Raw genomic sequence first — 57,671 nt, 5'->3', positions numbered from 1 at the left:
GACATGGCGACGGGCGGGAACGGCGAGGTTACGGCTGTAAAACAGCACCAGACGCAGGATGTTGTCGCTGACTTCTGGCTTGCCATCGGGGCCGGTGCCATTCGGTGCCTGTTTGCAGGCCGTTTGCGCGTCGGTGCAGTCATCCACGGTTTTCAGGCTGGTCGTGAGCCCCATGTCGCCGGAAAACGCATGCGCATTTTGTTGATTGAGGTTGGGTTGCCCGGCTTTCCAGCCAAAACGGCCGAGAACGGTTTTTTGCTGCGCGTCATCCCAGACCCGGTTCGGGCGTCCGGCGATGCCGTGTTTGTCGGCGGCTTGTGCGGCGGCATTGGCCAGGATCGCTTCCTCGGGAATCGCTTCGAGCAAGCCCAGGCCAATCATCGGCGGCGCAACCCTGGCCGAGAAACGGGTGTCGGGGTGCATCGGGCCATAGCCGAGCTGGGTGATGTTCAGGCTCGGCTTGCGCAACTCGACTTCGGTGCCGTCCTTGAAATGCACCGCAACCGGCGTGTAATCGACGCGCACCTTGCCTTCCGGGACGACACCAGGCACGGCCATGTCCTGGAATTGCCCGCCGTAGACCGGCTCCGGAACGACACCGAGCTGTTCGATCACTTTGGCATAGGCCGGCGCGTCGGGAATCGACAGGCGCACCAGCATGGACACGGCATTCGGCGAATTCGGCGTTGGCGGATGGCCACGGCCGTCCTTGATGTGGCAGCCCTGACAGGCGTTGGTGTTGAACAACGGGCCGAGGCCGTCCCGGGCGGTGGTGGTCGACGGCGCGATCACCCAAGGGCTGCGGAAGAAACTGTTGCCGACGCTGAAGTCCACACGTCGTGACGGCGGCAGGTTAGCGGAAGGCAGGGAAAATGAGTTGTGATCGGTCTTGCGCACGGTGGCGCTGCCACCGGACCGGGCTTCACCGGGTTCGGCTTTGGTAAAGCGTGGGGCGTCATCGCAGGCACTCAGGCCCAGGGCCAGCAACAGTGCGGACAAGCGAAGCAGCAGCGGGGGCATCAGACATCCTGCAAGACGAGCAAAACAAGGGCGCAAAGTCTAACAGGGCAGGGGAGTTTGAATAAGAGGAATTATCGTTTGGTTGATGTGGGGCAGGGGACTAACGGCAAAACCACGATCCCTTTGTAGGAGCGAGCTTGCTCGCGATGGTGTGCCAGTCGACATCGTTGTAGCTGACACACCTTCGCGAGCAAGCTCGCTCCTACAAGGGATCTGTGTTCGTGGGCATGAAAAAGGCGACCCGAAGGTCGCCTCTCTATTCAGCCAGCGTTGATCAAAACTCGTGATCAGCGTTGTCCGGGTTCAGGTCGCTGATGCCCAGTTTGCCAGCGGCCGCTTCGATCGAAGCGGTCTGCTTGACCAGGGAAGCAATCGCGTCGCGGACGATCTGATTGCCAGCGGTGTTGCCGGCAGCAATCAGCTGGTCGTAGTGCTCACCCTTGTTGGCGTGATCAACCATGACCTGGATCTTGGCTTCGGTAGTGGCCAGATCAGCCTTCAGCGCGGTGTCGGTAGCCGGATCAACGGCGGCCACCAGGGACGACAGGCTGGCGCCAGTCATTTTGGTGCCGTCGACGCGAGTGTATTCGCCCAAATACACGTTACGAACGCCTTTGGCATCGTAGAAGTGTGAGTTGTGGGTGTTGTCGCTGAAGCAATCCTGTTCGTCTTCAGGGGAGTTGGCTTCCAGGGAAACCTTCATGCGCTCGCCTGCCAGTTCGCCCAGGGACAGACTGCCCATGCCGAACAACATTTTGCGCAGGCCGCTTTCAGCCGGTTCCGCTTCCAGCGTGGCGCGGTAGTTGTCGGCCACGTTCGGCTTCCAGTTACCGACCATTTCTTCCAGGTCGCTGACCAGCAGTTGGGTCACGGACTTGAGGTAAGCGCGGCGGCGATCGTTGTGACCGCCAGTAGCGCCGGCGCCTTCCAGGTAGTCGGAAGCCGGACGGTTACCGGCGCCAGGGCCGGTGCCGTTCAGGTCCTGGCCCCAGAGCAGGAATTCGATGGCGTGGTAGCCCGTAGCGACGTTGGCTTCGGAACCGCCCAGCTCGTTCAGGCTGGCGAGTTTTGCCGGGGTGATGTCTTTCACATCGACCTTGTCTTCGCCGATCTGAACTTCGGTATTGGCGATGATGTTGGCCGTAGCGCCCGGGTTACCGAGTGCATGTTCGTAGGATTTGTCGACATAGTCGATCAGGCCTTCATCCAGGGGCCAGGAGTTAACCTGACCTTCCCAGTCATCGATGATGGTGTTGCCGAAGCGGAACACTTCGCTCTGCAGGTAAGGAACGCGAGCAGCAACCCAGGCAGCCCTGGCGGCTTTCAGGGTGTCGGCGTTCGGCTTGGCAAGGAAGGCGTCGACGGCAGTTTGCAGGGTTTTTGCGGTGGATTCGGCATCACTGTAAACGGCGAAGACCATGTCGGCGTAATGCGCAACAACGGCTTTGGCGGCGGCTTCATCGACTTTGCTGGCAGCGGCGGGAGCCTTGGCTGGAGCCTTGGCTGGAGCGGTCGTGGCGGCGGCTGGTGTAGGCGCTTGCGCAGCGGCGGCCTTGTCTTTGCCTTCGCCACAACCGGCGAGGGAAATAGCGATGGCCAACAGACTGGCGGTAGCCAGAGGCATACGAATCATGGCGAACATCCTGCTTCGAGAGGGGTGGAATGGCGCTGCACGCGCGCAAAACTGCGACATAATGCAAATCTTTCGCATTATGTGTAAAGAGTTGTAGCTGGAAATATTTCTTATTCAGCTTAAAAGATCGCAGCCTCGTTTCACTTTGTAGGAGCGAGCTTGCTCGCGATGGACGTGAACGATGACGCGTGTTGTCTGAAAAAATGCGCCGCCTTCAAATCCATCGCGAGCAAGCTCGCTCCTACAGAGATCTTTACAAAATAGCCGCGTTACTGCGCTGGGCCTGTTTCAGGTAGGCACTCAGCTCCCGTGCCGGCAGCGGTTTGCTGTAGAAATAGCCCTGACCTTCGTGACAGCCTTCGGAGATGATGTAGGCCTCTTGCTCGGCGGTTTCCACGCCTTCGGCAATTACCTGCATGCCCAGGCTTTTGCCCAACTGGATAATGGCTCGAACGATGGTCGCATCGTCGTCGTCATCGAGCAGGTCCTGAACGAAGCTCTTGTCGATCTTGATCTTGTCCAGGGGCAGGCTTTTCAGATAGCTCAATGACGAATAGCCGGTGCCGAAGTCGTCAATGGCAATCAGCGCGCCGGAACGACGCAGGCTCAGTAGGTGCTGGGCGGCGGTGCTGATGTCTTCCATCAGGCCGGTTTCGGTCACTTCCAGTTCCAGACTGCGCGGTGGCAGGCGGTAGATCTGCAGCAGGTTATTGACCACTCGCGGCAGTTCGGCGTGGTGCAGTTGCACCGTGGACAGGTTCACCGCCATGCGCAGGTCGCCGAAACCCTGGTCATGCCAGTCGCGCAATTGCTTGCACGCCTGATCCAGCACCCATTCACCAATGGCGATGATGGTGCCGTTCTGTTCGGCGAGGGGAATAAACAGGTCCGGCGGAACCAGCCCGTGTTCGGGATGTTGCCAGCGAATCAACGCCTCGACGCCCACCACGCGGTGATCGCGATAGCTGATCTGCGGTTGATAGACGAGGTAGAACTGGTCGCGGGCCAAGGCGTCGCGCAGGTCTTTTTCCAGCTCGCGACGGCGGCGCATTTCTGTGTCGACGCTGGCGATATAGAACTGGTATCGGTTGCGCGAACGCGTCTTGGCCAGCGTCATGGTCTGTTCGGCTTTTTGCAGCAGCTTTTCAGTGCTGTCACCGTCCTCGGGGAACAGCGTGATGCCGATGGTGGCGCGCAGGCGAATCTTTTGAGGACCGAGGACAAACGCCGCTTCCAGGTCATCGAGGATGCTTTGGGCCAGCTCGGCCGCTTCGTAGGGTTGTTCGATATCAGCCTGAACCAGGGCGAACTGGTCGCCGCCGAGGCGAGCGAGGGCGCCAAGGCGACCGCTGTGGGCTCGCAAGCGATCGGCCAGGGCCAGCAACAATTGGTCGCCGGTCTGGTAGCTGAACTGTTCGTTGATGCCCTTGAAGTCATCGAGGCCGACACACAGCACCGCGACCCGACGCTGCAATTTGCCGGCGTCGACGAGGATCTTGTCCAGCTGCTGCTGCAATTGCTGGCGGTTCGGCAGGCCGGTGAGGAAGTCGTACTGGGCCATGCGCAACAGGCTGTTTTCCGCTTCATGGCGTAAATGGGTGTTGCGCTCGATGGACTCGAGCAACTGGTTGGCGGTGTTTATCCAGATCCCCAGCTCGTTTTTCTCATGCCCTTTGAGTTGCGGGATTTTATGTTCGCTGGGTCGGTCCGGGTTGATTTCGGTCAGGTGTTCGATGATCCGCGACAGCGGTTTGGTCAGTAGCCAGTGATAAACCAGGTACAGCACCAGGCCCATGGCCAGTGCGCGCAAAACGCCGGAAATGAAGATGATCACCGAACTGACGATAAAACTCTGGCCGTAGGTGGCGGTGTCGAGGGTAATGCTCAGGTCGCCGTAATACTCGCTGTAAGGGCCGCGACCCACCAGTTGTGTGGTGAAGGTGCGTTCCTTGCCGAGGATCAGGTCGGTCAGCCAGCGACTGTGGGAATGCTGCAACTCTCGAGTCTTTTGCGCGAGCATGGCTTCGTTGGGATGGCCGATGGAGGCCTGGCGCACCGCATCGTCCTGAAACAGACCTTCGATGACCTGCATGCCCATCTCCCGGTCCAGGCTGTACACGGCCTGGGTCGACGGGTCACGGAACATGTCGAGGATGCGCTGAGCATCGTTGGCTACGGCCTGGTGTGTTTTATAGGCATCGAACACAATCTGCGCGCAGCTCAATACCACGCCGACGATCAATGCCGACAGGAGCACGACCCGAAGCAACTTCACCGACAAGCTGTTCTTGAGTTCCAGCTTCAAAGAGTCATTCCTTGTTCCGTGCGGGTAGCATCAAGTTGCCATGAGTATTGGCAATCCCGTGTTGGCAGTCAAAGGGACATTCAATCACAGGGGATTTTGCCTGTGCCTTGGCCGATATGCTGCTGTTTGGAGACAGTGACCTATTAGCACTGTGTCGGTTGTCGAGTCCTTCAACTTGAGGGGGATGTGGACATATTTTCAATTTGCTTGATGTTAGACGGCTGTGGCGTTGGAGCAAGGTGCTGAACGCTGGTTTCGTTGTGGGAAAACGCCCCCGGTTTTTGCAGATGTGCGCCATTTCACGGTGGGAAGCGTACTGCCCAGGCACCCATAAAAAAGGCGACCCCCTCACAAGGATCGCCTTTGGTCTAACGACGACTATCGCTTATTCCGACAGTTTGTACGCAATCACATAGTCACCTTGTTTGGTGCCCAGCGAACCGTGACCGCCGGCAACGACGAGCACGTATTGCTTGCCGTCCTTGCCGGTGTAGGTCATCGGCGTGGTTTGCGCGCCCGCTGGCAGGCGGCTTTCCCACAACTGCTTGCCGTTTTTCACGTCATAGGCGCGCAGGTACTGGTCAAGGGTGCCGCTCAGGAAGCCCACGCCACCGGCGGTGGTGAAGGTGCCGCCCAGGCTAGGCACGCCCATGCTCAGCGGGATCGGAACCGGCGAGCTGTCGCGCACAGTGCCGTTTTTGTGTTTCCAGAGGATTTTGGCGGTGGTCAGGTCGACCGCGGCCACATAACCCCATGCTGGCGCCTGACATGGCAGGCCCATTGGCGACAGCAGTGCTTCGAGGACCACGCCGTACGGCGCGCCTTTATTGGGCTGCACGCCTTCGGTTTCGCTTTTGCGCGGGCCTTGGGCGGCGATTTCAGCGGCCGGGATCAGTTTCGATTTGAACGCCATGTAGTCCGGGTTCATGAAAGCGATTTGACGCACCGGGTCAACCGAGATACCACCCCAGTCAAACACCCCGAAGTTGCCTGGATAAACAATCGAACCTTGCAGCGACGGCGGCGTGAACGGGCCGTCGTAGCGCAAGGATTTGAAATCGATCCGGCAGATCAGTTGGTCGAACGGGGTCACGCCCCACATGTCGCGCTCTTGCAGGGGCGGCGGCATCAGGTTCAGGTCGGATTTCGGCTGGGTAGGCGAGGTGTGATCACCGGCGACAGCGCCTTGCGGTACCGGTATTTCGTTGATCGGCACGATGGCCTTGCCGGTGCTGCGGTCCAGAACGTAAATGCTGCCCTGCTTGGTGGACGCCAATACCGCCGGTTTCACTCCGTCCGCCGTTTTCAGGTCCATCAGGGTTGGCTGGCCGCCGACGTCCATGTCCCACAGGTCATGGTGGGTGAACTGGAAGTACCAGCGCACTTTACCGGTGGCGATGTCCAGCGCGGTCAGGCCGGCGGAGTACCGTTCCGACTCAGGGGTACGCGCGCCACCGAACTGGTCCGGGGTCTGGTTGCCCATCGGCAGGTAGAGCATGCCGAGTTTTTCGTCGACCGCGAACATGGACCACATGTTCGGCGAGTTGCGGGTGTAGACCTTGCCCTCGGCAATAGGCGTCGTATCGTCCGGTTTGCCGCTGTCCCAGTTCCACACCAGTTTGCCGGTGTGCACGTCGAACGCGCGGATAACGCCGCTAGGCTCGTCGGTGGAGACGTTGTCGGTGACGTGGCCGCCAATCACGACCAGGTCTTTAGTCACGGCCGGTGGCGAAGTGGAATAGTAACCGCCGGCATTGAAGCCGCCGATGTTGGCGCTCAGGTCGATCTGACCTTTGTTGCCAAAGTCTTCGCACATTTTGCCGGTGTCGGCGTTCAGCGCAATCAGACGGGTGTCGGCGGTCGGCAGGAAGATCCGGCGCGGGCAGGCACTGGTGACGGGAGCGCTGGCGCTGCCGGTTGGGCTCTGCTCGGACGCGTAAGCAGCGTCATCGTGATACGACACGCCGCGGCAGGTCATGTGTGCCCAACCCTTGAAGTTCGCCGCGTTTTGCGTGGAGAGCTTCGGATCGAAACGCCAGAGTTCCTTGCCGGTGTCCGGGTCCAGTGCGATCACCTGGCTGTGCGGCGTGCACACGTAGAGCATGCCGTTGACTTTCAGCGGGGTGTTTTCGGCCGTGGTTTCGCCTGGGTCGTTCGGACCGGGCAGGTCGCCGGTGCGATAAGTCCACGCCGGAACGAGCTTGTTCGCGTTCTGCGGGGTGATCTGCGCCAGTGGCGAGTAACGATCGCCGTGGGCACTGCGGCCATAGGAGTTCCAGTCACCGTCGGGCATGGCCGGTGCGGTGTTGGTCATGCCCGGCACGCTGTCGCGGTCCAGTTGGCCTTTGATTTCACCGGGGTGGGTGAACTGGCTGGCGAGTGCCGCAGCGCCCGCCAATACCACGGCGACGCTCAATGCGCCGGTGCCCATCGGTGCAGCACCTTCACGCAGCAGCGGACGGCGGAACCACGGCAGCAACATGACGATGCCCAGCGCAAACAACAGCGCCAGACGCGGCACCAGTTGCCACCAATCGAGGCCGACTTCCCATAAGGCCCACACGGTACTGGCAAACAGCACTAGCGCGTAGAGGCCCAGGGCGGCGCGACGGGCGACCATCAGCAGCACGCCGGTCAGTGCCAGACCGATACCGGCCAGCAGGTAATACAGCGAGCCGCCAAGCATGCTCAGCTTGATCCCCCCGGCCAGCATGGCCAGGCCCATCAGCAGAAGCAGAATGCCGAGCAGGGTCGGCAATAGACGGCTTCGGCTCAAAGCACCATCAGTGCTCATAGTGTGGTTCTCCGTGACGTTTCAAGTAGTCCCGCGCAAGTTCACTGTAGATGACGATCCGGCGCAGGTAGGGTTCAGGTTAAAAAATGAGCGGTTGATGCAATCCCGTTCACCTATGGGTGTGGGCACCGCAATCTCTGTAGGAGCGAGCTCGCTCGCGAAAAACCTGAGAACGCCTTGGGGTGTCAGACTTACTGCGTTTTCGTTGACGATTCTCGCGAGCAAGCTCGCTCCTACAAGGGAGGTGTGTCGTTAGTTAGAAGGACGACTGGATCTTGATCCCGCCAATCAGTGCGTCATCGACCTCGTTCACGCCACCGGGGTGGCGGATGTATTGCAGGTTCGGGCGCACGGTCAGCCAGTTCGTGACGTGCACGCCGTAATAGAGTTCGCCGCTGTATTCGGTGTCCTGGGGTGGCAGGAACAACGGGTCGTCGTAGTCGAAAACGGCATGGGCCTGATTGGTGGCCTCGGCATTTTTACGGTAGGCCGGGTTGACGTGGACGCGGGCGAGGGCAAAACCGATGTCGTCTTTGGCGCGGGCATCGAACAGGCCTTTGTAGACGACGCCTGCCTGGACATAGTTGTCGATGGCGTTGGTCTTCTTGTCGTGCATCGTGCCGTTGGCGAACACGTTCAAGCCGCGAGCGTTGTCGCTGGAACGGCTAGTGATCTGTTGTTGAATACCAAGCCACATGCCGTGCTTGCTCGACGCGCTGCGGTAAGCCTCGCCGGTCAGCGCTGCGGGCTGGCCATTGCTGTCTTTGTAGACATCAGTGGCATTGGCGCTGCTGTAGTAATAACCGGCGCGGTATTCGCCCGGTAGACCATTGAGCTTGGGCGACCACACCAGCTCTACCGGCAGGATCGTGCCCTGGGTGCCGCTGCCGCTGAGCTTGAAGCCGTTGCCGCGATCCAGGTTGGACGGGTTTTGCTCATAGGCGCCGACCTGTGCATACAGCTGCGGTGTCAGGTGATATTTGACCCGCATCGCCCACTGGCTGACCGGCCAGTTGTACCAGATACCCCCCACCCAGTTTCCGACCTGAGAGCCGCAGAACGCCAGGTTCTGGAAGTCGCAGGGGAAACTGTTGAAGTCTTCGCCTTCGCCGAATCGGCCGACTTTGATGTCGAGTTTCTGATCGATGAATTTTTGCTGATACCACATCTGCGTCAGGCGCCAGGTCTGGCCACGGCCCCAGACTTCCTGAGCCGAGGTGAAACCGCCAACGCGCGGGTCGTTGATCCGGTCGTTGCTGATGTTGTTGCCGTTGCGCTCGGTGATGGTCAGCTGAAATTCGGCGTCGTCCCAGCCGAGGATTTTCTGCAAGTCCAGGTGCGTGCCGAGGCCGAACTGATCGCTGTAACGCGCGGTGCGGTCATGGTCGTAACCGCCGTGCAGATTGCTGCCCATTTCACCGGTGTAATCGACTTTGAAGTCGTAGCCTTTTTCCGAAAGTTCGGTACGAGTACCGTTCCAGTCACCGAGCATCCACGGTGATTCACTGTCGAAAGCCGGGGCAGCCTGGACGCAGGTGGCGAGGCCCAAAGCGGTCCATCCGCCGATCAGGTTCAGGGCTTTTCGGCTGGCAACCGGGGTGCAGATAGCGCTGTCTCGCGAAGATTGAAAGTAAGGCATAGAGAGGAAATTCTGGGTCTTTTTCTGGGGGATAAACTGAATACAGCAGGCGTGAAGCAGATAGAAGAATCGTTTCGGCTTGAGCGGACGCAAGGATAATGTTCTGTTACAAATAGAGAAAGCGCTTTTACAGACATGATTCGTTTCGGATTTTGTAACAGTCCCTGTAGGAGCGAGCTTGCTCGCGATGAACCGAAGAGCGCCACGTTTATCCAGTAAATAAGCGTTATCGTTATCGACCATCGCGAGCAAGCTCGCTCCTACAGTTTTTAGGATTCACCTACATTTACGAGATAGCGCACAGAGCCCTTCCACCCGATCACCCCCTCGGCTAAGGTGCGCGCCTTCCCATCCTTTCAACGCTCGAAGGCCCGGCATGACCGAACAGAACAACAACCCGCTACACGGTGTGACGCTGGAGCAAATCCTCAACGCCCTGGTTGAACACTATGAATGGTCGGGGCTGGCCGAGCGCATTGATATCCGCTGCTTCAAGAGTGACCCGAGCATCAAGTCGAGCCTGACGTTTCTGCGCAAAACCCCATGGGCGCGGGAAAAGGTCGAACGCTTGTACGTGAAGCTGATGCGCACCAAGCGACCGCTCTGAACATGGTCACCCAAGCGGCACCCCGGTCTGCCACGCGGCGTCGTTTTGCTGTCATGGGCGCGGTGTTGGGTTGGGCGGGGTTGGCTATTCAGATGTACTTGATTTTCTATTCACGCTGGAGTCTTGAAGCCAGTCTGCTGGGTGGGCTGGTGAGCTTTTTCAGTTATTTCACGGTGCTGACGAACACGCTCGTGGCCACCGTATTGACCTGTGAGTGGACGTCCCGGGAGTCGTCGGCGCGGCGCTGGTTTTTACTGCCGTCGGTGAGCAGTGCAATTGCGGTGAGCATCGCCGTGGTCGGCCTGGCTTACAACGTGTTGCTGCGCCATCTCTGGCATCCCGAGGGCTGGCAGTGGATAGCCGATGAGTTGATGCATGACGTCATGCCGCTGCTGTTTCTGGCTTATTGGTGGTTGTGTGTGCCGAAGGGCACATTGCGCCTGCGACTCATCATGCTGTGGGTGATTTTTCCGATTGTGTACTTCGCTTACTCGCTGCTGCGTGGGCATCTACTGGCGGTTTATCCCTACCCGTTCATTGATGTCGAGAAGCTGGGTTATCCACAGGTGTTTGTGAATGCGGGGGGACTGTTGGCGGGATTTGTTCTGATTGCTTTGATTGTGATCGGACTGGATCGGTGGCTCGGGCATCGTGGAAAAGGCATCGATTTGTAGAGTTTGTGACATCGCTATCGCGAGCAGGCTCGCTCCCACATTGGATCGTCATACACCAGCCCCTGTGGGAGCGAGCCTGCTCGCGATGGGGGCTTGACGGTGATTATTCCTCGTCGCTTTGATCCAGCCGCCAGTAACCAACGGTTTTGACCAACTGCTCGTTCAGCCCGTGTTCATCGAGCAACACTCGACGGATTTGACGCGACACTTTGGTTTCGGTCGCCACCCATGCATACAGATTGCCGCTTGGCACTTGCAGTTGCTTGACGGTGGTCAGCAGGTTGTTCTTGCCACCTTCGCGCAGTACCCAAATCACATTGATCTGCGCGGCGCTTTCCAGACGCTGCTGCTCGGCGCCGTTCTCCACTTCCACAATCACCAGCGCACGCCGGTCGGCCCCCAGGCCTTCCAGGCGTCGGGCGATGGCGGGCAGGGCGGTTTCATCGCCGATCAGCAAGTAGCTGTCGAATATGTCCGGCACGATCATCGAACCGCGTGGCCCAGCGATGTGCAGGAACTGGCCTGGTTTGGCCTGTTCGGCCCACGTCGCGGCAGGGCCGTCGCCGTGCAGCACGAAGTCGATGTCCAGCTCCAGCATGTCCAGGTCGTAGCGACGCGGGGTGTAATCGCGCATCGCCGGCATCGGGCCGTTGTCCTTCCCGGAGCCAAGTACCAGGGTTTCCAGCGCGGCTTGTTCCGCCGCGTTCTGCGGGAACAACAGTTTGACGTGGTCGTCGGAGCCGAGGCTGACAAAGCCAGCCAGATCTGGCCCACCCAAGGTAATCCGGCGCATGCGCGGGGTCAGGTCAACCACGCGCAAAACTTGCAGCCGACGGCGTTTGATCTCGTGCATCACACGGTGAATGGTTTGGATCACTTCAGTCATTCGGCTGTCTCCGATGCGGTTGGAACGGCAGGGCCATCAACGATGGCTTTGGCGGTGTCGTTGAGCAGGGTGGAGACACGCTGGATTTCTTCAACGCTCCAGCGACCGTGATGCAGTTGCAGTGCATGACGCAAGTTATGCACAGCCTCATGGATTTCAGCCGGGCGATCATGACCACGCAACGAACGCTTGCTGACATCGATGCGCATCCGCACGCCGTCGAGGGCAATCGCTTGCTCGCTCAAGGACAGACGTCCGGCGTCGGTCACGCTGTAGCGCTTTTTTCCACCTTCGGCGTCGCCCTGGATCATTTCGCTTTCTTCCAGAAAGGTCAGGGTCGGATAGATCACACCGGGGCTTGGACTGTAAGCGCCGTCGAACATGCCTTCAATCTGGCGGATCAAGTCGTAGCCGTGGCAGGGCTGCTCGGCGATCAGTGCCAGCAGTAGCAATTTCAGGTCGCCGGGGGCAAATACCCTTGGCCCGCGACCTCCGCGTTCGCGGCCAGGGCGCTTTTCGAAGCCGTCACGGCCATCGCCGTGCTCGCGGTGGGGGGAATGATGGTCTCTCATTTTTCCTTCTCTCCGTCGTGTTTAGATACAACTTAAGATATATCTTATGTGGAGCGCAAATTTCTTTGACCAATGGTCAGCCAAGCGTCACCCCCCGATGGGGCAGGGCGGAAAGGACGCTGAGTCTATTGTTTAGAGTAATTGGACTAATATCCATCTAATGTTAGTTGTAATCATTATCTAGATATAAGTAGTATCAATCTTACAGAAGATATAGTTGTATCTATCTGTGTGGTTTTTTTACTAATACTGTATGTAGTACTTCTCTGACAGCTAAACTATAAACTTGATATTTTATTGGTTTTTTTCTTAACGCTCGTGGGCTGTTTTAGCTACATGCTCTTCGGAATCTTCGTACTTACTTTCTTAAAGAATTGGTCGATTATGCCCCGGCGTCGAAAGTTGAGCCAAAACGCTATCACTCTGGTGGTTGTCGCGGTCTACAAGACTTTCTACGAACCAATCCATCGTAAAAGACAGGTACTCAACAATGTTCAAGAAGTTTGCAATCGCTGTTCCGATGACCCTCCTGGCACTGAGCTCTTCGGTGGCGTTCGCTGCGGAAGAAGCGCGCTCCTCGATCAACATCAGCGCTACCATTCCAAGCAAGGTCTTCCACGCTCAGCCGCGCAATCCGGACTTCGGTAAAGATGAAAAAATGACCTATGAGCTGGGTGCGGGCACATTGACGCCGTTGCGTGCCACCTATGATGTACAGCACACCAACGGTTCGGTCGGTGCCTACGTCGAGGGCGGGCCGCAACCTTTGTCCAACGGTTCCAACACCATCGCATTGACGTACACCTTCAATGGCACAACCCTGTCCGGCGTTTCGCAGGAAGTGGTCGGCGACACCGAGTCCAACGGTGGCATGCAGGCCGATCTGGTGATTGCTGCGGCCAAACCGGCTGATGGCCAGAATGGCCTTTACACCGCTACGCCGGTGGTGATCTTCGACGCCATCCCTCGCGTCACCCCGTAATACAGTTATGAACTAAGGCTAGCCCTTATCTGATAACGATTACCGGTCGGCGGACAACCTCTGTCTGTCGATCGGGTTTCAACGCATTCCTCTTCAGAGTATTTCGTTCATGTTCCCGATGACTCCCATCGCGACGGCGCTTGCCCTTTTTTTCTGTGCAACCGCCCTGGCCGCGCCTATGGAAAACGGTAATACACCTCGAGGTCTGTTAGCCCAGGCCAAGGGTTTGCCGAGCGAGTTCGAAGAGCACTTCTTTGATGTGCCGCTGGCGGTGCGCGTGGAACTTGACCAACAGTTTCTCGGTGAGGCGATGGTCGTTTTAACGCGTGACGATCGCATCACCCTCGTTGACTTCACCGATGTCAGCGACAGCCAGATCAAACCCAGCGAGCGCGATACCTGGTCGAATTATCTCAAGCAAGGTGTGGCGCTCGGCAGCTGCCAGGCCAAATGCCCGGAGCAACTGCTGGCCGTGCATTACAGCCTCGAAAACTCGCTGGTGTCGATCCTCACTGAAAACGCCGAACGCGACGATCAGGTACAGCGCTATTACAACCTGCCCGAAGGTGGCAGCACCGGGTTGATCGTGCGCAATCAACTGAACCTCAACGGCGGCCAGGACCAGGACCTCGGCGGGCGTTATGGCCTGGAGGCCAGCAGCAGCCTGGGCAACTGGACCCAAGCGGTCAACCTGCAGCTGTCCCGACTCGGCGGCATGGATGACAAGCTCTATCACGCCGTCAACGAGCTTTATACCCAACGCGAACTGGAAGGCAATTTTCTGCGCCTGGGCTATTTCACACCGTCGTCGGAAGGACTGACCCGGCAACCGCGCACCTTTGGTGCAAGCCCCGACACCGCGGTGGGTGTGATGTACGGCAGCTCCGACAGCCTGGCCATCAATAATCCGAAACCGGCGGTCTATCCGATCTACGTCACGGCCAATCGCCAGGGTTCGGTGGAAATTTACCGCGACGGCTTGATGATCAACACCCAGGCCGTCCCCGCGGGGCTGCAGACCCTTGATACGCGTCCGTTGCCGGGCGGTATCTATGAAGTGGAAGTGCGCCTGATCGAAGACGGTCAGATTACTTCCAGCACTCAGGAGCTGGTCTACAAACCGAACAACTGGCGCAACCACGACGAACGCTGGCGCTACAACCTGTTCGCCGGTCGTGAGTCCAAACTGTGGAGTAACTGGGATAATCAGGCCGATGGCGACATGACTGCCGGCGCCGCGTTCAACTTCCTCCTGCACCCGCGAGTGATCCTTGGCCTGACGGGGCGACAGGTTCGCGATTCCCTGCAATACGGCACTTCGGTCGACTGGGCCATCGTCAACAATGCCAGCCTCTATGCCAACGTCTACCAGACTGAGGACTACGGCACCGGCCTGGATGTGCAGGGCCTTTATTCCTATGGCAGTGGCAGCATCGTCGCCAGCCACAATCGCAGCTGGCTCGACACGACCCGGCTCTACGACACCTTGCCCGATGGCACGCGGGTGCGGCAGCGCAACGTGTTTGTCGGCCAGACCAGCAACTCGTCGTTGTCGGTGAATCAACGACTCACCAGCAAAAGTTCGGTCAATGCCCGGGTGTCCCACAGTGAGGGCAATACCAATGGCACGGGAGTAGATCTGGGCTGGACCCAGCGTACCCAACTGTTCGGCAGCGACGCCAACTGGCGTCTGTCACTGTTCGACAGGCCGGGCAGTATCAGTTCCGGCGATGATCGCAATCGTGGCATCGACTTGAGCGTCAACATCGCGTTGGGCGGCCCGGGTGAACAGATCTCCGGCAGCATTGGAACGCGCACCGCGCGTGATGGCGGGCGCGATAACAACGCTTCGGTCACCTACCGCAAAGACCTTCAGGATCACCTATTGCAAAGCGTCTCGGCCACGGCAATCACCGACACCTACGGCGTCGGGCTCAATGCGATGGCGACCATGAGTTCCGACCTGGTCAACGGCGACGGTTTTATCCAGCGTTCATCCTTTAACAACGACCTTACCGGCGGCCTGAACCTGGACAGCACCGTCGCGGTGGGCGGGCAGAAAATGGTCATGACCAGCCAATATCACCGCAATGGGGCCGGGATGATCATCGATGTGGAATCGGACATCGACGACATCGCCCTGCGTGCCGACGACTTGAGTGGTGGCAGCGCGGTCCTCAAGCCCGGGCGCAACTTCGTGCCGATCACGGCCTACAAAAGCAGCTCCGTCAGTTTCGATTTCGAGGGCAATCACGTTCCCGCCGCGACGATCCAGCCGGCGCGCTCCAGCTATCACCTGAACAAGGGCGGCGTGGAGTATCGCCAGGTGAAAGTGATGAGAACCCTCACCGTGCTCGGCCGCTTGGTCGACCCCCAAGGCAATCCACTCAAGGGCCACCACATCATCAATCACGCCAGTCGCGGTGTGAGTGAGGTGGACGGCTTCTTCTCCATGGAAATGAACGCCGGCTCGCCGACCCTGGAAGTGCGTCGCGGCAATCAGTTGCTGTGTCAGTTCCGGCTGGACCCGAGCCGTGGTCGCACCGAGAACAACGTGTTGATGATCGGGGATCTGCGCTGCACGCCGGACACCTTGGCGGATGCGACTTTCAAGGCACCGACCGCGGGTTGATGGCTCGGTCAAACGTAATTAATCGACGAGGTTCAAGACGATGAAACGTCTGTTGGCAGTATTTGGTTTCTGTTTGTTCACCCAGAGCGCACACGCTGGCCCGAGCATCAACATCGGCACTGTGTATGACTACATGGACGGTGACAAAAGTACCTACTTGAAACGGGTCTTCAACGGAGGCGACAGCACTGCGTTCGTCAAGGTCAACATCCTCGAGATTCTCTATGAGGCGGACGGTACTTCGCGAGAGGTTCCGATCCAGTCCCAGGCCGACGGCAGTGCCCGCGATGGTTTGATGGCCAGCCCGGCCCGGCTGATCGTGCCGGCCAATGGCATGCAGGGCACGCGCCTGCTGTACATGGGCGAACGTGACCGGGAGCGTTACTTCCGCGTGCGTTTCGTGCCGGTGGTGCCGGAGAAGGAAGATGAATTCGCCGTCTCCAGCGAGGAACGCGAAGAGTACAAAAAAGAGTTGTCCGCCGGGGTGACCGTGTTGGCCGGTTACGGCGCGGTGTTTTTCGTTCGGCCCAAGGACACCCGCTTCGACAGTGCGATCGAAAACGGCGCCGGCAATTATCGGATTCGCAACAACGGCAACACCGTGGTGGTGATCGATGAGTTCAAGGATTGCTCGATCAAAAACGAGCAGGACTGCCAGCCGACCACCAAGCATCACATTCTCGCGGGCCGCACGTTCCAGTTCGAAAAGCAGGCCGGTCGCCAATACAACTTCACGTTGGTTGAAGGCGAACGCAGCAAAAAACTCGACGTGAAGGGATAAGACCGGGTGATGAGCATGTTCAAGAAACTGACTGTCGTGCTGTTGTCGGCTGTTGTCCCGCTGGCAAGTTCTTCGGTTTTCGCCGCCCGCGAAGAACATCGATTCGAGGTGTTCGTGACGATTCCGACCCAGGCGTTTTATGTCATTCCGTCAGACCCTGGCTGGATTCATCGTGAGCAGCAACTGCCCTGGAACCTGACCTCGTCGACGCTGGGGGGCTTGCGCAAATATTTCGATGTCAAGAATGAAGCCGGTTCGATCGAAGCCCGGCTTGAAGGCCGGCCCTATCTGTCCAACGGCACCGACGCCCATGACATTGACTTGCGGGTGCTGTTCAACGGCCTGCTGTTGAACGAACGGGAAAGTATTGAAGTGGTGTCGTTGACCGATGCCGCGCCGGGCAAGCGCGTGTTGCTGGAAATCTTGCCGCAGCCGCCTGCCGATGGTGTTTACAAACCCGGCAATTATTTTGGCAGCGTCAACATGATCTTCAACGCTGTCATGCCGTAGACGTGAGTCAAGCAACAAGTATTGAGTTCAACAAGGATGTTGGATTGCGCCGACTGTTAATGGTTAAACGCGGAGGGTAGGGATGTCTTGTTTGTGAGTGAATCTGGATTAAGTACATGAGCTGGATCAATTGCGCTAAAACTGGCGCCAAGTGGATGTTGGTCATTGGGTTGTTGAGTAACTCTGTTGCACAAGTGGCGAACGCGGCGGTGCAGGAGATTACCGCTGTGTTCAGACCCGACTCTGCGAATCCACAGAACAATAAATTCGAAAATACAACGCCGCAAAGTGGATTCTGCCCTGGGCATATTCCGCAGCGATGCAAGGATATGAATATTTTCAGCATCCGCAATTCGGATATTGTTTTCAGGTCCAACCGTCCTATCCTGGCCAATCATGAAAGTATCCGTGAGGGTGCAATGTTCAAGGTGCCTTCATATTGGCGTCAGGTTGACGTTATAAACAACACTACGAGGGAAGTTGAAACGGTTGAAGTACGGATAGCCGGCGTCGGTAGTCGGACAGATATTGCTGGCGTGAGCTTTGGTGAAGCATGGGTTCGGGGCTCGGCCGGTTGGCTATATGCACCAGCACCCTGTCAAACCACAGGTTATGCGACGGGTAATACGCGTTCCTTACTTTGGCACTGGATCGTGCCAGAAGGGGCGGGCGCTTGTGCGATGCAAGCTGTAAAAGATATTCCTCAGACAGCGCATGTATATCTTGAATACTCATACGAACTCCGGACGCCAAACCCGTTAGGCATGTCGGCGGGGCAGTACACAGGATCGACTCTTTACTCGGTTGGCCCAGAACTGGATTTCGATTTTGGTGACGTCATGATTCCCTCTCAGAGCGAGCTTGTGTTCAATTTCACGCTCGATGTTCAGCACACACTCAAGGTCGATGTTCCCCCGGGAGGCAATCGCATCGAGCTTGAGCCCCAGGGCGGCTGGCAAGCCTGGCTGACCCATGGGCGCAAGCCCACTCGGTTGTTCCGCGATCAGACCTTCAACATTTCCGCCAGTTCGCGCTTCAAAATGCTGCTGGAGTGCCAATACAGTCAGGACGGTAATAACTGCTCATTGTATGAACCCATGTCCCGTCACACTGTTCCGTTGAACCTCAGCGTCAGCCTGCCCCATGGCTTGACGGATGCGGGCGGGCAACCGGTGACGCGTCGGCCGCTTCGGCGTGACGGGAGTGGTACGGAGTTGTTCCAGCCAGCGTTATATGTGGACCGCAAACCTGGAACGTTGCACTTCGAAATTCCCCCCACTGAAGTCGATGAAATGATTCGCCCGGGACAAGCAACGCAGTACTCGGGAAGCGTGACAGTGATCTGGGATTCGCAAGTTTAATCATTTTGCCCAAGGAGGGGCGCGCCATGATGTGAGGCCATTGGGCCAAGTATTACTGACACTATGAGGCTTAAAGGATGAAGCGTTTAGACGCCTTTCAACGATGTGTATTGCGCAGTGCAGGTGCGGGTCTTTTGTTCTCGATGTGGTTGCCAACGGCTTGGGCTGAGGAGGTGTCGATTCAGGCCTCGTTCAAACCAGACTCTGGCAACCCGCAACGTAATCAATTCAAGAACGACACGCCTCCAAGTGGTTATTGCGAGAGCTATCCCGATGAATGCCTGGCAAACAGGGTGTTCAGTTTGCGGGTGCTGTTCAACGGCCTGCTGTTGAACGAACGGGAAAGTACTGAAGTGGTGTCGTTGACCGATGCCGCGCCGGGCAAACGTGTATTGCTGGAAATCTTGCCGACGCCACCGGCTGATGGGGTTTACAAGCCTGGCAGTTACTTTGGCAGCGTCAATAGAGTCTTCAATGCAGTGTTGCCAGGGGCTTGAGTGATGAAACTTAAAAAAATGGAAGGCGTTACGAGTCTTTCTGTTTGGGTCATTCTGGTGTTCGGATGGGGGGTTGAACCAGCAATGAGTGCGTCCATGGATATCAAGGCGGTGTTTCGGCCGGATCCATCCAGACCCATGGAAAACAAGTTCATCAATGAAACGCCTGTTACCGGGCACTGCCAATTACAATCTGAATTCTGCAAAGATAGAGGTCTGTTTTCTCTGCTGATGCCGATTGATTTCGTGTCCGTGGCCCCCATTGAAGCTCGGCACTCAAGTTCACGCAAAGGCGCGATGTTTCGAGTACCAGGTCAGTGGCAAGTGCTTCGTGTCAGGAATACCACGACTCAGGAGTATTCGGAACTGGAAGTACGCATAGCCTCGATTGGCGGCCGTTATGTCCTTCCGGATACCGCTGAAAACCTTGTGGGTGAAGGAGAGCCCACCACCGTTCAGGGGTGGCACACACGTTTATGGGGCGACTGGACATGGAATCCGCCAGCTCCCTGCCAGGCCACGGGAGGTATGTATACCGCGCCTGCCACTCGCACCTTTTTCTGGTTGACTCCGACTGCGAGTGAATGTGCGGCAACCGCCAATTACCGTATTTCGAATCTGTCCTACGACAGGATGCAGATTGGCTATGAGCTGCGTACTCCTAATCCGTTGCAAATGTCTTCCGGTCTGTATGTCGGAGACTGGACCTATACCGTAGGTCCCGGGATGGACTTCGACATGGGCGATATCATGCAGCCCAGCAGTTCAACCCTGAAATTAAACTTCACTCTGGACGTTCAGCACACCCTCAAAGTCGATGTACCACCGGGTGGTAATCGCGTTGAACTGGTTCCGCAAGGCGGCTGGCAATCCTGGCTGCAACAGGGGCGAAAGCCGACGCGGTTGTTCAGGGATCAAACGTTCAATATCTCCGCGAGTTCGCGTTTCAAGATGAACCTGGAATGCCAATACACCCAGGATGGCAGAACCTGTTCCTTGCGCGAGCCTGTTTCCGGCCATGTGGTACCGCTGAATATCAGCGTCAGTCTTCCCCATGGCTTGACCGACGTGGGCGGGCAAGCCGTCAACCGCCGTCAGCTACTGCGTGATGGCAGTGGTACCGAATTGTTCCAGCCGAGTGTGTACGTGGATCGAAAACCGGGAACGCTGCACTTCGAAGTTCCCGCGGATGAAGTGGCCGAGATGATCAAGCCGGGGTCACGACGGCAGTACTCGGGCAACGTGACGGTTATTTGGGATTCGGAGGTTTAGTGGTTTTGCCCAAGGAGGGGCACTTCATGACTGACTTCAAGAGGCTTGGGATTGGCGGACACGACTTACCAGTCCGGTGTGGCGGGTTGATCAGTGCTCCTTATTTAACACTCGGGAAAGTGTGATGATGAAAATATTCAAACGTTTTCGGCGACCCTTGCTGCACATGGTCTGGATTGGCTGTTTATCAAGTCTTTCGATGGTCGCCATCGCAGAGGTCAGGGCGCTGACGGCTGTCTTCAGGCCGGACCCAAATCATCCTCAGCAGAACACTTTCACGAACACCACGCCCAATCAGGGTTTTTGTTTATCTTATCCAGATATTTGCACGGCCAATAACATGTTTAGCGTGCGAATACCCAATATATTTAAAACCAAACATGGCCCTATACAGCCTGACCATACGGACCCGCGAGCCGGTGCAATGATCAAGGCGCCCGCCGACTGGCGTGAATTGACGGTCAGAAATGCCGTGACCAACGAAGTTGAAACGCTAGAGGTACGCATTGCGGGTGTCGGCGGTGTTTATGATCTCAGTGACTCAGTGATGGACTTGACGGGTGAGCCCAATTTAATGGAGGGGCACAGAGCGCTGTGGGAGGGAAGCGACTGGTCATCTGCCCAAAGCCCCTGTCGAGCTATTGGCCCCTTGAGCTATTACGGAAGCATGGGTTTCCAGTTCTTTTGGTTGATGCCTACACCGACGATCTGTGCCAAGAAGGCGAAATACCTGATTCCTGGATTGGGGTACCGGTATGTTGATATCAGCTATGAACTGCGTACGCCCAATCCGCTGGGGATGTCGACGGGAGCCTATGTCGGATCGACCGTCTACACGGTAGGGCCCTCCAGTGACCTGGATTTCGGCGACATCCTGCTGCCCGATGACAACATCCTCCAGCTCGACTTCACGCTGACCGTCGAGCACACCCTGAAAATTGATATTCCCCCAGGCGGCAATACAGTCGAACTGGTGCCCCAAGGCGGTTGGCAGAGTTGGCTGCAAAACGGGCGCAAACCGACGCGGCTGTTCCGCGACCAGACCTTTAATATCTCCACCAGTTCGCGTTTCAAAATGCAGATGGAGTGCCAATACAGTCAGGACGGCAATACCTGTTCGCTGTATGAACCCGTGTCCGGTCACGCCGTACCTCTGAACATCAGTGTCAGCCTGCCTCATGGCTTGACCGACGCTGGCGGGCAAGCCGTCAACCGTCTGCCATTAAGTCGGATTGAGGATCAGGTTTTTCAGCCGGGTTTCTATGTGGACCGCAAACCGGGAACGCTGCACTTTGAAATAACGCCGAACGTCGTGGACGACATGGTTCAGCCGGGGCAAACACGACATTACTCTGGCAACGTCACGGTCATTTGGGATTCGGAGGTTTAGTGGGTTCTGGAACAGCGCAGGCCAGGTGATTTGAACCTTGATGTGGGCTTTTTTTAGAGGAAGAACTATGCGATTTATAAAGGGACGATCAGGCGGTGGGCTCGGGTTGCTGTTTGCCCTGATGACAGGGCCGGCGCTGGCGGACGTGCGTGACATCAGGGCCTTGTTCGAACCCGATGCGTCGAAGCCGCAAAAAAATGAATTCGTCAATCAAACCCCTTCCGAGGGCTTCTGTAGCCAGGTGCCGGGTATCTGTAAACCTGCGGGTCTGTTCAGCCTTCTCGCTCGCATTCCATTCACGGCTAATGCACCGATCCTGGCCAATCATGCTGACCCGCGCAAGGGCGGTATGGCCCAAGTGCCTTCCGAGTGGCGAGATGTGACTGTTACCCTTGCATCGGGTGATTCAACAGTGGTTGAGACAAAAGTGGTTCAAGTGAGGATCGCGGGTATTGGTCACGAAGCCTCCATTCCCGTATCGATCGGTGAGCTGACCGGTGGTGGCTGGTGGGATCAACTATGGGCGGGTGGCAGTTGGGTATACGCACCTTCTCCTTGCGAAGGTGTTGGCGTGGCGACTGCTGGTCACCATGGCTACAACAGTTTCTGGAAAGTGCCCGTGGGAGCGGGTGTATGCAGCAAGAAAGCGTTGTTTGATATTCCGTTTTTTTCCTATCAGTACATCGTTTTTGGTTATGAAATGCGTACACCCGACCCCCTGAACATGCAGTCGGGTGAATACACGGGGACTATTTCATACACCGTTGGTCCGGGCATGGATTTCGACATGGGCGATGTCATGATCCCGAGCAACGGCGACAGCCAGTTAACGCTTAATTTTCTGCTTGAGGTCAGGCATACCCTGAAAGTCGATATCCCCCCCGGAGGCAATCGCGTTGAACTGGTTCCCCAGGGGGGCTGGCAGGCTTGGCTGACTCAGGGGCGGAAACCGACGCGTCTGTTCCGGGATCAGACCTTCAATATTTCGGCGTCGGGTCGTTTCAAAATGAACCTGCAATGCCAGTACTACAGCGGTAATACCTGCGCATTGTGGGAGCCGACAGCAGGTCACCCGGTACCGCTCAATGTCAGTGTCACGCTACCCAACGGCCTGACCGACGGGGCGGGAAAGCCAGTCAGCCGTCAGCCGTTGCTGAGTGATGGCACTGGAACCGAGTTGTTCCAGCCAGGCTTATATGTCGATCGCAAACCCGGAACGCTGCATTTCGAGATTGCACGAGACGAAGTGGCAGAAATGCTTCACCCCGGTAGAGCCAGAAGCTATTCAGGCAACGTAACCGTCATCTGGGACTCGGAAGTGGGTTGAGGGGGCGCCCCTGAAGTTGCCTGGTACACCTTCAGGGGCTTGCGAGCGGTTGATCTATTGTCCGGCTCTTTGCAGAGCCGCACGGGTCAGCTGCCTGCTCAATTCCTTTCTTTCGTAAGCGATATCGTTAAGCAAATCGCCATAGACTGCATCGCTCATTTCTTCATCCGTGACCACCAGGCTTTCTCGGACGTTGAGTTGTCGGGCGAGGGCTTGCAGTCGCTGTTTGAGCGCTCGTCTTTGCGCGATCAGCATCCCTTTGGAACCTGCCCAGGTGCGTTGAACGTCCCGTAACTCATCGAGCAGTTTGGCCTTGCGCTTGTATAGTCGGGTATTGCGCGCTAACCCACTCGGGTAAGTGTCACCCAAGTATTTGTCCCAGAAAAGTTGTTCGAGCATGTCATTGACCAAGCCGTCGCCTGCTTCCATGGACATCACCGTATCGAACGCCGTGTCGAGCATACTGGCGCTCACTCCTGCCCTGGGGCGATACAGCATCGACTCCGATTGCCACGGTAAACCGAGGCGTTGAGCGAGGCCGGTTTCATAAGCGAGATACAGTTCAACCTCATCGGCGTCCGAACGGCCGGCGTAATCGGCACGTGCAATGTCATCCACTCGCGCAAGACGAGCGGCACCTTTCGCCAGGGTCACCAACCTGCTTTGAAGGATCGCATTCGAAGTCGACAAGGCATAGGCTTCGGAGGCGAGCACTTTGATGCCCATGTGGTTGAACACCTGGGCCCCCGCATCGGCGCACGTGGTGGGCGCCGCCGCCATTTCGAACAGCTCCTTGCGCAATTTGCTGTCCAGGTCGATGGCTTCGACCATGCGCCATACCCGGCTGCTGAGTTGTTCGCGCAATAGGCCGCCGGCCTGGTAGTCGGCCGAGAGTGTCTGCTTCTGGATCAACGAGAAGAACCCCTGAGAGCCGGGTTCGGTCATCAAGTCGTGCCAGGCTTCCTCGCGGAAGGTACCCAGCCCGGGGACCTCGGCGCTCCACCAGGCGGAGTCATCCTTCATCGGCCATTGGTCGATCGCGTCCATGGCGGCCTCGGTGTAGACCTGCTTGGGGGATATGCCGACCGAGCGTCGATACGCTTCAAAAATGACCAGATTGACCTCCGAGAGATCTGCTTCGAACAAGCGGGTGCGCGCCACGATGAAGGCATCTGCCGAGCCGGGCACGACGGTCGGAATGTTGCCGATGGGGTTCTCCTGCAAGTCCAGAAAGAAGCCGCGAGGTCGTCGCTTGCCCGGCGCGAAGACGCCATCGGGCCACGTGGTGGCGCCCGTGTTGCTCAAGCTCAGGATTCTCAGCTTGGGCATGCGTTCGACGTTCGGCAGATTCCCCAGCCGCGGGTTGTCATCGAGCCTGAGGGTTTCCATATGGGTCAGATTTCGCAGTTGTTCGACCGCCGACGGTGTCAACGTGATCTCGTTGCTCATCAGCCGCAAGGTACGCAGGTAATGCATCTTGCCAACGCTTTCGGGCAGTTGCGTCAATCGGCAACTCCTGGCGCTCAGTTGCCGCAGGTGAGGGAAGTCTTTCAGCAGGCCGGTGGAAGATGCGGAAAAGGTCGTGCGATCCAGATTCAGAGTGCTGATCTGATCGAGGTAGGGCTTGAGGTCAGGCAGTTGTTTCCACCAGAGTTCGAGATCAGGACGGCTTAACTCCGACGACAGATCCAGTGCATACCCCCCGTCGACGGTGGTACTGCGTTCGCCGAAAACCTTGGGCTTTCTTTGGAAACATTCCACCAGCCGTTCGGCAATGTGTTGGCCGCCGCCCCTTGCAAAGCCTTGCGGATCCGGGCCCCAGTATTCAGGTTGCTGATACCGCCATTTGTTGAGGGTTTCCTGAAGAGTGGCCAGTTCACGGTCGAGTCGCCTGAGCGTTTGAAGCGCGTCGTCTTCTGCACCCAATGATTGAACGAAGGTGCTGACCTCTCGTTCGTTCAAGTGGGGGTACAGGTCACTCGTCCTTTCTTCCAGTGTTTGTCCCGATTTTGAAAGACCGGGGCCGCGCAACAGTAGAGCGTTGTCGGGGTCGGCGACGGGTCGGATGGGCGGCGTTGCGAGGACGGTTCGACGCTCGGCGGGGGCGGCGGTTTTTTCCATGATCCATTGCTTGAGCTTCTGCCCTTCGCCCGTGCGGTAACCCAGTGCCTGGCGTTTGTCTGCGGGCAGTGCCTGCAAAATCGCCTGAAAAAAATCCTCTGCTTCACGGGGCCTGCGGTCGCCATGAACCTCGTACTGTGCGAATTCATCCCTGACCAGAATCCGCACGGTCGCCGCATCTCCTTCACCCACGCTGCAACGCAGCGGGCCGTCAGTGGTGCCCTCACGGACTTCTATACGCCAATCATTGAACGCGTCGGTGTAGATCCTGAGCGTATTCAGGGCCAGGCGTTCGGTATCCGCCGTCAGCTGTGCGTCGTTGTAGAACCCTTCGTAAGCATGACTGGTTCGCGCCTCGAATGCCCATTCCCGGGCCTGGTTTTTCAGGCGTAACGGTAGCCGTTGCTCGACGGTCATGCGCTCAAGCTCGGCGGCACTGGCGTTGCCCAATAGCGTTTGCGCGGCCCTGGTCGGCAGCTTCGGGAATGTATTTTTAAACAGTCGAATCTGTGGATTATTCGATGTTTCGCCCGCCTGGTATTGCTGCTCGAAGATCTCCGTCTTGAGCTTGTCTGCTTCGTCAGCCAGCCTGTTGCGCAGCGTTTGTACTTGCTCGTCTTTTGGCATCTGCCGACCGAACAGGGTCTTGAGTTCTTCTTCATCAAGGAAGTCGATGATGCTCTGCGGCCATTCTCCGCTCATGACCTCAGAGAGATGGGTGACGAGTGTCTGGTCGGCGCTCGCCCCGGGATTTCCATACTGGCGAAAGTGTCCTGTCCGGCCGGCGTCTTTGTACACTTTCAGGGCCTTATCGGCGGGCCATCCTTCCAAGTAGGTGGGGAGCGGTTCGAACCAATAGGAGGACGGCGCCAGTGGCTGGCCGGCACGGATCCGTTCGCTCGCCTGCGCGGCGTCTTTGAAGAGTTTGAAGCGGTTCAGGCTGTCGGCCAGCAGCGGTGGCGGCGTAGTGTTGTCGACGTACATTTTGCGCAGCGCATTGTCCTCGGTACCGCTGGTGATGCGGATTCGCGCCAGCTCGGCATCGCTAAGGCTGTCCACGCTATGCCCGAGACGGCGCATCAGTGTCGGGCTTTCCCAGGCTCGCGGGGTTTCGGCTTCATGGGTCCAGGCGCCGCGACCGTTGTGTTTCAGCTCGGGCAAATAGGCATCGGAGCGGTGTGGGTGCTTGATGCGATAGTTGCCCGTTTTTGGATCTTGCTGCACCGCATAATGTTTTTTATCCAAAGGCAGTATGTCCTGGCCTTTGTGTGAGTGCAGGCCCTGCTCATTGGGACGGGAGTCGGCCGGCAACTTCAGGTTCGGCTGTTCGTAGGGCTTGAGATCCGGGTGCCACAGGCGGCGCTGGCCGTTGGGCAGTTCCACCGGTTTCATGCCTTCGATCAGCCCCGAGAGTTTGAGGCGAGCGATATTGCCAATCTTTACGCCCGCCGCAAAAGCCGCCAGTTGCACGACATCGTTCACGACGGCCACAACATGTTCGATGGCCTCGATCCACAGGCCTTCGGCCAGGTCGATGATGGATTCGATGACGTCGTTGGCAATCTGATAGGCGGTATAAGCCATCATCAATTCACCCAGCCCCGGCACGAAGGGCGTGATCACCATCAGCGCGACATTGAAGATGTCGGACACGATTTTCTTGAAGTTATCCCACCAGGCCCAGCGTGCGTTGCTATCGGTATCGGCGGTGGAGACGGCGACGTGTCTGGCGTCATTGAGGATCTTGTTGAGCTTTTGCTGATAGAGATGAGTCCACAAAGCACCGGTGATCGGTGTGACGTTGAATTGCAGATGGGGGTTGGTTACCGGTTCTTCTCGCCACGTCGGACGTTGGTCCAGCGCTTCTTTCTTATGCCATTCAACCCTGAACAGGCGTTGCTGGAGACCGGCGAAAAAGTGTCCTCGCTCTTGCTGGTCGACGAACCGGCTGAAAAACTGGCGGTAGGTCATCCGGGCCGATTCGATAAAGGCGTCGTCCCGCAGCTGGCCGGTCAACTGATTCAGAAAGTCGGTCACCGAGGCATACTCTTTGAGTGGATGCTCGGGGTCACCGGGGATGTAAGCGATCAGGCCTTCGACCTTATGGCTTTTCTCAAGGTCCGGGGCAATCAGCACTATTCCGGTCAGGGTGGTGTTCATGATGGACAGTTCGGCGAACCGCACCGCTTTGCCTTTGAGGGTGAGGTAGTGCTGCCCGTCGAGCATGGCCAGTACCAGGTCACGGGCGTTGCGGTCGACGTCTTTGGTGATGAAGGCCTGGTGGGCCGCGGCCACGAATGCCGCTTTCTCGCTCTCGATGACTTTGTGTCTCAAGGACGTTCTGGCGACTGCATCGCTGGGCAGCAAGATGCTTTCGAGGTACTGGGTGTATCGCGCGCCGATGTCCAGTTCGCGACACAGGGTCTGGAACTGGGCGATGGACATTTTGCGTTTGATCGGCTTGATATCGAACAGCCCTCGCTGATCGGGCTGACTGATGAAGTCGGAGTCCGCTTCGCAAGTTTCGGATCGGGCGAAGTTATGCAGCGCAGCGTCAAGCAGTGAAACCGTACGGGTCACCACGCCCTGGGAGAGGTTGATCGCATACCAGGGGCGTTCTTTGGGCAGGTAAAGACGCAAGTAAGTTGTTCTAACATCATCGTCGACGCCGTAGTGTTCTTTCAGTGCGGCGCTCAGTAACGGTTCGGCGAATGTATAAATATCCTGTAACTCATCAAGCATCTGATCAACTTTATTTTGTGCAGCCCAGAGTTTCAGGTTGGCGTCTTGTAACAGGTTGTGATTGAAGTTTGAGGCTGTGATTACCCATTGCGCGGGGCCTTTTCGAGCGGCACTGAGCGCCTGGATTCTCTGCACTGAGGCATTTTTGAATGGGTGAGGGATACGACTGTTGATGAAGTCGTAATGGCGGCCTTTGTTGTCGGGTGTACGTCCTTGTAAATCAGACATCGTGGTAACAAGCCTTGAGTGATGATGGAAGTCACCAGCCTATCTTCCATCGCCCAAAGTAAAAGTCTGAATATCTGTGGTTAAACCGGTGTTCGTCAGTACGAAGCACCGGAATTATCAATGCCGAAAATAATTAATTACCACCTTCGTTTATTCACTCCGTGCCACTTCGACAGGCAGGCACTGCGTATGACTCCCCGGTTGCAGATACGGCGTGAGAATCGGCGCCATGCCTTTGAGCACTTGCACCGGCAACGCCGAGGTGAACTTGAAGGCTTCGGCAGATTGGCCGGGAACGAACGCGGTCAACGTCCCGAAGTGATTATCGCCGATGTAGAACACAAAGGTCGCCGTGCGGTTGATGGATTTAGAGCTGAGGACCCGTCCGCCCGAACCGAAGGCTTCAATGCGGTTATCGCCTGTCCCGGTCTTGCCACCCATGGCCAATGGTTTGCCATCGGGTGTGGTGAAGCTGCCGGAAACCCGTTTGGCGGTACCGGCGTCTACCACTTGCGACAAGGCTTCGCGCATGGCGGTGGCAACCTCGGAAGGCATCACCCGTTTGCCGACATCCGGGTCATTGATCAATTTGGTTTCATACGGTGTATTCGCAGCGAAGTGCAGGGTGTCGATGCGCAACGTTGGCATGCGGACACCGTCGTTGAGGATGGTCCCGATCAGCTCCGCCAGCGCCGCCGGGCGGTCGCCGGAACTGCCGATGGCGGTGGCCAGTGATGGCACCAGGTGATCGAACGGGTAGCCGACTTTCTGCCAGCGCTGGTGAATGTCGAGGAACGCTTGGATCTCCAGCATGGTGCGGATGCGGCTGTCGCGGGCGCCCTTGTGACGGCTTTTAAACAACCAGCTGTAGACTTCCTGGCGTTCGAACTGACTGGCTTTGACGATCTGGCTCCACTTGGCATCCGGATTGTTCAGCAGGTAACCCATCAGCCACAGGTCCAGCGGGTGGACCTTGGCGATGAAACCCTGGTCCGGCAGGTCATAGGTGCCAGGGCCGTAACTTTCGTAGAGCCGTTGGAGGCGTTCGTCAGTGAGTTTTTCGGTGAGCTTGGCGCCTTTGAGGTGCGAACGCACGAAGGTGTTGAAGCTTTCCTGACTGGCCTCTGGCAACAGATACCGGTGTACCGCGGCCATGCGAATCGGCGTCGGGTGCATGCTGTCGAGGAAGGTCTCGAGCCGCGCCGGGGTGTCCTTGTTCTTGTACTTCTTCCAGAACTTCAGCAGGAAAGACGTGCCTTCACTGTCGGCGAACGAGGCCAGGTATTCCTGACGGCGCGGATCTCGGTCGTCCAAGAGCAACTCGGCGCTGCTGTTGGGGCCGGAGTAGGTGGTGTAACGCACCAGGTCGCGCATCAGCCGAATGAACGGCAGGTTGATCGACTCACGTATTGCATCGCGCAGTGTCGGTATGCGGCCATTGTCTTCCTTGCGAAAGTTATGGAATACGTGCAATCCGCCACCGGTGAAAAAGGCTTCGCCGGGGCTGGCGGAGTATTTGCGGTCCAGCGCAGCGCTAAGCATGGCCGGCAGGTTGCGATCCTTATTCTGGATCAGGTAGTCGACGACCCAGCGGCTAATATGGTCCTGATCCGGGACGTTGACTTTCTTCAGTTCCGGGACGGTCATCCCGGCGTATTTATCGTGCAGCTCGGAGATGATCTGCAAGTAAGTGGTGAGCACGCGCATTTTCGCGGTGGAGCCCAGTTCCAGCTTGCTGCCTTCGTTGATGTCGAACGGCTGGTCGGTGCTGTCGGTCTGCACCCGCACGCGCGAGCCGTCCGGTGTCAGTTCAAACAGCGTGAAGCTGTAGCGCACTTGGGTCGTGCTGGTCGGGGTGAGCAAGTGTTCGCCCATCAAACCGATTTGCGCGGCAAACGCAGGGTCGGCCAGATGCTTGAGGTATTCGGTGGCCTTGGTTTGCAGAACACCTTGCAGGGTGCTGGTGGCCGAGAGGTCAAGGCGGTCGAGGTCATACAGCGGACGATTGAGCAAACCTCCCAGACGACTGCGCGCCACGCTGATGCCCTTGTTGGTTTCGATGGGCTGGATAGTCGGTTGAGTCTGCCAGTCTCGGTAAGTCACCTTGCTGGCCAAGGCCGCCGCAGACAGCGATTCATCGATCACACCGTTCTGGGCAAGCAGGCGAATGTGGCTGTCGGTGAGGTCGGTCAGTTCTTCGCGACCCTTGGTCAGGTAATGGGAAGGACGGCGCTGGGCAATCATCAATGACAACATCTCACGCAGGGCCAGACCTTTTTCCGACATGGTTTTTGGATCCGTCGCAGTGCTGGCCAGCGATTCGTTAGCCTGGTTGAAGTCGGCGCCATACCAGACGCGTAAACCTTCGGCCATGCCATGCACTTCACCGTGGCCTGGTACGGCGGACAGGGGCACGCTGTTGAGGTAGTCGCGAACCACGTTTTGCCGGGCCGCCATGGTTTCCGGTCCGGCCTGATAAGCCCGCACGCTGGCGGATATCATCTGACGGATTTTTTCCCCGCCCGACACCGTCAAGCCATCGGGCGAGTGCCGGTACTTCTCAAGTTGTGTTGCCAGGGTGCTGCCACCGGCAGATTGGCCAGGCATGTGCAACAGCTTGGCGACCTGGGACCACGCCGCCATGCCGAACCGTGGCCAGTCCACGGCAGGGTTGGCCTGGGGCTGCCGGGGGTCGAGCAAGAAGCGGTTTTCGATGAACAGCAAGCTGTTGACCACCACCGGCGGGATGGCCGCAAAACTCGAATAGAGCTGTTGGGGGTATTTGTACTGATACAGCGGTGCCGCACGGCAGTCGGTGATCGACAGCCCGGCCTGGATTTTCTCCGCGTAGGGCACGAAAAGGCCCCTGTCGGTGTAGTCCATCAGCTTTTGGGAAAAGCGTGTTTGTGACGCGATGACATAGTCGCGCTTGATCAGGCGCGGCAGGAATTCATCCAGAGCGCTGTAGCCCAGACGCAGGTCAAATGGGCCGGCTCCAGGATAGTGAATAGCATCGCTGGGGCCGGGTTTCAGTTCGTAACTCAGGGATGCGGCATATTTGCTGACTTCCTGTGCCTGAAACTTCGAAGTGCGCATTTCCTTGGCGGCGGCCAGGCCCAGGACGATCAGAATAATCAGCACCAGCAACCAAAACGCCTTCCACCCGTGCTTGATGCGACTGCGACGGGGTTTTTCAGGTAAAGGTGCTTCATCCACACGTTCAGTCGGGACCACAGTTTTACTCGAATCGGTTTGCCATAACGCGCCCATAGTCGACTGATCCATTCACGCAGATTGATCGGACTTGTCTGAAGCTTAGACGGTGGTTGGCATCGGTGAAAAAATTGTGAACACACAAATCTCAAATATTCACCATCAAGCGCCTGTGGAAAGGAGGCTTCTGTGGTGAGGGGGATTTATGTGGTAAGGGGATTGGTGAGTGGATTTATGTGGTGAGGGGATTGGTGAGGGGATTTATGTGGCTAGGGGATTTATGTGGTGAGGGGATTTATCCCCGTTGGAGTGCGAAGCGCTCCCCTGTGTCCTTTCAGTCACACCGCATCCACAGGTTTTACGGCTGCTGCGCAACCGAACGGGGATAAATCCCTTCACCACATAAATCCCTTCACCACATAAATCCCCTTCACCCCAAAATCCCCTCACCACAGGGGTTCGGTAGCCACAGAAGGGGAGTGACGTTACAACCAGCAGACATCCCAGAGGGGGTAATCGCCGATTTTGTCTACGAGCCCTGCTCTCAAGGGGTTGGCAACAATGTAACGAGCGAACGGCAGAAGCTCTTCGCCATCACGAATGGTTCGGTCGTGATAGCCGGTTTGCCACAAAGAGCCACTTCGGCCGGTCATTTTGTTCACTGCCTGGGCGCATCGGGCTTTGGTAGCACCAATGACATTCCCTAAATTTTCGTCTTGCAATTGCATCAGCCAATGAAAGTGATCAGGCATAACCACCCAAGCGATTGAATTCACCAGCCCGGAGTCGTGAACCCGTCGCATTTCTGCGACAAGCAGGCGGCCCAAGCGCCAATCAGAAAATAGGGGTTGGCGATTGTGGATAACCGCGGTGATGAGATAAGCGCGACCGGTTTCGGAGTGTCGACCGAAGCGCAGGCGATGAGAGTTAGGTTGAGTAGGCAATCCATTGCTTCCTTACGTGATCGTCAAGTGACGCTTTCAGGCTAGTACGCAGTGATCTGTATCGAAGCTGAGACTTTTGAGTGAAATTTCTGATTGCTACGAAAGATTCACAGCAGTGATGGAGCGCCTTGTGGTGAGGGGATTTATGTAGTGAGGGGATTTATGTGGCTAGGGGATTTTATGTGGCTAGGGGATTTATGTGGCGAGGGGATTTATCCCCGTTGGAGTGCGAAGCGCTCCCCTGTGTCCTTTCAGTTACACCGCATCCACAAGGTTTACGGCTGCTGCGCAACCGAACGGGGATAAATCCCCTCACCACATAAATCCCTTCACCACATAAATCCCCTCACCACAGAGGTTGAGTAACCTGAAAGGTTTGAACTAGAGCCATCGTCGTGCCAATGCTGGCTGGATAGGTGCATGACGATGCACCAATGCTGTGCAATACTCCGCGCCGATTTAGCGGCGAATAATCCTACAAAACTCAGGTAATGCCCCTCCGTAAACCCGGCTTTTGCCGAGAGTTCTCGCTGAATGTTGTGGTTTTTAGAGTGAAAAACCCTATAGGAAGCTTTTTATACTGCACGCCCCGCTGGTTCTGCAGGTTTTGTCCTGCAGGACGGTTCTGCCCACAAAGCAGGCCCGGTTTCGCAGAAGCAATGGCTTATCGGTCAGCGCTTCGATACTCGGTGGTCATCTCCAATAACAAGACGAGGTTGTACCCCTATGCCAGTTGGCAATCACCTGCCCCACGGCGAGACCGCTCAGGGCGGCCCCCTTAAACGTGAACTCGGCGAACGGCATATTCGCTTGATGGCGCTCGGTGCCTGTATCGGCGTCGGTCTTTTCCTCGGTTCGGCCAAGGCCATTGAGATGGCCGGCCCGGCAATCATGCTGTCCTACATTATTGGCGGCCTGGCGATCCTGGTGATCATGCGCGCCCTCGGCGAAATGGCCGTGCACAACCCGGTCGCCGGCTCCTTCAGCCGCTACGCCCAAGACTACCTCGGCCCCTTGGCCGGCTTCCTGACCGGCTGGAACTACTGGTTCCTGTGGCTGGTGACCTGCGTTGCGGAAATCACCGCGGTGGCGGTGTACATGGGCGTCTGGTTCCCCGATGTGCCGCGCTGGATCTGGGCACTGTCGGCCCTGATCAGCATGGGCACCATCAACCTGATCGCGGTGAAAGCCTTCGGTGAGTTCGAGTTCTGGTTCGCCCTGATCAAGATCGTCACCATCATTGCGATGGTGATCGGCGGCGTCGGCGTGATTGCTTTCGGCTTCGGCAACGACGGTGTGGCGCTGGGGATTTCCAATCTCTGGGCGCACGGCGGCTTCATGCCCAACGGTGTGCAAGGCGTGTTGATGTCCCTGCAAATGGTGATGTTCGCCTACCTCGGTGTCGAGATGATCGGCCTGACCGCCGGTGAAGCGAAGAACCCGCAGAAGACTATTCCGAGCGCGATCGGCTCGGTGTTCTGGCGGATTCTGCTGTTCTACGTCGGCGCGCTGTTCGTGATCCTGTCGATTTACCCATGGAACGAAATCGGCACTCAGGGCAGCCCGTTCGTGATGACCTTCGAGCGGCTGGGCATCAAGACCGCAGCCGGCATCATCAACTTCGTGGTGATCACTGCCGCGTTGTCGTCCTGCAACGGCGGCATCTTCAGCACCGGGCGCATGCTCTACAGCCTGGCGCAGAATGGCCAGGCCCCGGCCGGTTTCGCCAAGACCTCGAGCAACGGCGTGCCACGTCGCGCACTGTTGCTGTCGATCGGCGCGTTGCTGCTGGGTGTGCTGCTCAACTACCTGGTGCCCGAGAAAGTCTTCGTCTGGGTGACCGCGATTGCCACCTTCGGCGCGATCTGGACCTGGGTGATGATCTTGCTGGCCCAGCTCAAGTTCCGCAAAGGCCTGAGTGCCAGCGAACGTGCCGGCCTGAAATACAAGATGTGGCTGTACCCGGTCAGTTCGTATCTGGCGCTGGCGTTTCTGGTGCTGGTGGTTGGTCTGATGGCGTACTTCCCAGACACCCGCGTGGCGCTCTATGTGGGTCCGGCGTTCCTGGTGCTGCTGACGGTGTTGTTTTATGTGTTCAAGTTGCAACCGACCAATGTGTCGCAAGGTGCGGTGCGTTCGGCTTCTTGAGTTGTCTCGCTTGAAATGAAAATCCCCGGTCCATTTGGCCGGGGATTTTTCATTTGGAAGATCAAAAGATCGCAGCCTGCGGCAGCTCCTACATTGATCGCATTCCTTTGTAGGAGCTGCCGCAGGCTGCGATCTTTTGACTTTAAGCAGCGGCTACGGTCAGCGGTCGGGTCAGCCGTTTGTTGAAATCCAGCCATACTGCCAACAACGCCATCAAACCGACCCCCACCAGCGCGGTGAAAATCTGCATGTAAAACGCATCATCGGTCATGGCATTCACCATATCTGCCAGCGGCGCCAACAGCACGCCCAGACAGAAGACTTCCAGCGAATAACGCCCCATGCGACAGCATTGCCGTGCCAGCCAGTTGTGCGTCCAACCATTGCCGGGCAACAGCCGGGCGGTGACATAGGCCAACGCCAGGAAGTGCAACAGACGTACCGGTGACAGATCGGTCTTGCTGATCGGGTACAACAGGTTGCTCAGCCGGGCCGGCATCACGGCGTCGTGTAGTTCCGGCCATCGCCATGAGACGGTAATCACCCCGGTCACCACCACGTACACCACCGCAATGACGAGCAACGGCTGAAAAGATCGCAGCCTGCGGCAGCTCCTACATTGATCGCCTCCCCCTGTAGGAGCTGCCGCAGGCTGCGATCTTTTGCTCGCTACGCGCTGCCCATGAATCGCTGCGGCGCCGCCGAGCACAAACAGCAATTGCCAGGTAACGGGGTTGAAGTACCACACGCCGTCCTTGATGGCCGCCAGGTTCCAGCCAAACCACGGTGCCAGCAGGTACACCGTCAACGACACCGCCACCACCGCCCCTGTCTTGCGCACCAGCATCGGCAGCACCAAGGGCAAACCGGCCAGCAGCACGATGTACAACGGCAGCGGGTCCATCAGGTTCGGTTTGAAGCGCAACAGCAGTTCATCCACCAAAGCTTGCTGGGGATTGCTGATGAAATGGTGCAGGCCCATTTCTTCCACCAGATCCCGCGTTTCCACGTGGCTGTTGGCGAAGAAGACGATGCCCATCAGCATCGCCAACAGGAAAATATGCACCACGTAGAGCGTCCAGGCGCGGCGCAGGATCTTCACGCAGGCAATCAGGAAACCGTCGCGCTGAAGGATCCTGCCGTAGGCCAGCACCGCGGCGTACCCGGCCAGAAACACGAAAATTTCCGCCGCATCGCTGAAGCCGAAATTACGCAGGGTGATTTGGCCGAGCGGGTTGTGAGGCACGTGATCCCAGAAAATGAAGATCAGCGCGAGGCCTCGAAAAAAGTCGATCCGGTGATCGCGTTCAAACGTCATGACGGCAGGCTCGTGAACGGGTGTTGAAATAAGGAATAACCGAAGGCGCCATAGGCGGCGCGCAGGGTGGCGAAATTCGTGGGCAATTGCAAAGTCGGGATATTACGGGATGTCTCTCGGGATGGCCGATGTGCGCAACCATTGGTCTGAAACGTCGTCAGGCCTGTGATTTATGACAGTAGACAGGTTCAAAGCTTTATGACGGGTTTGTGCCGCTCTCTCAGACAGGAAGGGCACCATGCGGCTCTCGTGGAAAGGGTTCTCCAGCTACACGGTGATCGGGGTCGCCAACACCCTGATTCACTGGCAAATCTTTTTCCTGTTGAGTGTGGCGGCTGACTTCAGTCAAGCGATCAGTAACCTGGCCGCCTTCTGTGTTGCCGCCTCATTCTCTTTCTACATGAACGCGCTTTATACCTTCGACGCCAAGGCAACGCCCGGCGGGTATCTGCTGTTTCTGGGGGCCATGGGGGCGTTGAGTCTGGGTGTCGGCCATCTGGGAGACGTATGGAAACTACACGGCTTGCTGACAGTGGCTATATTTTCGGCACTGAGCCTCGTGTTTGGCTTTCTGTTTTCAAAGTACGTGGTGTTTCGCGAGCGTGACGAATGAAAGTCTCGTTGATCGTTCCGGTATTCAATGAAGAGCAGGCGATCAGCCTGTTTTACCTGGCGGTGCGCCAAGAGTTGAAACTTGAACGCACCGAGGTCGAAATCGTGTTCATCAACGATGGCAGTTCCGACCGCACGGCGGAGCAGGTCAAAGCGCTGGCGCAAGCCGATGAACAGGTGATGCTGATTAACTTCTCGCGAAACTTCGGCAAGGAACCGGCGCTGTTCGCCGGCCTGGAATATGCCACCGGCGATGCGGTGATCCCTATGGACGTGGACCTGCAGGACCCGATCAGTGTCATCCCGCTGCTGATCGAAGAATGGCAAAAAGGCGCCGACGTGGTGCTCGCCAAGCGCCGCGATCGTACCACCGACGGCTACCTCAAGCGTCGAAGTGCCGCGCTGTTCTACCATGTGCTGAACCGAATCGCTTACACCCGGATCGAAGAAAACGTCGGCGATTTCCGGCTCATGGACCGCAAGGTGGTCAACGTGATCCGCACACTGCCCGAGCATCAGTTGTTCATGAAAGGCGTGCTGTCGTGGGCCGGGTTCAACACCGTGGTGGTGGAATATGAGCGAGCGGAGCGCGTAGCCGGCACCAGCAAGTTCAATGGCTGGAAGCTCTGGAACCTGGCGCTGGAAGGCGTGACGTCGTTCAGCACCGTGCCGTTGCGTTTATGGACATACGTCGGCGGCAGTATTTCGATCTTTGCGGTGCTCTACGCGGTGTACATGGTGCTGGACAAGATTTTCTTCGGTAACAGCGTGCCCGGTTACCCGTCATTGATGACGGCGATTCTGTTTCTCGGCGGCGTACAGCTGATCGGCATCGGGATACTCGGTGAGTACGTCGGGCGAATTTACATCGAAGCCAAGCATCGGCCGCGCTATGTGGTGAAAGACATCGTCGGCGGCAAAGACCGGCTCGGGCTTTAGCATGGGCAGGTTCAGCGATTTTCTCGTCAAAGAACTCGGACGCCGCCAGGTCTTCCTGTTTTTTCTGCTCGCGACCCTTGTGTATGTCGTGCCGCTGATTCTCGCGGACTTTCCCTATATCGATGACAATTGGCGTGCCCTGTCGGCCGGAATGGCGTGGGCACAGGAGGGCCGACTGTTTGCCGAGCTGTTTTATAACCTGCTCACGTTCAGCAATGCCGCACCGAACATCTTTCCATTACCGCTGTTGATCGCCACGCTGGCCATGGCCTCGGCATTGACCAGCCTGACGTTTCATTACGCCCCGCAGCCGACGATTTCCGATTGCCTGGTGCTGTTACCGCTGTGGTACAACCCGTTTTTCCTGCAAAACCTGACGTATCAATACGATGGCCCCGCCATGGTCTTGAGCCTGGTTGCGGTGATCTACGCGATGACGTTTCGTCATCCCTCACGCATTCTTCAGTGGCTGGTGCCTTCTTTCCTGGTTGCGCTGGCGCTGGGGCTCTATCAAATAAGCCTCAATGTGTTTCTGGGCTTGTGTTGCCTGGAGCTGCTCAGGGCCGCCAATGATCGGCTGGCCTGGGTGCAATGGCGCGACTTGATCGGCTGGAAAATCGCCCAGATCGTGCTCGCCTGGCTGATCTATGCGGCCAGTGCTTACCCGTTCATGACGCAAAATCGCACGGCGTTACTGAATTGGACGGCGGCGCCTTGGCTGCAGCTTCAAATCAATGTCGCCCGAGTGCTGGAAAAAATCGCGCTGCTGTTTCATGGCGGATTTGCCTGGGTGTTCGCCGCGCTGTTGCTGTGTGCTCTGGCTGGCGCTGTGCGCGTTGGCCTGAGCGTGCTGGAGCGTCACGACACCGGGTTGAGGAAAGGGCTGATCGCGCTGGTGTGTTTGCTGACATTGCCGGTCGTGGTGCTGCTGGTGTCGGGTGTCGCGCTGTTTTTCCGGGATTTCAATGAGGGCGCCAGGACACTGATGGGCTTCGGGGTTTTGTTGGTGCTGTTGTTCTATTTGAGTCATTTGGCGCTGGCCCGCATCCACACGCGGCTGCCATTGTTGTTGGTGGTGCCTTTGCTGGCGATGCTTTCGTTGTCGTACGCCTATGGCCGGGTGCTGACGATGCAGAAAACCTTCGCAAGCAGCGCGCTGATGAGCCTTGAGCACGACATTGCGTCTCACCGGGAGCTGCGCGAAGCCAAGCGTATTTATATGTCGGTGACGTATTCCGATCACTGGCTGATGGGGGCGGCGGGTTCATTCAAGCAGATGCCGGTGCTGCACTACCTGCTGAACATCGACTTTTACATGCTGGCCGAGAATCTGCCGAAAGTGGGCATCACCAACGTGGTGGCGGAGCAGGAACGACGTAACGCGACCCGGGTCGGTTATCTCGGTTATCCACCGCTGGTGGAGAGCCCGTACTACCGGATTTATGTGCTGGGTGATTACGGTTTTATCGTCTTTAAAGAACCGGCCCCGATCAAGGCGCTTTATTGGTGACGCGCATTGAAAGGGGGAGGCCGAAGATCAAGAGATCGCAGCCTGCGGCAGCTCCTACAGGGGGGGCATTCGAGTCAGGCTGCGGCTAATTCGTTGGGTTCAAAACTGTCCGCTCGCGCCATCTGCCACATCCGCGAATAAAACTCGCCATTCACTTCACCGGTCAGTAACTCCCCCGGTTTCAGGAACACATGCAACTGCGAGAACAGTTTGATCTCGGTGGCTGACATGCGCCGTACCAAATGCTTGGCGGATAACTGGGACGGATGATCAAGCCCCGCGGCAGCCAGCATTTCGGCCAACGCCTTCAATGTGTTGCGGTGGAAATTGAACACGCGCTGGGCTTTGTCCGGTACCACCAGCGCGCGTTGGCGCAGGGTGTCCTGTGTGGCAACGCCGGTCGGGCATTTGTTGGTGTGGCAGCTTTGCGACTGGATGCAGCCAATGGCGAACATGAAGCCGCGCGCCGAGTTGGCCCAGTCGGCGCCGATGGCCAGGACGCTGGCGATGTCGAAGGCGCTGACGATCTTGCCGCTGGCGCCGAGTTTGATTTTGTCTCGCAGGTTCAGGCCCACCAGCGTGTTGTGCACGAACAGCAGACCTTCGCGCATCGGCACGCCGATGTGGTCGGTGAATTCCACAGGCGCGGCACCGGTGCCGCCTTCCTTGCCGTCGACGACGATGAAGTCCGGGAGGATGCCGGTTTCCAGCATGGCCTTGGCGATGCCCATGAATTCCCACGGGTGGCCAAGGCAGAACTTGAAGCCCACCGGTTTGCCGCCAGACAGTTCGCGCAATTGCTGGATGAAATGCATCAGCTCGATCGGCGTGGAAAAGGCACTGTGCCGAGACGGCGAGATGCAGTCTTCGCCCATCAGGATGCCGCGGGTTTCGGCGATTTCCCGGGTGACTTTGTGCTTGGGCAGAATGCCGCCGTGGCCCGGTTTGGCGCCTTGGCTCATCTTGATTTCGATCATCCGCACTTGGGGTGTTTGTGCTTGTGCGGCGAAGCGTTCCGGGTCAAATCGACCGTCAGCGGTGCGGCAGCCGAAATAGCCACTGCCCAGTTCCCAGGTCAGGTCGCCGCCGTTTTCCCGGTGATACGCACTGATGCTGCCTTCACCGGTGTCATGGGCGAAGTTGCCGAGTTTGGCGCCCTGGTTCAACGCGCGAATCGCGTTGGCGCTGAGGGAGCCGAAGCTCATGGCCGAGATGTTGAACACCGACGCCGAGTACGGCTGCGTGCACTGCGGGCCGCCGACGATCACCCGAAAGCTGTTGGGATCACTTAACGGTGCCGGGCGCATGGAATGGCCGATGAATTCGAAACCCGACTGATACACGTCGATGAGCGTACCGAACGGTTTGTCGGCGCTTTCATTCTTGGCCCGGGAGTAAACCAGCGAACGCTGGGCCCGGGAAAAGGGCAGGGCGTCGCTGTCGGATTCGAGCAGGTATTGGCGGATTTCCGGGCGAATACCCTCCACCAGATAACGAATGTTGCCGAGGATCGGGTAATTGCGGCGCACCGCGTGGGGGATCTGCAGCAGATCGAAAAGGCCGATCAGACTGAGAACGCCGGTCACGGCGGTGATCGGCCACAGCCAGTCGTGTTGCAGGAAGGGCAGGCTGGCGAGGGTGAACATCACACAGACGGCAAAGAAGGCGTAGCGGCTCAGGAGTGACAGGCTCATACGGTTTCCTTGGGTTCGGACTTAACAATGACCTGTAGGAGCGAGCTTGCTCGCGATGGTCTTTAACGATAACGCGAGCTGTCTGAATGGCCGCGTTGCTAGGGCGTTTTTCGCGAGCAATCGAGCGTCGACCGGCTGCTCCTACAGTTTTCAGTCAGGCATTTTGCGCCTGTAGAAAAATCGAAAACAGCTCAGACTGGGATTTGATCCCCAGCTTGCTGTACATGTGTTTCTTATGGACTTTCACGGTTTCGACAGCGATTTCCAGCTTACGGGCGATTTCTTTACCGGAGCAACCGCTGAGCATCAAACGCCCGACGTCCAGCTCCCGGGCGGTCAATTGCGCGCCTTTGAGTTGCTGCACCGAGGCTTCCAGTTGCACCCGCCAGTCGGGCTGCGGTGGTGCGGGCGCGAGGGCCACGACTTCGTTGATTTCATAAGGCAGGCGCTGGCGCAACAGCCCCAGCACCCAAGGCTGGATCAGTGACAGCAAGGCAATTTGCTGACCGCTGAACCGCTGCTTGCTGCCCAGTGACAGGCACAATGTGCGGTCCCCTTCGAGCAGGCAATTGAACTGGATTTCATCGGCCACCACATTCAGACGAAAGTAGCGCTGGTAATACTCCGTCAATTCGAAGTGCTCCGGGGCCACTTCCGACAAACGATAGAGCCCGGTGCGCGACTGCTCGCGGCAGGCAATGTAGAACGGATCGAGCAGGTACAAGCCGCGCAGGTAATCCTGGAATAACTGATCGGGGCTGCCGTCCTCGCCTGGGCATTCGGCGAACACTTGCGGGCGCTGATCGGCGCTGAAAAGCAGCACCACCCAGCTGTCGAAGATGACGTACTGCTCCAGCAAACGCACCAGCTGCGTCCAGAAATTGGGCTTGTCCAAGGCGTCGATCAGTTGCCCGACCGAGCGGTGCCAGGCGATGTCGTCCAACGAGAGTGTCATGCCTCTACCCCTATCGTGTTACCCCAGCGGCGTGATTTCCCGACCGGTTGCTTGCTGCGCATACTGGCGCACAGACAACGACCGGGCAATCTTTCCCAGCCCGGCGACTCGAGCAAGGATTACCGATGAAAGTCGAACTCGCCCAAATGGCGGGCCGTGACAACGACACGGCTTATAACCTCGAACGCGCTCTGGCGGCCATTGCGGCCTGCGCCGCCGACACGCAACTGATCGTCTTCCCGGAAACCCACCTGATGGGGTTTCCCACCGCCGAAACCGTGGCCCGGACCGCCGAGCCGCTGGACGGGCCCACCGTCAGCGCGGTGCTGGCGGCTGCCCGTGAACGCAACATCGCCGTGGTGATCGGCATGGCCGAGAACGACAACGGCCGTTTCTACAACACCACGCTGCTGCTGACCCCCGAAGGGATCGCGCTGAAATACCGCAAGACGCACCTGTGGGCATCGGATCGCGGCGTGTTCGAGGCCGGCGACCGTTACGCCACGTGTGAGTGGAACGGTGTGCGGATCGGCCTGTTGATCTGCTACGACATCGAGTTCCCGGAAACCGCCCGCGCCCTGGCGCAACTGGGCGCCGAATGGCTGATCGTCACCAACGGCAACATGGACCCTTACGGCCCGACACACCGTACCGCGATCATGGCCAGGGCCCAAGAGAATCAGGCGTTCGCGTTGATGGTCAATCGGGTGGAAGCGGGCGATGACGGGTTGATGTTTGCGGGTAGCAGTGCGCTGGTGGATCCGTTGGGTACGCTGCTGTTCGAAGCCGGACGGGATGAAGGGCAGTTTGCGGTTGAACTGGATTTCAGCCAGTTGGAGGCTGCGCGCAAGGACTATCGGTATCTGGATGATCAGCGGCTGAAGTTGCCGGGGGAGATTGTTGAGCATGCTTGCGGATTGCGTGAGCTGATGATTCCGGCGCGCTGAAGATCAAAAGATCGCAGCCTGCGGCAGCTCCTACAGGGGCTGATCCTGATTCCTCCACAGGGGATCTTCAGCGGACACAAAATGTGTGGACGACAGAAATCAAATGTGGGAGCGAGCCTGCTCGCGATGAGGCCCTGACAGGCGACACATCAATGTCGCCCTGAAAACAAAAACACCAACACAACACCGAAAATTTTTGCCGAACTCGGCTCTGTCATAAATCCAATAAAATTCGGAGTAGTCGCTCATGGCTCATTTGCAACGCACCTTGTCATTAGGGTCGGTGGTGCTGTTTGGCATTGCCTACATGACGCCAATCATTGTGCTCGGCACCTTTGGCATCCTCGCTCAATCCACCGCTGGCATGGTGCCGGCCGCTTACCTTGCGGCGCTGGTGGCGATGTTTTTTACCGCCATGAGCTATGGCCGAATGGCTTCGGCGTTTCCTGTCGCCGGCTCGGCCTACAGCTATGTGCGCAAAGCCATCAGCCCGAAACTCGGCTTCATCGCCGGTTGGGCGGTGCTGCTCGATTACCTGTTCCTGCCCATGGCGATCTGGCTGATCGGCGCGGCCTATCTCAACTCCGCGTTCCCGGCGGTGCCGCAATGGATCTGGGTGCTGGCCTTTATCGGCATCACCAGCGCGATCAATATCGTCGGCCTGAAACTGGCCAATGGCATCAACGCCTTGCTGATGCTGGTGCAGTTCCTGGTGCTGATCGCCTTCGTCGTCCTGTGCGTCCACTACGTCGGTGGCGATGCGAGCACACCGCTGTGGTCGGTCAAACCGTTCTTCAGCGGCGACATGCAGATGCCGCTGATCATGAGCGGCGCGGCCATCGCCTGTTATTCGTTCCTCGGCTTCGATGCGGTCAGCACCCTGACTGAAGAAACCCGCGACCCGCGCCGCACCATTCCTCGGGCGATCATGTTGATTACCTTGATCGGCGGGCTGATCTTCGTGGGTGTGTCGTACTTCGTGCAGATCGCCCATCCGTCGTTCCAGTTCGACAACGTCGACTCGGCGGCTTATGAGATCGCCCGCAACATCGGTGGCGATCTGTTCGTGTCGATCTTCCTGATCGGGCTGATCGTCGGCCAGTTCGCTTCAGGTCTGTCGGCTCAGGCCAGTGGTTCAAGGCTGTTGTTCGCCATGGGCCGCGACGGCGTGCTGCCTAAATCGTTCTTCGGCACCTTGCACGAGCGCTTTGGCACCCCGGTCAACAGCATCCTGTTGTGCGCAGTCGTGGCATTGTTGGCACTGAAGCTGGACGTCACCACCTCGACCTCGTTCATCAATTTCGGCGCGTTCCTCGCGTTCAGCCTGGTCAACCTGTCGGTGATCTTCCATTACTGGATCGGCGGCGAGAAGAAAGGCCTGCGCGATCTGGTGCTGTTCCTGATCTTCCCGTTCATCGGCCTGGCGGCGGACCTGTGGCTGATGGTCAGCCTCGATCACCTGGCGATCTATCTGGGCCTGAGCTGGCTGGCGATTGGCGTGGTGTACCTGGCGGTACTGACCGGCGGCTTCCGCCGCCAGCCACCGGAAATGGATTTTCAGGAAGCCGCATAAATCATATTGCCCCCCTGTAGGAGCTGCCGAAGGCTGCGATCTTTTGATCTTTGGCACATTCCAAAAAGGTCAAAAGATCGCAGCCTTCGGCAGCTCCTACAGGGGCGGGTTCAGGTCGCTGATTTTGTTTGGTGCACCGGTAGCTCAACCCTGAAGGTCGTCCCCACGCCAACTTCACTGCGCACCGTAATATCCCCCCGGTGTTTTTTTACGATGCCATAGGACAGGGACAACCCCAGCCCTGTCCCCTGGCCCACCGGTTTGGTGGTGAAGAACGGGTCGAAGATTTTCAGCAGGCTGTCCGGTGCAATGCCGGAGCCGGTATCTGCGACCTCGATCCACACCGTTTCAGCTTCAAGCCCGGTGCGCAGGGTAAGGGTGCCGCGTTCCGGGCCGATGGCCTGAGAGGCGTTGACGATCAGGTTCATGATCACCTGATTGATTTGCGAAGGCAGGCATTCGATGTCGGGCAGGTCCTGAAATTCCTTGAGCACATCGGCCTTGTATTTGAGTTCATTGGCGACAATGTTCAAGGTCGATTCGATGCCCTGTTGCAGATTGGCCCACTGCCATTCCTGATTGGAGTCCACCCGGGAGAAGTCCTTCAGATCCTTGACGATCTGCCCGACCCGGTTGATGCCGTCCTTGGATTCCTTGATCAGCAGCGGAATGTCCTCGCGAAGAAACTCCAACTCGACCCGTTCGCGCAGTTGGTTCAAACGCTCGATGAGCTCGCTGGAGCCGATCGCCTCTTCCGCATCGCGATAGGCGTCGAGCATTTCCTGCAGTTGTTTAAAGTAGCCATCCAGGGTGCCGAGGTTGGAGGAAATGAAGCCGATGGGGTTGTTGATTTCATGGGCGACGCCAGCCGCGAGTTGCCCCAATGAGGCGAGTTTCTCTGATTGCACCAACTGACTTTCAAGCTGTTTACGCTCGTCGATTTCCCGCTGCAACTCAACGCTGGCGTCTGTGAGCTGGCGGGTTCGGCGTTCGACCATCTGCCCTAAATGGTCCATCTGCACGCTGGCCCGTTCGGTCATGTCCCATTTGGTCAACAGGGTGTTGGCCATCTGCTGGACTTCAATGTTGTCGAACGGTTTTTTCAGAATCAGCAGCCGGTCATGCGCTTTCAAGCGGTCCAGCAGTTCATCCCAGGAATAGTCGGAATAGGCGGTGCACACCACCACTTGCAGGCGCGGGTCGGCCTGCCACAAATGCTCGATGGTTTGCGCACCGTCCCAGCCCTCAGGCATGCGCATGTCGACGAAGGCCAGGGCGTAGGGGCGGTTTTCCTGCAAGGCTTCGTTCAGTTTGCCCAGGCCTTCCTGGCCGCCATAGGCAGAGTCCAGCTCGAACAGCGCACTGGTTGATTTCACTTCACTGCCAAACAGTGTGGCCTCCATCTCGTCCAGTTCCACTGTCTGCTCCGGCGGGGGCGTGAGAATCTTGCGGAAGTCCACGTGAATGGACGGCGTGTCGTCGATCAATAGAATGCGTCGGTTCGAACGCTCGCTCATGCTTCCTCCGGTACGGTTTTCAGCGGGATCTGCAACGTGAACAGCGCACCCTTGCCTGGCCCGTCGCTATGGGCGGTGAGGTGGCCATTCATCTCGATGGCGGCCAGGGCGCAGCTGTGAAGGCCGAAGCCGTGGCCTTCCTTGCGGGTGGTAAACCCGTGCGCAAAGATCCGCGTCATGTTTTCCTCGGCGATGCCCTCGCCGTCGTCCTTGACGCTGACTTGCAGGGTTGTGTCGTTGACGACTTGGACCCCCAGAGTCATTTGTCGCGGGCGGTTGCTGAGGTCGGACATGGCGTATTTGGCGTTGCTGATCAGGTTGATCAGGATCAGCAACAGCCGGTGCTTGTCGCCCATGACTTGCGGCACATCGCTGTACTCCTTGACCACCGTGACGTGGTGCCGGGTCAGTGCGCCGGAGTTCATGCGCAGGGCGTCCTCCAGCAATTCGCTGATATGCAGCGGTTCCATCAGACTGTTGGCGCCCGCGTAGGACTGCTGGGTGGAGACGATGTCCTTGATGTGGTCCACACTTTTCGTCAGCTGGGCCAGTTCGTCGGTCATGCTTTGTTGCTCCAGGGCAATCGCCTCCACCAGTTGGTTCAGGTAACCCGGTAGCAACTTGCCTTTCGCGTCCTCGGTCAGAAAGGTCCCGAGGTCGCCTGGATGATCGTTGATCAGCTGCATGGCCTTGCCCAGGCCTTGCGCTTTGCTGGCGCGCAGTTTGCGGGTCACCAGGTCGGCCGAAATGTTCACACTGTTGAGCACGTTGCCGACGTTGTGCAACACATTGGTGGCGATCTCGGCCATGCCGGCCTGGCGTGCGGTGTCGAGCAGTTCGCTCTGGGTATCCTTGAGTTCGCGGGTGCGCTCTTCAACCCGTAGCTCCAGGTCGTCATTGGCGGTTTGCAGGGCTTTGTTGACGCGATTGATCACCGTGAAACTGCGCATCAGTTGAATCGCCAGGTACACCAGCAACAGCACCAACAGTACGGAAAACACCAGCATGTAGAAGTGATAACGCTGATCGACCGCGTCGGCTTGCTGCTGATCGGTATTCAGCAGGTTGGTAATGTCGTCCAGGCGTTCGGCCACGGGAACGGCTTCGATGTTTTCCAGTAACCGGTTGACCACTGGCTGCTCACGCAGGATCAGTGACATGTGATTGCTCAGAATATCGATCGGATGGTGGAACTGTTCAGGCAGACGCTGTTTGTTCACCCCCAGTTTGTTCAGCCCGAGCAGGATGTCGGCGGCTCTGTCGTCGGAGGTGACCTGAGCGAACTCCAGGCCGCTGAGCAGCAAGTCATACGTGTCGGTGGCGATGTTCTGAAGTTGCAGTTTGTCGCCATCCACCAACCGGGCCAGCTGTTCCTGAATGTCGTCCTCGGCGGTGGGCAGGAACGCCAGCGAGTTGCGCAGCACGGCGTTGTGAGACTTGAACTGCTCCACCAGCCGGGTCTTTTCCTGAATGGCGGTCAGGTATGCATCATGGCTGGCGCGCCAGATGGGCGAGTCGTTGCGGCCATGGTTCGACTCCATCGTGTCGAACCGCTCCCAAAGGCTCGTTATCTCGGTCAGTGGTGAGACCAACGGATCGTAGTTGTGACTGATGGCGATCCGGGCCTTGAGGATCTCGGTTTCCCATTGTGCGTTCAGCTGCTTGATCCGGCCGATCAAGTCCCGGGATTCGGTGTAGGTCGTCGTCTGGTTCGAGCTGGATTTGAGGTACAGGAACAGCAGTACCGAAGCCAGCATCAGGGCCACGACGCCTAGCAACGCCAGGTTGCGGCGGTTAGACGTTTTCATAAGGGCTTGCCTTCCCATTCACCGGTCAGGGTCTTGAGGAATTTGATGATCAGCGTCTTGTCGTCGGCAGAGGGATTACGGCCGAGCTGGAACTTGAACATCACGTCCACCGCGTCCTCGAGGGTTGCGGCCGAACCATCGTGAAAGTACGGCGCGGTCACGGCGACGTTGCGCAGGCTCGGGACCTTGAACACGTTGCGGTCCTCTTCGTCCTTGGTGACCAGATAGCGGCCCAGGTCGGCTTCGGTGGGGTTACCCCGGGCCTTGAAGTAGTCGCCCATGACCCCGAACTTCTGGAACATGTTGCCGCCGATGTTGACGCCCTGATGGCAGGCGATGAAGCCGTAGTCCTTGAAGCGTTGGTAGCCGTACTTCTCGTCGAGGCTGAGGATGTCGGTATTGCCCTGCAGGTATTGGTCGAAACGCGAGTTGGCGCTGATCAGCGTGCGTTCATAGGTGGACAGGGCATTCTGCACATTGTTCATGGTCACGCCGTCCGGGTAGGCGTTGGCGAACGAGGTTTGATACGCCATATCGGCGGTCAACGTCTGCACCACGTGTTCCCAGTTACTGCCCATTTCACTGGGGCTCTGCACTACGTCGTGGATTTGGGTTTCCAGGGTATCGGCGCGGCCGTTCCAGAATTGCCGGAAGTTCAGACTGGCGTTGAACACGCTGGGGGTGTTGATCGTCACCGGAAGGCCGGCGAAGCCGATGGAAAACGCCTTGTTGTCGGCACCGCCGTTTTCCAGTCGATGGCAACTGGCGCAGGACAGACTGCCATTGACTGACAAACGTGTCTCGTTGAACAACTGGCGGCCGAGCTCAACCCGCAGTGGATTCTGCTGGGGCACTGTCGGCAGTGGTTTGAGCGGTTCATCCAGCGGTGCGGCGCCAGCGCTCAGGCAGAGCCCGAACAACGGCGCCAGCAGCAGACGGTGAAAGGAGGACGACATCTGATGATTCCTTGGCGTAGGGCCTGTGTGTCGTTGCGTATCGTTCACGTGGCTGCGGATGAAGAGGACTTCACCGATCCCAGATACCGGACGAAGGCGTCCGGCTCCACCGCTTTGCTGAAGTAGTAACCCTGGCCTTCCTCGCATTGATGAGCCTTGAGGAAATCCAGTTGTTCGAGGGTTTCCACCCCTTCGGCAATGATGGTCAGCTTGAGGCTCCGGCCCAAACTGATGATGGCGCTGACCAGGGCGGCGTCGTTGCTGTCGCTGCTTAAACCGCGAATAAACGACTGGTCGATTTTCAGCACGTCGATAGGAAAGCGCCGCAAGTAACTCAGGCTGGAATAACCGGTACCGAAGTCATCGATGGCCAGTCGCACGCCCATGACTTTGAGCCGGGTCAGCGCGTTCACCGTGGTATCGATGTTCTGCATCAACACGCCTTCGGTGATTTCCAGTTCCAGCAAGGCCGGCTCCAGACCGGTTTGTTTGAGTATCAGTTCGATGCCGTCGACAAAGTCCCGCTGACGGAAATCGATGGCCGACATATTCACCGACATACAGATTTTCGGCAGTCCCGCGGCCTGCCAGGCGCAGGCTTGTCGGCACGCCTCGGCCAGCACCCATTTGCTCAACGGCACGATCAAGCCGCTGTCTTCGGCGACACTGATGAAATCCGATGGGTAGACCAGGCCATGCCCCGGTTTTTGCCAGCGAATCAGCGCCTCGGCACCCACCACCTGGCCACTGCCCAAGTCCAGCTTTGGCTGGTAATGCAGGACAAATTCGTTGCGCTCCAGCGCCAGGCGAATGCCGCTCTCGATGCTTTGCTGATCCCGGGCACGCTGGTTCATTTCGTCGATGAAAAAACTGAAATCGTTCGGGCCGCTTTCCTTGACGTTGCGCATCGCGGTTTCGGCTTTCTTGATCAGCGCGATGGCATCGAAGCCGTCATCCGGGTAAATGCTGATGCCCAGGCTGGCGGTCACGCTCAGGTCGTGGCCGGCAATGTGCTGGGGCGCGCGGATGGCGTTCAAGAGTTTTTCGGCGATGCCCTTGGTTTGCTGGGGGTGGCGGACGTCGGCGAGGATCACCACGAATTCATCGGAACCGTAGCGGAACACCGAGTCGGACTCGCGCACCGTTGCTACCAGGTTGCGCCCGACCTGTTTAAGCATTTCGTCACCGGCAGGATGGCCCAGGGCATTGTTGATGCGCTTGAAGCGATCGAGGCCCAGAAACATCACGGCCAGTTGTTTGTCATGGCGCCGGGACAGGGCCAGGGACTGGTTCAACCGGTCACCGAGCAACGTGCTGTTGGGCAGCTCGGTCAGTACGTCGTACTGCAACAGGTGCGACACCTTGAGCAGTTCGTGGACCCGCGCCTCAATGGTTTGCTCCAGGCTCAGGACCTTCATCGCCGCGTCCTGCGCCATCTGCCATTTCCAGGTCAGGGCACTGGCCATCTGGCGGATTTCCAGGCCGTCGAAGGGCTTTTTCAGCACCAGCAACTGGTCGCCGAACTCCAGCCGTTCGGCCATGTCTTCCCAGGTGTAATCGGAATAGGCCGTGCACAGCGCGATTTGCAGGTGAGGGTCGGCCTTCCACAATTGTTCGATGGTTTCCAGGCCGTCCCAGCCCGGCGGCATGCGCATGTCGGTGAACGCCATGGCATAGGGGCGACCTTCGGCCAGTGCGCGCTTGACCAGTTCGAGGGCTTCCTGCCCCTGATAGGCCGAGTCGAGCTGGAACGTCAGCCGATCAATCTGCACGGTGCCGAACAGGGCTTCTTCCGCGCCGGCCAGGGATTGTTCACCCTCAGTCCCAGCACCGAGAATCTTGCGAAAATCCTCATGAATCGAGGGCGTGTCGTCGATGATCAGGATGCGCCGGTTGGTCCGCACAAAAGGCATTTTCATCCTTTTCCCTCCGTGGAGCGTGCTGGATTGTCCAGGATCGGCCCGATGTCTTGATTCGGGGGCACGATGCTGCCGGCCTTCAGCAGCTCGGCGGCCTGCTGGCTGCTGACCGCTTTGCTGAAGTAGTAACCCTGGGCGTTCATCGGTGAACCGGTGGCCATCAGCGAGCTGCGCTGCTCCTGGGTTTCAACGCCCTCGGCAATGATGCCGATCCCGACGTCACGGGCGAAGTTGATGATGGCGCGCAGGGTGTTGGCGCTGGCCGGATCGCGGGCGGCGGTGTCGATGAAGGCCTGAGCAAGTTTCAGGTGATTGACCTGGTAGGTCTTGAGGTAGTCGAACGAGGAATACTCGGTGCCGAAGTCGTCGATGGCGATCTTCACCCCCAGCTCACGCAGGCGCGGCAGCACATCGTTGTGGGTCCATTTGGTCTGGGCCAGCGTCGCTTCGGTGACGTCGAAGCGCAGGTCCCAGGGGCAGAGCTCCCAGCGTGCGGTGGTGCGCAGCACGTCATAGATCAGTTCCGGGCCACTCTTGAGTTGGGCCAGGGACAGCTTGATCGCAATCACCGGCGGCGCCATGCCTTCATCGCGCCATTGGCGCATTTGCTGACAGGCGCGATCCAGCACCCAGTGACCGAGCGCGACGATGGTGCCGGTCTTTTCCGCAGCGGGCAGGAACGCCGGAGCTTCCAGTAAACCGCGCTCAGGGTGGTTCCAGCTGACCTGAGCTTCCATGCCGAGGATTTTGCCGCTGCTCAGGTCCACTTCCGGCCAGTAATGCAGTTCGAGTTCTTCGTGTTCGATGGCCGCTCTCAAGTCGCTGGCGATGGTCATGCGTTCGACCACCTCCTGATTGATCTCCTCGGAGTGGAAGTGGTACTGGTTGCGACCCTTTTCCTTGGAGCGATACAGCGCCATGTCAGCCTGGGTCAGCAGGCCGTCGGCGCTGGTGCTTTCCGGGGTGCAGATGCTGATGCCGATACTCACCGAGACGCGCACATCATTGCCGGCCAGGGAGTAGGGCAGCACCAGCGTATCGCGGATCTTGGCGGCCAGGGCGGCGGATTGGGTCGGGTCACCGACGTCCAGCTGCAAGATCGCGAACTCGTCACCGCCGAGGCGGGCAACCACATCGTTTGTGCGGACACAGACCTTGATCCGGCGCGCAACCTCTTGCAGCAACAGGTCGCCTACCGGATGGCCGAGGGTATCGTTGATGCGTTTGAAGTGATCCAGGTCCAGGTAAAACATCGCGAACGGTGCCGCGCCCCGACGAGCAGCGGCGAATGCCTGGTGCAACCGCTCGATCAGCGTCGCACGATTGGTCAGTCCGGTGAGCCCGTCCGTGCGGGCCAGCAGGGCGATTTTCTCCTCGGCCAGTTTGCGTTCGGTGATGTCGATGATGATGCCTTCGACTTCCAGCAAGCGGCCTTCATCGTCGCGCACCGGGATGTAGCGGTTTTCGACCCAGCGCCAGGCCCCTTCGCCCGTACGCATCCGAAACTCGATGGAGGCGCCCGCCGCATGACGGTCCAGCACCCGGGCCATGGCGGTGTCGACCTTCGTTTGATCTTCGGGATGGATCAGTTCCTGGGCCCAGTCGGCCGAGGCCACGAGGTTCGCTGCGATGTGACCGTATTTGGTGATGTTGTGCGAGATGTACATCAGCGGAAACGACGGCTCGCCCCGCAACCGATACAGAATGGTCGGGCTGTTCTGCACAATGATGTTGGCATCGGACAGCTCGCGGGTGCGCTCCTCGACCGCTTGTTCCAGCAGCGACATTTTCAGCGCCGCGTCTTCGGTCATTTGCCACTTGACCGTCAGTGCACTGGCCATCTGGCGGATTTCGATGGCATCGAAGGGCTTTTTGAGAATCAGCAAGCGATCGCCCAGTTCCAGGCGTTCGTCGATGTCTTCCCAGGAGTAGTCGGAATAAGCAGTGCAAAGTGCCACTTGCAGCTTGGGATCGGCCTGCCACAGCCGTGCGATCGTTTCCAGCCCGTCCCAGCCCGGCGGCATGCGCATGTCGATGAAAGCCATTGCGTAGGGCATGTCGTTGGCCAACGCCGTCTCGACCTTGTCCAGGGCTTCGAGGCCCTGAAACGCCGAGTCGAGTATGAAGCTTTGCAGCGACAGCGCCGCAGGGGTGCCGAACAGGGCGTTTTCGGCGCTGATCAGACTGTCGTCATCGATTGATGGCGGACTGAGGATCTTGACAAAGTCCGCATGAATCGAAGCAGTGTCATCGACGATAAGAATCCGCCGGTTGGTCCGCGCCAGCAGCGTATTTAGCGACATACGCCGGTACCGGCAGCAGTATGGTGCGGTGTTCTCATTGGGGGCTTCCTTTCCCTGACCACCTGGCCGAACGTACAGATTATGGATCCGAGTTACCTGAGCATAGTCCTCTGTCCAGCACTTCGCGCAATTGAATGAGCTGAATCATTTCCGTTGGCGGGCTGAAAATCATCTAGCCTGTAGGTCAGGCTCCGGCAATAGGGGATGTTTGTCGGGTCCTGCCATAACGATGTGCCCGTTTCACTTGAGGTGACGCCATGGAAGAGCAACTCCCCACTACTTTGAACGATAAACCCAAGGTGCTGCTGGTCGATGACGAGGAATCAATCCTCAACAGCCTGCGTCGCCTGTTACGCGGGCAGCCCTACGAGGTGCTGCTGGCCACCAGCGGTGCCCAGGCGCTGGAGATCATGGAGCAACAGTCCATCGATCTGGTGGTGACCGACGCACGCATGCCCAACATGGACGGCGCCACGCTGCTGGCCCACATCCATCGGCTTTATCCGACGACCACCCGCATTCTGCTCACGGGCTACGCGGACATGCCGACGATCATCAAGGCCATCAACGAAGGGCAGATTCACCGCTACATCAGCAAACCCTGGAACGACGAGGAAATGCTCCTGACCTTGCGCCAGGCCCTGGCTCATCAACATTCCGAGCGCGAACGCCAGCGCCTGGAGAAATTGGCCCGGCTGCAGAACGACCAGTTGAAGTCGCTCAACATCACCCTGGAAAAACACGTCGCCGCCCGCACCTCCGAACTCCAGCAGACCGCCGACATGCTCGACCTGGCCTACGAAGAACTCAAGCGCAGCTATGTCACCGGCACCGAGGTGTTCTCGCTGCTGGCCAACCTGCGCTTGCCGCCAGCCAAACAGACCAACCGCCAGATCATCGAACTGGTGCGGGTCTACTGCAAGCTTCATGGCCTGGACGAGGGCACCAGTCGCGACCTGGCCATGGCCGCGGCGCTCTACAACATTGGCAAGCTGAGCTGGACCGACAGCATGATGACCGCCCCCGCGGACCTGCTGCACCACAACGATCGGGAGCACTATCGCGGTTATCCCAAGCAGAGCGAATCGCTGTTGATGACGCTCGACCCGATGAAAGACGCCGCCCGTCTGATTCTTCATCACCAGGAGCGCTGGGATGGCAGCGGCTTTCCCGACCGGCTCAAGGGCGAGGCGATTCCGTTCGGTTCACGCCTGCTGAAACTGGCGGTGGATTTCATCGAGTTGCAGCGCGGGCTGATCCTTGAGCGGCTGATGAACAGCGATGAAGCACTGGTCTACATCCGCAGCTATGCCGGGCGACTCTACGATCCTGAACTGGTGGAGGATTTCATCCAGGTCTGCGTCGCGTACCTGAGCGATGTCTCGTTGGCCGATCCGTCGGTCAAGGTGCTGACCACCCGGGAACTGACGGCGGGCATGATCCTGGCGCGCAACCTCAATGCCGACAACGGCATGCTGCTGCTCAATGCCGGCAAGGTGTTGAATGGGCCGCTGGTGGAGAAGTTGATCGCCTTCGAAGCCATGGAAGGTGCGAAATACAGCATTTTTGTGAAGGTGCCGGAAGACGTTGCGATTCTCGAGGCCAGTTAATTTTTCCAGACGCTACACAACCCCCCTGTGGGAGCGAGCTTGCTCGCGATGGCGGAGTGTCAGTCAATATAGATGTTGAATGTTGAACCGCTATCGCGAGCAAGCTCGCTCCCACAAGGGTTGGGCAGTGCTCTGCAGAGATTTTTCCGGCGTGACGACGCACCGGGACTCATGTGATCCTTGCGCCTTTTCCCCAAGGCCAATCCTGATCCATGACCCTTTCTTCCGCTGCTTCGCCCCGTCTCATTCGCATCGCCGCCGCCCTGTTGATCGGTCCCGACGGCCGCACCTTGCTGGTCCGCAAACGCGGCACCGAAGCCTTCATGCAACCCGGCGGCAAGATCGAAGCCCATGAACAGCCGGTCCACGCCCTGGCCCGTGAACTGGAAGAAGAATTGGGGTTGGTGATCGATCCGGCGTGCGCTACCTACCTGGGGCAATTCTCGGCACCGGCCGCCAACGAACCGGGTTTTGTCGTGCAGGCCGAACTTTTTCAGCTGACGATTGATTCGCACGTATCACCGGCGGCAGAGATCGAAGAGGTGCGCTGGATTGACCCGGCCACCGACGGTGATGTCACGCTGGCGCCATTGACACGGGACCTGATCCTGCCGTTTTATCGAGCCTCGTTAAGCGCGACCGCTTGATCATCTCTGGACCAAAGGACAGCCCCCCATGATCCCGCTTCAAGACGTGCTGATTTTCGCCGCTGCCGCATTGTTGATGGTGCTGACGCCGGGGCCGAACATGATCTATCTGATCTCCCGTTCGATCTGCCAGGGGCGCAAGGCCGGAGTGACCTCGTTGCTCGGTGTGGTCGCGGGTTTTTTCGTGCATCTTTTCGCCGCCGCCGCCGGTTTGACCGCCGTGTTCCTGGCGGTGCCGATGGCGTATGAAGTGTTGAAGTGGGCCGGTGCGCTGTACCTGCTATGGCTGGCCTGGCAAGCGGTCAAACCGGGTGCGCGCTCGCCGTTCGAAGCGCAGCAGTTACCGCCGGATTCGTCGCGCAAACTGATCACCATGGGGTTTCTGACCAGCGCGCTGAACCCGAAAATCGCGGTGTTTTATCTGTCGGTGTTTCCCCAGTTCATCACGCCTGAGCACGGTTCGGTGTTTACCCAAAGCCTCATTCTTGGCCTGACGCAGATCAGCGTCAGTTTCTGCGTCAACCTGCTGATTGCCTTGTTTGCGGCGGGCATCGCCTCGTGGTTCGTCAAGAACCCGACCTGGCTGGCGGTGCAGCGTTACTTCATGGGCTTTGTACTGTCTGCGCTGGCGGTGCGCCTGATGCTTGAGCAACGAAGGGCGGCTTGAGCATGTGGATCGAACGGCTTGATGCCAGCCATGCCCTGGACTATCGGGCGCTGATGCTCGAAGCCTATGACCTGCATCCCCAGGCGTTTACCTCCAGCGTGCGCGAGCGCGCCGCGATGCCGCTGAGCTGGTGGGAATCACGCCTGACCAGCAAGCTGGAGGTGGTGCTCGGGGCGTTTGAAGAGGGCAAGCTGGCGGGCATCGTCGGGTTGGCCTTCGAGCCTCGGGAAAAGGCCCGGCACAAAGCGACCCTGTTTGGCATGTACGTGTCCGGCAAGGTTCGACAGCGTGGGCTCGGTTATCAACTGGTGCAAGTGGCTCTGACGCAAGCGCAAACCCATCCAGGCCTGAAGCTGATCCAGCTGACCGTCACTGCCGGCAACGAAGCCGCATTAAACCTCTACCAGCGCTGCGGCTTCATCCAGTTCGGCCTCGAACCGCTGGCTGTGCGGGTGGGCGAAGACTACTTCGACAAAATCCACATGTGGCGCGAACTCTAAACCCACCACGCCCTTGTAGGAGCGAGCTTGCTCGCGATAAACCTGAAGGCAGCGCATTTTTCCAGACAGCACGCGTCACCGTTCACGCCCATCGCGAGCAAGCTCGCTCCTACAGGGAATCAGCGTACGGCGCTGACACCGTCCAGTGTCGAAAACGATGTGTCCTTGGCCGTCAGCAAAAAGTCGCGCATGTACGGTGCATCCAGCATGTCGGCGCGAATCCCCGCATACAGCGTCGCAAACAACCCTTTCTCACCCAGCCGCTTGGCCTTCACGTAACCCCGTGAGCTGTATTCATGCAGCGCCCAATGGGGCATGCCGCACACGCCGCGACCACTGGCCACCAGTTGCATCATCATCACCGTCAGTTCCGAGGTGCGGACCTGCGCCGGTTCAATGTCTGCCGGTTCAAGGAAGCGGGTAAAGATATCCAGTCGATCACGTTCTACCGGGTAGGTGATCAGCGTTTCCGTGAGCAGGTCTTCCGGGACGATGTAGGCCTTGCTCGCCAAACGGTGCTGGTTGGCCACGGCGAGCATCGCTTCGTAGGTGAACAACGGCACATAGGTGATACCCGCCAGCTCCAGCGGATCGGACGTCACCACCAGGTCCAGATCACCACGGGCCAGCGCCGGCAGCGGGGCGAAGGAAAAGCCCGAGGCCAGATCCAGCTCGACTTCCGGCCAGGCATCACGGAACTGGTCGATAGTCGGCATCAGCCATTGAAAGCAACTGTGGCACTCGATCGCCATGTGCAGGCGCCCGGCGGTGCCACCGGCCAGCCGCGCAATATCGCGCTCGGCGCCACGCAGCAGCGGCAGGGTGGCGTCGGCCAGTTGCAGCAGGCGCAAACCGGCGCTGGTGAAACGCACCGGTTTGGTCTTGCGCACAAACAACGGCATGCCCATGCGCTCCTCCAGTTCCTTGAACTGGTGGGACAGGGCGGACTGCGTCAGGTGCAACCGGTCGGCGGCATCGACTAGGCTGTCGGCTTCGCGCAAGGCGTGCAGGGTCTTCAGGTGACGGATTTCAAGCACCGGATGGCTCCATGAGGAAAACTTGTGATCAACACGAAAAGGTTGAGTTTGTCTCATGTTGGGTTGGGTGTCGACAATAGCGCCATGTTTTACACCATCTTTGAAAGAGAGCATTCACCATGGCCCTGGCCCACACACTTGGTTTCCCACGCATCGGCGCGGACCGCGAACTGAAAAAAGCCCTCGAATCCTACTGGAAGGGCGATCTCGATCAGGATGCGCTGCACAGTGTCGGCCGCCAACTGCGCGCCACCCACTGGCAATTGCAGAAAGACGCCGGCATCGACCTGCTGCCGGTCGGCGACTTTGCCTGGTACGACCAGGTCCTGACGCATTCCCTGACCTTCGGTGTGATCCCCGAGCGTTTTCACAGCACCCAGGATGCCAACGGCCTGCCGACCCTCGACACGCTGTTCGCCATGGCCCGAGGCGCCACGGCGGCATGTTGCGGCGGCGAACATGCCACGGCGCAATACGCTCAGGAACTGACCAAGTGGTTCGACACCAACTACCACTATCTGGTCCCGGAATTCAGCGCTGACCAGCCATTCAAGCTGAGCTGGGAACAGCTGTTCGACGAAGTCGAAGAAGCCAAGGCCCTGGGCCATAACGTCAAACCGGTGATCATCGGCCCGCTGACTTACCTGTGGCTGGGCAAGGCCAAAGGCAACGACTTCGACAAGCTCGACCTGCTGGAGCGTCTGCTGCCGGTCTACAACGAAATCCTCGGTCGCCTCGCGGCCCAAGGCGTTGAGTGGGTGCAGATCGACGAACCGATCCTGACCCTCGACCTGCCGCAAGCCTGGAAAAATGCCTTCGAACGCGCCTACCACATCCTTCAATACTCGCCGCTGAAGAAACTGGTAGCGACCTACTTCAGT

The 57,671-nt window shown here is 58.2% G+C and carries 41 protein-coding genes (2 of these 41 cut by a window edge); 22 read left to right on the top strand and 19 right to left on the bottom strand.

Features of this window, described 5'->3' with window-relative positions:
• From JFU37_RS28525 to JFU37_RS28505, 5 genes are all read right to left on the bottom strand, one after another.
• Positions 1-1,020, bottom strand: partial view of a di-heme oxidoreductase family protein gene (locus tag JFU37_RS28525; RefSeq protein WP_201120469.1) — the 5' portion only. It extends 408 nt beyond the left edge of the window; the window shows 1,020 of its 1,428 coding nt (coding positions 1-1,020); its start codon is at positions 1,018-1,020; the stop codon falls past the left edge of the window.
• 274 nt (positions 1,021-1,294) lie between these two features.
• The gene (locus tag JFU37_RS28520) at positions 1,295-2,653 is read right to left on the bottom strand and encodes an imelysin family protein (RefSeq protein WP_201120468.1); all 1,359 of its coding nucleotides are present in this window, start codon (positions 2,651-2,653) and stop codon (positions 1,295-1,297) included.
• Positions 2,654-2,906: 253 nt separating this feature from the next.
• Positions 2,907-4,958: a putative bifunctional diguanylate cyclase/phosphodiesterase gene (locus JFU37_RS28515; RefSeq protein WP_201120467.1), complete on the bottom strand. Its 2,052-nt coding sequence runs from the start codon at positions 4,956-4,958 to the stop codon at positions 2,907-2,909.
• 385 nt (positions 4,959-5,343) lie between these two features.
• Positions 5,344-7,752 (bottom strand): glucose/quinate/shikimate family membrane-bound PQQ-dependent dehydrogenase, encoded by a 2,409-nt coding sequence (locus tag JFU37_RS28510; protein WP_201120466.1) that lies wholly within the window; start codon positions 7,750-7,752, stop codon positions 5,344-5,346.
• A gap of 256 nt (positions 7,753-8,008) precedes the next feature.
• Positions 8,009-9,391: a carbohydrate porin gene (locus JFU37_RS28505; RefSeq protein WP_201120465.1), complete on the bottom strand. Its 1,383-nt coding sequence runs from the start codon at positions 9,389-9,391 to the stop codon at positions 8,009-8,011.
• A gap of 376 nt (positions 9,392-9,767) precedes the next feature.
• Between JFU37_RS28505 and JFU37_RS28500 the strand changes: the two genes are divergently transcribed.
• On the top strand, positions 9,768-9,998 hold the full coding sequence (locus tag JFU37_RS28500) for a VF530 family protein (protein ID WP_007903672.1): 231 nt from the start codon (positions 9,768-9,770) through the stop codon (positions 9,996-9,998).
• A 2-nt stretch (positions 9,999-10,000) separates the two neighbouring features.
• Positions 10,001-10,672: a Pr6Pr family membrane protein gene (locus tag JFU37_RS28495; RefSeq protein ID WP_201120464.1), complete on the top strand. Its 672-nt coding sequence runs from the start codon at positions 10,001-10,003 to the stop codon at positions 10,670-10,672.
• A 103-nt stretch (positions 10,673-10,775) separates the two neighbouring features.
• On the opposite strand, the gene JFU37_RS28490 is transcribed toward JFU37_RS28495, so the two are convergent.
• Both JFU37_RS28490 and JFU37_RS28485 read right to left on the bottom strand, forming a co-directional pair.
• Entirely contained in the window at positions 10,776-11,558 is a 783-nt protein-coding gene (locus tag JFU37_RS28490; protein WP_201120463.1) for a siderophore-interacting protein, read from the bottom strand.
• Positions 11,555-12,130: a PadR family transcriptional regulator gene (locus JFU37_RS28485; protein ID WP_201120462.1), complete on the bottom strand. Its 576-nt coding sequence runs from the start codon at positions 12,128-12,130 to the stop codon at positions 11,555-11,557. Before JFU37_RS28485 ends, JFU37_RS28490 begins: the two co-directional genes overlap by 4 nt.
• A gap of 490 nt (positions 12,131-12,620) precedes the next feature.
• Here JFU37_RS28485 and JFU37_RS28480 point away from each other — a divergent pair, with 490 nt between their 5' ends.
• The 9 genes from JFU37_RS28480 (at position 12,621) to JFU37_RS28440 (ending at position 22,882) form a co-directional block, all read left to right on the top strand.
• Positions 12,621-13,112, top strand: a complete 492-nt coding sequence (locus JFU37_RS28480) for a CS1 type fimbrial major subunit (protein ID WP_201120461.1) — start codon at positions 12,621-12,623, stop codon at positions 13,110-13,112.
• A 109-nt stretch (positions 13,113-13,221) separates the two neighbouring features.
• Positions 13,222-15,744 (top strand): CS1-pili formation C-terminal domain-containing protein, encoded by a 2,523-nt coding sequence (locus JFU37_RS28475; protein ID WP_201120460.1) that lies wholly within the window; start codon positions 13,222-13,224, stop codon positions 15,742-15,744.
• A 40-nt stretch (positions 15,745-15,784) separates the two neighbouring features.
• The gene (locus JFU37_RS28470) at positions 15,785-16,525 is read left to right on the top strand and encodes a molecular chaperone (RefSeq protein ID WP_201120459.1); all 741 of its coding nucleotides are present in this window, start codon (positions 15,785-15,787) and stop codon (positions 16,523-16,525) included.
• Between the two features lie 15 nt (positions 16,526-16,540).
• Entirely contained in the window at positions 16,541-17,035 is a 495-nt protein-coding gene (locus JFU37_RS28465) for a CS1 type fimbrial major subunit (protein WP_201120458.1), read from the top strand.
• 116 nt (positions 17,036-17,151) lie between these two features.
• Entirely contained in the window at positions 17,152-18,396 is a 1,245-nt protein-coding gene (locus JFU37_RS28460) for a hypothetical protein (RefSeq protein WP_201120457.1), read from the top strand.
• A 77-nt stretch (positions 18,397-18,473) separates the two neighbouring features.
• A complete protein-coding gene (locus JFU37_RS30990) occupies positions 18,474-18,893 on the top strand; it encodes a hypothetical protein (protein WP_242485851.1) in 420 nt (139 codons plus the stop codon).
• A gap of 3 nt (positions 18,894-18,896) precedes the next feature.
• Positions 18,897-20,165 (top strand): hypothetical protein, encoded by a 1,269-nt coding sequence (locus tag JFU37_RS28450; RefSeq protein ID WP_242485850.1) that lies wholly within the window; start codon positions 18,897-18,899, stop codon positions 20,163-20,165.
• Between the two features lie 127 nt (positions 20,166-20,292).
• Complete coding sequence (locus JFU37_RS28445) at positions 20,293-21,555, top strand: hypothetical protein (protein ID WP_446739616.1); 1,263 nt, start codon at positions 20,293-20,295, stop codon at positions 21,553-21,555.
• 121 nt (positions 21,556-21,676) lie between these two features.
• Positions 21,677-22,882 (top strand): hypothetical protein, encoded by a 1,206-nt coding sequence (locus JFU37_RS28440; protein WP_242485855.1) that lies wholly within the window; start codon positions 21,677-21,679, stop codon positions 22,880-22,882.
• Between the two features lie 54 nt (positions 22,883-22,936).
• On the opposite strand, the gene JFU37_RS28435 is transcribed toward JFU37_RS28440, so the two are convergent.
• The 3 genes from JFU37_RS28435 to JFU37_RS28425 all read right to left on the bottom strand — a co-directional run bounded on the left by JFU37_RS28435 (position 22,937) and on the right by JFU37_RS28425 (position 32,130).
• Positions 22,937-27,973, bottom strand: coding sequence for a dermonecrotic toxin domain-containing protein (locus JFU37_RS28435; RefSeq protein WP_201120455.1), 5,037 nt, complete (start codon positions 27,971-27,973; stop codon positions 22,937-22,939).
• Positions 27,974-28,123: 150 nt separating this feature from the next.
• Complete coding sequence (locus JFU37_RS28430) at positions 28,124-31,243, bottom strand: transglycosylase domain-containing protein (RefSeq protein WP_201120454.1); 3,120 nt, start codon at positions 31,241-31,243, stop codon at positions 28,124-28,126.
• Between the two features lie 428 nt (positions 31,244-31,671).
• A complete protein-coding gene (locus tag JFU37_RS28425) occupies positions 31,672-32,130 on the bottom strand; it encodes an REP-associated tyrosine transposase (protein ID WP_201120453.1) in 459 nt (152 codons plus the stop codon).
• 726 nt (positions 32,131-32,856) lie between these two features.
• Here JFU37_RS28425 and JFU37_RS28420 point away from each other — a divergent pair.
• A complete protein-coding gene (locus JFU37_RS28420) occupies positions 32,857-34,278 on the top strand; it encodes an amino acid permease (RefSeq protein ID WP_201120452.1) in 1,422 nt (473 codons plus the stop codon).
• Positions 34,279-34,420: 142 nt separating this feature from the next.
• On the opposite strand, the gene JFU37_RS28415 is transcribed toward JFU37_RS28420, so the two are convergent.
• Positions 34,421-35,596, bottom strand: a complete 1,176-nt coding sequence (locus JFU37_RS28415) for an OpgC family protein (RefSeq protein ID WP_201120451.1) — start codon at positions 35,594-35,596, stop codon at positions 34,421-34,423.
• Between the two features lie 238 nt (positions 35,597-35,834).
• Between JFU37_RS28415 and JFU37_RS28410 the strand changes: the two genes are divergently transcribed.
• From JFU37_RS28410 to JFU37_RS28400, 3 genes are read left to right on the top strand one after another with little or no spacing between them, the layout of a single operon-like run.
• On the top strand, positions 35,835-36,209 hold the full coding sequence (locus JFU37_RS28410) for a GtrA family protein (protein ID WP_201120450.1): 375 nt from the start codon (positions 35,835-35,837) through the stop codon (positions 36,207-36,209).
• Positions 36,206-37,147 (top strand): glycosyltransferase family 2 protein, encoded by a 942-nt coding sequence (locus tag JFU37_RS28405; RefSeq protein WP_201120449.1) that lies wholly within the window; start codon positions 36,206-36,208, stop codon positions 37,145-37,147. The genes JFU37_RS28410 and JFU37_RS28405 overlap by 4 nt, the downstream gene beginning before the upstream one ends.
• A 1-nt stretch (position 37,148) precedes the next feature.
• Entirely contained in the window at positions 37,149-38,657 is a 1,509-nt protein-coding gene (locus JFU37_RS28400) for a glucosyltransferase domain-containing protein (protein ID WP_201120448.1), read from the top strand.
• Between the two features lie 74 nt (positions 38,658-38,731).
• On the opposite strand, the gene JFU37_RS28395 is transcribed toward JFU37_RS28400, so the two are convergent.
• The gene (locus JFU37_RS28395; RefSeq protein ID WP_201120447.1) at positions 38,732-40,351 is read right to left on the bottom strand and encodes an FMN-binding glutamate synthase family protein; all 1,620 of its coding nucleotides are present in this window, start codon (positions 40,349-40,351) and stop codon (positions 38,732-38,734) included.
• 154 nt (positions 40,352-40,505) lie between these two features.
• Positions 40,506-41,306 carry a helix-turn-helix transcriptional regulator gene (locus tag JFU37_RS28390; protein ID WP_201120446.1) on the bottom strand — a complete coding sequence of 267 codons (801 nt, stop codon included), beginning with the start codon at positions 41,304-41,306 and terminating at the stop codon, positions 40,506-40,508.
• Positions 41,307-41,431: 125 nt separating this feature from the next.
• On the opposite strand from JFU37_RS28390, the gene JFU37_RS28385 reads away from it, so the two are divergent.
• On the top strand, positions 41,432-42,253 hold the full coding sequence (locus JFU37_RS28385) for a carbon-nitrogen hydrolase family protein (RefSeq protein WP_201120445.1): 822 nt from the start codon (positions 41,432-41,434) through the stop codon (positions 42,251-42,253).
• A gap of 247 nt (positions 42,254-42,500) precedes the next feature.
• The gene (locus JFU37_RS28380; protein WP_201120444.1) at positions 42,501-43,826 is read left to right on the top strand and encodes an APC family permease; all 1,326 of its coding nucleotides are present in this window, start codon (positions 42,501-42,503) and stop codon (positions 43,824-43,826) included.
• 110 nt (positions 43,827-43,936) lie between these two features.
• Here JFU37_RS28380 and JFU37_RS28375 read toward each other — a convergent pair whose 3' ends face one another.
• Genes JFU37_RS28375 through JFU37_RS28355 form a run of 5 tightly spaced genes read right to left on the bottom strand, consistent with a single transcriptional unit; the run spans position 43,937 to position 52,329 of the window.
• Complete coding sequence (locus tag JFU37_RS28375; RefSeq protein WP_201120443.1) at positions 43,937-45,343, bottom strand: ATP-binding protein; 1,407 nt, start codon at positions 45,341-45,343, stop codon at positions 43,937-43,939.
• Positions 45,340-47,151: a DAHL domain-containing protein gene (locus tag JFU37_RS28370; protein WP_201120442.1), complete on the bottom strand. Its 1,812-nt coding sequence runs from the start codon at positions 47,149-47,151 to the stop codon at positions 45,340-45,342. Before JFU37_RS28370 ends, JFU37_RS28375 begins: the two co-directional genes overlap by 4 nt.
• Positions 47,148-48,107 carry a cytochrome-c peroxidase gene (locus JFU37_RS28365; protein WP_201120441.1) on the bottom strand — a complete coding sequence of 320 codons (960 nt, stop codon included), beginning with the start codon at positions 48,105-48,107 and terminating at the stop codon, positions 47,148-47,150. The genes JFU37_RS28370 and JFU37_RS28365 overlap by 4 nt, the downstream gene beginning before the upstream one ends.
• Positions 48,108-48,151: 44 nt before the next feature.
• Positions 48,152-50,026, bottom strand: a complete 1,875-nt coding sequence (locus JFU37_RS28360; RefSeq protein ID WP_201120440.1) for a putative bifunctional diguanylate cyclase/phosphodiesterase — start codon at positions 50,024-50,026, stop codon at positions 48,152-48,154.
• Positions 50,023-52,329, bottom strand: a complete 2,307-nt coding sequence (locus tag JFU37_RS28355) for an EAL domain-containing protein (protein ID WP_201120439.1) — start codon at positions 52,327-52,329, stop codon at positions 50,023-50,025. Before JFU37_RS28355 ends, JFU37_RS28360 begins: the two co-directional genes overlap by 4 nt.
• A gap of 257 nt (positions 52,330-52,586) precedes the next feature.
• Here JFU37_RS28355 and JFU37_RS28350 point away from each other — a divergent pair, with 257 nt between their 5' ends.
• The 4 genes from JFU37_RS28350 to JFU37_RS28335 all read left to right on the top strand — a co-directional run bounded on the left by JFU37_RS28350 (position 52,587) and on the right by JFU37_RS28335 (position 55,753).
• Entirely contained in the window at positions 52,587-53,939 is a 1,353-nt protein-coding gene (locus tag JFU37_RS28350) for an HD domain-containing phosphohydrolase (protein WP_201120438.1), read from the top strand.
• Positions 53,940-54,151: 212 nt separating this feature from the next.
• Positions 54,152-54,586: an NUDIX hydrolase gene (locus JFU37_RS28345; RefSeq protein WP_201120437.1), complete on the top strand. Its 435-nt coding sequence runs from the start codon at positions 54,152-54,154 to the stop codon at positions 54,584-54,586.
• Positions 54,587-54,614: 28 nt separating this feature from the next.
• Complete coding sequence (locus JFU37_RS28340; protein WP_201120436.1) at positions 54,615-55,253, top strand: LysE family translocator; 639 nt, start codon at positions 54,615-54,617, stop codon at positions 55,251-55,253.
• 2 nt (positions 55,254-55,255) lie between these two features.
• Entirely contained in the window at positions 55,256-55,753 is a 498-nt protein-coding gene (locus tag JFU37_RS28335; RefSeq protein ID WP_201120497.1) for a GNAT family N-acetyltransferase, read from the top strand.
• Positions 55,754-55,872: 119 nt separating this feature from the next.
• On the opposite strand, the gene metR is transcribed toward JFU37_RS28335, so the two are convergent.
• Positions 55,873-56,790 carry a transcriptional regulator MetR gene (gene metR, locus JFU37_RS28330; protein ID WP_008155262.1) on the bottom strand — a complete coding sequence of 306 codons (918 nt, stop codon included), beginning with the start codon at positions 56,788-56,790 and terminating at the stop codon, positions 55,873-55,875.
• Between the two features lie 119 nt (positions 56,791-56,909).
• On the opposite strand from metR, the gene metE reads away from it, so the two are divergent.
• Positions 56,910-57,671, top strand: the 5' end (the start) of a protein-coding gene (metE, locus tag JFU37_RS28325; RefSeq protein WP_201120435.1) for a 5-methyltetrahydropteroyltriglutamate--homocysteine S-methyltransferase. Its footprint extends 1,551 nt past the window's final position; 762 of the gene's 2,313 nt are visible here — the first part of the coding sequence; the start codon lies at positions 56,910-56,912; its stop codon lies beyond the right edge, outside the window.

It is taken from the genome of Pseudomonas sp. TH41 (assembly GCF_016650695.1).
Classification (GTDB): Bacteria; Pseudomonadota; Gammaproteobacteria; order Pseudomonadales; family Pseudomonadaceae; genus Aquipseudomonas.
The sequence above is the reverse complement of the archived record's forward strand: the minus strand, read 5'-3'. Positions and strand labels throughout refer to the sequence as shown.

Excerpts from the sequence above, each read along its gene's own strand:
- JFU37_RS28520 (WP_201120468.1), bottom strand. The coding sequence starts at position 2,653 with ATGATTCGTATGCCTCTGGCTACCGCCAGTCTGTTGGCCATCGCTATT.
- JFU37_RS28510 (WP_201120466.1), bottom strand. The coding sequence starts at position 7,752 with ATGAGCACTGATGGTGCTTTGAGCCGAAGCCGTCTATTGCCGACCCTG.
- JFU37_RS28505 (WP_201120465.1), bottom strand. The coding sequence starts at position 9,391 with ATGCCTTACTTTCAATCTTCGCGAGACAGCGCTATCTGCACCCCGGTT.
- JFU37_RS28500 (WP_007903672.1), top strand. The coding sequence starts at position 9,768 with ATGACCGAACAGAACAACAACCCGCTACACGGTGTGACGCTGGAGCAA.
- JFU37_RS28495 (WP_201120464.1), top strand. The coding sequence starts at position 10,001 with ATGGTCACCCAAGCGGCACCCCGGTCTGCCACGCGGCGTCGTTTTGCT.
- JFU37_RS28490 (WP_201120463.1), bottom strand. The coding sequence starts at position 11,558 with ATGACTGAAGTGATCCAAACCATTCACCGTGTGATGCACGAGATCAAA.
- JFU37_RS28485 (WP_201120462.1), bottom strand. The coding sequence starts at position 12,130 with ATGAGAGACCATCATTCCCCCCACCGCGAGCACGGCGATGGCCGTGAC.
- JFU37_RS28480 (WP_201120461.1), top strand. The coding sequence starts at position 12,621 with ATGTTCAAGAAGTTTGCAATCGCTGTTCCGATGACCCTCCTGGCACTG.
- JFU37_RS28475 (WP_201120460.1), top strand. The coding sequence starts at position 13,222 with ATGTTCCCGATGACTCCCATCGCGACGGCGCTTGCCCTTTTTTTCTGT.
- JFU37_RS28470 (WP_201120459.1), top strand. The coding sequence starts at position 15,785 with ATGAAACGTCTGTTGGCAGTATTTGGTTTCTGTTTGTTCACCCAGAGC.
- JFU37_RS28465 (WP_201120458.1), top strand. The coding sequence starts at position 16,541 with ATGTTCAAGAAACTGACTGTCGTGCTGTTGTCGGCTGTTGTCCCGCTG.
- JFU37_RS28460 (WP_201120457.1), top strand. The coding sequence starts at position 17,152 with ATGAGCTGGATCAATTGCGCTAAAACTGGCGCCAAGTGGATGTTGGTC.
- JFU37_RS30990 (WP_242485851.1), top strand. The coding sequence starts at position 18,474 with ATGAAGCGTTTAGACGCCTTTCAACGATGTGTATTGCGCAGTGCAGGT.
- JFU37_RS28450 (WP_242485850.1), top strand. The coding sequence starts at position 18,897 with ATGAAACTTAAAAAAATGGAAGGCGTTACGAGTCTTTCTGTTTGGGTC.
- JFU37_RS28445 (WP_446739616.1), top strand. The coding sequence starts at position 20,293 with ATGAAAATATTCAAACGTTTTCGGCGACCCTTGCTGCACATGGTCTGG.
- JFU37_RS28440 (WP_242485855.1), top strand. The coding sequence starts at position 21,677 with ATGACAGGGCCGGCGCTGGCGGACGTGCGTGACATCAGGGCCTTGTTC.
- JFU37_RS28435 (WP_201120455.1), bottom strand. The coding sequence starts at position 27,973 with ATGTCTGATTTACAAGGACGTACACCCGACAACAAAGGCCGCCATTAC.
- JFU37_RS28430 (WP_201120454.1), bottom strand. The coding sequence starts at position 31,243 with ATGGGCGCGTTATGGCAAACCGATTCGAGTAAAACTGTGGTCCCGACT.
- JFU37_RS28420 (WP_201120452.1), top strand. The coding sequence starts at position 32,857 with ATGCCAGTTGGCAATCACCTGCCCCACGGCGAGACCGCTCAGGGCGGC.
- JFU37_RS28415 (WP_201120451.1), bottom strand. The coding sequence starts at position 35,596 with ATGACGTTTGAACGCGATCACCGGATCGACTTTTTTCGAGGCCTCGCG.
- JFU37_RS28410 (WP_201120450.1), top strand. The coding sequence starts at position 35,835 with ATGCGGCTCTCGTGGAAAGGGTTCTCCAGCTACACGGTGATCGGGGTC.
- JFU37_RS28405 (WP_201120449.1), top strand. The coding sequence starts at position 36,206 with ATGAAAGTCTCGTTGATCGTTCCGGTATTCAATGAAGAGCAGGCGATC.
- JFU37_RS28400 (WP_201120448.1), top strand. The coding sequence starts at position 37,149 with ATGGGCAGGTTCAGCGATTTTCTCGTCAAAGAACTCGGACGCCGCCAG.
- JFU37_RS28395 (WP_201120447.1), bottom strand. The coding sequence starts at position 40,351 with ATGAGCCTGTCACTCCTGAGCCGCTACGCCTTCTTTGCCGTCTGTGTG.
- JFU37_RS28390 (WP_201120446.1), bottom strand. The coding sequence starts at position 41,306 with ATGACACTCTCGTTGGACGACATCGCCTGGCACCGCTCGGTCGGGCAA.
- JFU37_RS28385 (WP_201120445.1), top strand. The coding sequence starts at position 41,432 with ATGAAAGTCGAACTCGCCCAAATGGCGGGCCGTGACAACGACACGGCT.
- JFU37_RS28380 (WP_201120444.1), top strand. The coding sequence starts at position 42,501 with ATGGCTCATTTGCAACGCACCTTGTCATTAGGGTCGGTGGTGCTGTTT.
- JFU37_RS28375 (WP_201120443.1), bottom strand. The coding sequence starts at position 45,343 with ATGAGCGAGCGTTCGAACCGACGCATTCTATTGATCGACGACACGCCG.
- JFU37_RS28370 (WP_201120442.1), bottom strand. The coding sequence starts at position 47,151 with ATGAAAACGTCTAACCGCCGCAACCTGGCGTTGCTAGGCGTCGTGGCC.
- JFU37_RS28365 (WP_201120441.1), bottom strand. The coding sequence starts at position 48,107 with ATGTCGTCCTCCTTTCACCGTCTGCTGCTGGCGCCGTTGTTCGGGCTC.
- JFU37_RS28360 (WP_201120440.1), bottom strand. The coding sequence starts at position 50,026 with ATGAAAATGCCTTTTGTGCGGACCAACCGGCGCATCCTGATCATCGAC.
- JFU37_RS28355 (WP_201120439.1), bottom strand. The coding sequence starts at position 52,329 with ATGTCGCTAAATACGCTGCTGGCGCGGACCAACCGGCGGATTCTTATC.
- JFU37_RS28350 (WP_201120438.1), top strand. The coding sequence starts at position 52,587 with ATGGAAGAGCAACTCCCCACTACTTTGAACGATAAACCCAAGGTGCTG.
- JFU37_RS28345 (WP_201120437.1), top strand. The coding sequence starts at position 54,152 with ATGACCCTTTCTTCCGCTGCTTCGCCCCGTCTCATTCGCATCGCCGCC.
- JFU37_RS28340 (WP_201120436.1), top strand. The coding sequence starts at position 54,615 with ATGATCCCGCTTCAAGACGTGCTGATTTTCGCCGCTGCCGCATTGTTG.
- JFU37_RS28335 (WP_201120497.1), top strand. The coding sequence starts at position 55,256 with ATGTGGATCGAACGGCTTGATGCCAGCCATGCCCTGGACTATCGGGCG.